The sequence below is a fragment of the Methylomonas sp. 2BW1-5-20 genome, assembly GCF_052474515.1.
Genome location: NZ_CP184127.1, coordinates 4364329 through 4421999, shown reverse-complemented (window position 1 = coordinate 4421999; position 57671 = coordinate 4364329). Strand labels below are relative to the sequence as shown.

At 51.9% G+C, this 57671-nt stretch carries 50 protein-coding genes (2 of these 50 only partly in view); 13 read left to right on the top strand and 37 right to left on the bottom strand.

Features of this window, described 5'->3' with window-relative positions:
* Both ACH50O_RS20390 and ACH50O_RS20385 read right to left on the bottom strand, forming a co-directional pair.
* A protein-coding gene (locus ACH50O_RS20390; RefSeq protein ID WP_446809580.1) for a calcium/sodium antiporter crosses the window boundary here: on the bottom strand, positions 1–836 show its 5' portion. 148 nt of this gene lie to the left of the window's left edge; only the first 836 of its 984 coding nucleotides appear in the window; its start codon is at positions 834–836; its stop codon lies off the left edge, out of view.
* A 60-nt stretch (positions 837–896) separates the two neighbouring features.
* Positions 897–1724: an undecaprenyl-diphosphate phosphatase gene (locus ACH50O_RS20385; RefSeq protein ID WP_446809579.1), complete on the bottom strand. Its 828-nt coding sequence runs from the start codon at positions 1722–1724 to the stop codon at positions 897–899.
* Positions 1725–2042: 318 nt separating this feature from the next.
* Between ACH50O_RS20385 and ACH50O_RS20380 the strand changes: the two genes are divergently transcribed.
* The 3 genes from ACH50O_RS20380 to ACH50O_RS20370 all read left to right on the top strand — a co-directional run bounded on the left by ACH50O_RS20380 (position 2043) and on the right by ACH50O_RS20370 (position 5220).
* Complete coding sequence (locus tag ACH50O_RS20380; RefSeq protein WP_446809578.1) at positions 2043–3608, top strand: bifunctional aminoglycoside phosphotransferase/ATP-binding protein; 1566 nt, start codon at positions 2043–2045, stop codon at positions 3606–3608.
* A 25-nt stretch (positions 3609–3633) separates the two neighbouring features.
* The gene (locus tag ACH50O_RS20375) at positions 3634–4620 is read left to right on the top strand and encodes a zinc-dependent alcohol dehydrogenase family protein (RefSeq protein ID WP_446809577.1); all 987 of its coding nucleotides are present in this window, start codon (positions 3634–3636) and stop codon (positions 4618–4620) included.
* A 165-nt stretch (positions 4621–4785) separates the two neighbouring features.
* Positions 4786–5220 (top strand): hypothetical protein, encoded by a 435-nt coding sequence (locus tag ACH50O_RS20370; protein ID WP_446809576.1) that lies wholly within the window; start codon positions 4786–4788, stop codon positions 5218–5220.
* A gap of 205 nt (positions 5221–5425) precedes the next feature.
* On the opposite strand, the gene ACH50O_RS20365 is transcribed toward ACH50O_RS20370, so the two are convergent.
* Complete coding sequence (locus ACH50O_RS20365; RefSeq protein ID WP_446809575.1) at positions 5426–6559, bottom strand: GNAT family N-acetyltransferase; 1134 nt, start codon at positions 6557–6559, stop codon at positions 5426–5428.
* Positions 6560–6774: 215 nt separating this feature from the next.
* Here ACH50O_RS20365 and ACH50O_RS20360 point away from each other — a divergent pair, with 215 nt between their 5' ends.
* The 4 genes from ACH50O_RS20360 (at position 6775) to ACH50O_RS20345 (ending at position 10202) form a co-directional block, all read left to right on the top strand.
* Entirely contained in the window at positions 6775–7800 is a 1026-nt protein-coding gene (locus ACH50O_RS20360; protein WP_446809574.1) for a GNAT family N-acetyltransferase, read from the top strand.
* Between the two features lie 16 nt (positions 7801–7816).
* Complete coding sequence (locus tag ACH50O_RS20355; protein WP_446809573.1) at positions 7817–8695, top strand: hypothetical protein; 879 nt, start codon at positions 7817–7819, stop codon at positions 8693–8695.
* Positions 8696–9007: 312 nt separating this feature from the next.
* Positions 9008–9706: an EF-hand domain-containing protein gene (locus tag ACH50O_RS20350; RefSeq protein WP_446809572.1), complete on the top strand. Its 699-nt coding sequence runs from the start codon at positions 9008–9010 to the stop codon at positions 9704–9706.
* A gap of 199 nt (positions 9707–9905) precedes the next feature.
* Positions 9906–10202 (top strand): FlxA-like family protein, encoded by a 297-nt coding sequence (locus tag ACH50O_RS20345; RefSeq protein WP_446809571.1) that lies wholly within the window; start codon positions 9906–9908, stop codon positions 10200–10202.
* A 195-nt stretch (positions 10203–10397) separates the two neighbouring features.
* Here the strand turns inward: ACH50O_RS20345 and ACH50O_RS20340 are convergent, their stop codons facing one another.
* Positions 10398–10706, bottom strand: coding sequence for a hypothetical protein (locus ACH50O_RS20340; protein ID WP_446809570.1), 309 nt, complete (start codon positions 10704–10706; stop codon positions 10398–10400).
* A 327-nt stretch (positions 10707–11033) separates the two neighbouring features.
* Between ACH50O_RS20340 and ACH50O_RS20335 the strand changes: the two genes are divergently transcribed.
* Positions 11034–11540, top strand: a complete 507-nt coding sequence (locus ACH50O_RS20335; RefSeq protein ID WP_446809569.1) for an RNA polymerase sigma factor — start codon at positions 11034–11036, stop codon at positions 11538–11540.
* 39 nt (positions 11541–11579) lie between these two features.
* On the opposite strand, the gene ACH50O_RS20330 is transcribed toward ACH50O_RS20335, so the two are convergent.
* The 17 genes from ACH50O_RS20330 to ACH50O_RS20250 all read right to left on the bottom strand — a co-directional run bounded on the left by ACH50O_RS20330 (position 11580) and on the right by ACH50O_RS20250 (position 32830).
* Complete coding sequence (locus ACH50O_RS20330) at positions 11580–12704, bottom strand: HupE/UreJ family protein (RefSeq protein WP_446809568.1); 1125 nt, start codon at positions 12702–12704, stop codon at positions 11580–11582.
* Positions 12704–13330, bottom strand: a complete 627-nt coding sequence (locus ACH50O_RS20325; RefSeq protein ID WP_446809567.1) for a hypothetical protein — start codon at positions 13328–13330, stop codon at positions 12704–12706. The genes ACH50O_RS20330 and ACH50O_RS20325 overlap by 1 nt, the downstream gene beginning before the upstream one ends.
* A gap of 69 nt (positions 13331–13399) precedes the next feature.
* On the bottom strand, positions 13400–13777 hold the full coding sequence (locus tag ACH50O_RS20320) for a copper resistance CopC family protein (protein WP_446809566.1): 378 nt from the start codon (positions 13775–13777) through the stop codon (positions 13400–13402).
* A 23-nt stretch (positions 13778–13800) separates the two neighbouring features.
* Complete coding sequence (locus tag ACH50O_RS20315) at positions 13801–15027, bottom strand: exo-alpha-sialidase (RefSeq protein ID WP_446809565.1); 1227 nt, start codon at positions 15025–15027, stop codon at positions 13801–13803.
* 198 nt (positions 15028–15225) lie between these two features.
* Positions 15226–15792: an HXXEE domain-containing protein gene (locus ACH50O_RS20310; protein ID WP_446809564.1), complete on the bottom strand. Its 567-nt coding sequence runs from the start codon at positions 15790–15792 to the stop codon at positions 15226–15228.
* Positions 15793–15877: 85 nt separating this feature from the next.
* Positions 15878–17284, bottom strand: coding sequence for an ATP-binding protein (locus tag ACH50O_RS20305; protein ID WP_446809563.1), 1407 nt, complete (start codon positions 17282–17284; stop codon positions 15878–15880).
* Complete coding sequence (locus ACH50O_RS20300; protein ID WP_446809562.1) at positions 17284–17943, bottom strand: response regulator; 660 nt, start codon at positions 17941–17943, stop codon at positions 17284–17286. The genes ACH50O_RS20305 and ACH50O_RS20300 overlap by 1 nt, the downstream gene beginning before the upstream one ends.
* 462 nt (positions 17944–18405) lie before the next feature.
* A complete protein-coding gene (locus ACH50O_RS20295) occupies positions 18406–21315 on the bottom strand; it encodes a DUF642 domain-containing protein (RefSeq protein ID WP_446809561.1) in 2910 nt (969 codons plus the stop codon).
* Positions 21316–21516: 201 nt separating this feature from the next.
* Positions 21517–22317, bottom strand: a complete 801-nt coding sequence (locus ACH50O_RS20290) for a hypothetical protein (protein WP_446809560.1) — start codon at positions 22315–22317, stop codon at positions 21517–21519.
* Between the two features lie 2 nt (positions 22318–22319).
* Entirely contained in the window at positions 22320–23132 is an 813-nt protein-coding gene (locus ACH50O_RS20285; RefSeq protein WP_446809559.1) for a YaiO family outer membrane beta-barrel protein, read from the bottom strand.
* 142 nt (positions 23133–23274) lie between these two features.
* The gene (locus tag ACH50O_RS20280) at positions 23275–25128 is read right to left on the bottom strand and encodes a hypothetical protein (protein WP_446809558.1); all 1854 of its coding nucleotides are present in this window, start codon (positions 25126–25128) and stop codon (positions 23275–23277) included.
* A 114-nt stretch (positions 25129–25242) separates the two neighbouring features.
* Positions 25243–27084, bottom strand: a complete 1842-nt coding sequence (locus ACH50O_RS20275; protein WP_446809557.1) for a carbohydrate binding domain-containing protein — start codon at positions 27082–27084, stop codon at positions 25243–25245.
* 9 nt (positions 27085–27093) lie between these two features.
* The gene (locus ACH50O_RS20270) at positions 27094–28200 is read right to left on the bottom strand and encodes a hypothetical protein (protein WP_446809556.1); all 1107 of its coding nucleotides are present in this window, start codon (positions 28198–28200) and stop codon (positions 27094–27096) included.
* Between the two features lie 2 nt (positions 28201–28202).
* On the bottom strand, positions 28203–29663 hold the full coding sequence (locus ACH50O_RS20265) for a glycosyltransferase family 2 protein (RefSeq protein WP_446809555.1): 1461 nt from the start codon (positions 29661–29663) through the stop codon (positions 28203–28205).
* Between the two features lie 137 nt (positions 29664–29800).
* Positions 29801–30901 carry a non-hydrolyzing UDP-N-acetylglucosamine 2-epimerase gene (gene wecB / locus ACH50O_RS20260; protein ID WP_446809554.1) on the bottom strand — a complete coding sequence of 367 codons (1101 nt, stop codon included), beginning with the start codon at positions 30899–30901 and terminating at the stop codon, positions 29801–29803.
* Positions 30902–31227: 326 nt separating this feature from the next.
* Positions 31228–31431: a hypothetical protein gene (locus ACH50O_RS20255; protein WP_446809553.1), complete on the bottom strand. Its 204-nt coding sequence runs from the start codon at positions 31429–31431 to the stop codon at positions 31228–31230.
* A gap of 160 nt (positions 31432–31591) precedes the next feature.
* Entirely contained in the window at positions 31592–32830 is a 1239-nt protein-coding gene (locus ACH50O_RS20250) for an NADP-dependent isocitrate dehydrogenase (protein WP_446809552.1), read from the bottom strand.
* Positions 32831–33168: 338 nt separating this feature from the next.
* On the opposite strand from ACH50O_RS20250, the gene ACH50O_RS20245 reads away from it, so the two are divergent.
* The 3 genes from ACH50O_RS20245 to ACH50O_RS20235 are packed head-to-tail and all read left to right on the top strand — an operon-like array spanning position 33169 to position 35525.
* Positions 33169–33753 carry a MarR family winged helix-turn-helix transcriptional regulator gene (locus ACH50O_RS20245; protein WP_446809551.1) on the top strand — a complete coding sequence of 195 codons (585 nt, stop codon included), beginning with the start codon at positions 33169–33171 and terminating at the stop codon, positions 33751–33753.
* Positions 33754–33758: 5 nt separating this feature from the next.
* Entirely contained in the window at positions 33759–34010 is a 252-nt protein-coding gene (gene ubiK / locus ACH50O_RS20240; protein WP_033158177.1) for a ubiquinone biosynthesis accessory factor UbiK, read from the top strand.
* Positions 34011–34016: 6 nt separating this feature from the next.
* Positions 34017–35525 (top strand): YifB family Mg chelatase-like AAA ATPase, encoded by a 1509-nt coding sequence (locus tag ACH50O_RS20235; protein ID WP_446809550.1) that lies wholly within the window; start codon positions 34017–34019, stop codon positions 35523–35525.
* A 19-nt stretch (positions 35526–35544) separates the two neighbouring features.
* On the opposite strand, the gene ACH50O_RS20230 is transcribed toward ACH50O_RS20235, so the two are convergent.
* The 4 genes from ACH50O_RS20230 to ACH50O_RS20215 form a co-directional block, all read right to left on the bottom strand.
* The gene (locus tag ACH50O_RS20230) at positions 35545–36828 is read right to left on the bottom strand and encodes a TolC family protein (RefSeq protein WP_446809549.1); all 1284 of its coding nucleotides are present in this window, start codon (positions 36826–36828) and stop codon (positions 35545–35547) included.
* On the bottom strand, positions 36825–39932 hold the full coding sequence (locus ACH50O_RS20225; RefSeq protein ID WP_446809548.1) for an efflux RND transporter permease subunit: 3108 nt from the start codon (positions 39930–39932) through the stop codon (positions 36825–36827). The genes ACH50O_RS20230 and ACH50O_RS20225 overlap by 4 nt, the downstream gene beginning before the upstream one ends.
* A 12-nt stretch (positions 39933–39944) precedes the next feature.
* Entirely contained in the window at positions 39945–41084 is a 1140-nt protein-coding gene (locus ACH50O_RS20220) for an efflux RND transporter periplasmic adaptor subunit (RefSeq protein WP_446809547.1), read from the bottom strand.
* A 569-nt stretch (positions 41085–41653) separates the two neighbouring features.
* The gene (locus ACH50O_RS20215) at positions 41654–42256 is read right to left on the bottom strand and encodes a peroxiredoxin (RefSeq protein WP_033158174.1); all 603 of its coding nucleotides are present in this window, start codon (positions 42254–42256) and stop codon (positions 41654–41656) included.
* A 250-nt stretch (positions 42257–42506) separates the two neighbouring features.
* On the opposite strand from ACH50O_RS20215, the gene ACH50O_RS20210 reads away from it, so the two are divergent.
* A complete protein-coding gene (locus ACH50O_RS20210) occupies positions 42507–43019 on the top strand; it encodes a hypothetical protein (protein WP_446809546.1) in 513 nt (170 codons plus the stop codon).
* A 16-nt stretch (positions 43020–43035) separates the two neighbouring features.
* Here ACH50O_RS20210 and nadC read toward each other — a convergent pair whose 3' ends face one another.
* Entirely contained in the window at positions 43036–43863 is an 828-nt protein-coding gene (gene nadC / locus ACH50O_RS20205; RefSeq protein ID WP_446809545.1) for a carboxylating nicotinate-nucleotide diphosphorylase, read from the bottom strand.
* A gap of 173 nt (positions 43864–44036) precedes the next feature.
* Between nadC and ampD the strand changes: the two genes are divergently transcribed.
* On the top strand, positions 44037–44606 hold the full coding sequence (ampD, locus tag ACH50O_RS20200) for a 1,6-anhydro-N-acetylmuramyl-L-alanine amidase AmpD (protein ID WP_446809544.1): 570 nt from the start codon (positions 44037–44039) through the stop codon (positions 44604–44606).
* 34 nt (positions 44607–44640) lie between these two features.
* Here the strand turns inward: ampD and ACH50O_RS20195 are convergent, their stop codons facing one another.
* The 11 genes from ACH50O_RS20195 to ACH50O_RS20145 all read right to left on the bottom strand — a co-directional run.
* Positions 44641–46572: a dynamin family protein gene (locus tag ACH50O_RS20195; protein ID WP_446809543.1), complete on the bottom strand. Its 1932-nt coding sequence runs from the start codon at positions 46570–46572 to the stop codon at positions 44641–44643.
* Positions 46573–46672: 100 nt separating this feature from the next.
* Positions 46673–47311 carry an orotate phosphoribosyltransferase gene (pyrE, locus tag ACH50O_RS20190; protein ID WP_446809542.1) on the bottom strand — a complete coding sequence of 213 codons (639 nt, stop codon included), beginning with the start codon at positions 47309–47311 and terminating at the stop codon, positions 46673–46675.
* Positions 47312–47359: 48 nt separating this feature from the next.
* Positions 47360–48490, bottom strand: a complete 1131-nt coding sequence (gene hemW, locus ACH50O_RS20185; protein WP_446809541.1) for a radical SAM family heme chaperone HemW — start codon at positions 48488–48490, stop codon at positions 47360–47362.
* 11 nt (positions 48491–48501) lie between these two features.
* Positions 48502–48942: a VOC family protein gene (locus ACH50O_RS20180; protein WP_446809540.1), complete on the bottom strand. Its 441-nt coding sequence runs from the start codon at positions 48940–48942 to the stop codon at positions 48502–48504.
* A gap of 98 nt (positions 48943–49040) precedes the next feature.
* Positions 49041–49871 (bottom strand): CheR family methyltransferase, encoded by an 831-nt coding sequence (locus ACH50O_RS20175; protein WP_446809539.1) that lies wholly within the window; start codon positions 49869–49871, stop codon positions 49041–49043.
* 124 nt (positions 49872–49995) lie between these two features.
* Positions 49996–50547: a chemotaxis protein CheW gene (locus ACH50O_RS20170; protein WP_446809538.1), complete on the bottom strand. Its 552-nt coding sequence runs from the start codon at positions 50545–50547 to the stop codon at positions 49996–49998.
* Positions 50548–50556: 9 nt separating this feature from the next.
* Entirely contained in the window at positions 50557–53016 is a 2460-nt protein-coding gene (locus ACH50O_RS20165; RefSeq protein WP_446809537.1) for a methyl-accepting chemotaxis protein, read from the bottom strand.
* 329 nt (positions 53017–53345) lie between these two features.
* Positions 53346–53903 carry a chemotaxis protein CheW gene (locus tag ACH50O_RS20160; RefSeq protein WP_446809536.1) on the bottom strand — a complete coding sequence of 186 codons (558 nt, stop codon included), beginning with the start codon at positions 53901–53903 and terminating at the stop codon, positions 53346–53348.
* 10 nt (positions 53904–53913) lie between these two features.
* Complete coding sequence (locus ACH50O_RS20155; protein WP_446809535.1) at positions 53914–55812, bottom strand: HAMP domain-containing methyl-accepting chemotaxis protein; 1899 nt, start codon at positions 55810–55812, stop codon at positions 53914–53916.
* A 214-nt stretch (positions 55813–56026) separates the two neighbouring features.
* Positions 56027–56584: a chemotaxis protein CheW gene (locus ACH50O_RS20150; RefSeq protein WP_446809534.1), complete on the bottom strand. Its 558-nt coding sequence runs from the start codon at positions 56582–56584 to the stop codon at positions 56027–56029.
* A gap of 9 nt (positions 56585–56593) precedes the next feature.
* On the bottom strand, positions 56594–57671 hold the 3' portion of the coding sequence (locus ACH50O_RS20145; RefSeq protein WP_446809533.1) for a HAMP domain-containing methyl-accepting chemotaxis protein. Its footprint extends 848 nt past the window's final position; the window shows 1078 of its 1926 coding nt (coding positions 849–1926); the start codon falls outside the window, past its right edge; the stop codon is at positions 56594–56596.

Genomic DNA, 57671 nt, shown 5'->3' with positions numbered 1-57671 from the left:
AGCGGCCAATCCCGGTTGACGATTTCCACCGGGATAGCCATCGGATGAATCACGCCGGCCAAACCAACCACGGCCAAGGTGTTGAACAAATTGGAGCCGATGATATTGCCCAGCGCCAGATCGTGTTCGCCTTTACGGGCGGCGGCGATAGACGACGCCAGTTCCGGTAACGAAGTACCGATCGCCACGACGGTCAGGCCGATCACGAGGTCGCTGACTCCCAAATCCTGTGCAATCGATACCGCCCCCCACACCAGCAATCGAGAGCTAATCATCAACAATAACAAGCCACCTACCAGCCAAATGATCGCCTGGGCGAAAGACATCGCATGTTCTTCCAACTCGTCGGCCACTTCTTCGCCTAAGGTATCGGTTTTCTCGGCTTTTTGGTTCAGACCTTGGCGCACCATCCAGGTCATTACCCCGATAAACACCACCAGCTCCAGAACCGCATCGGTTCGTGACAGCTCGCCGTCGTATAACTGGGCCAGCACGAACAGCGTCACGGCAAACAGCACCGGCAGCTCTTTTTTAACGATTTGCGAATGTACGATAATCGGGCTAATTAATGCCACCGTACCCAGAATCAAGGCGATATTGGTGATATTAGAGCCGTAAGCATTACCTAGTGCAATCCCCGGATTGCCTTGCCAGGCCGACAGGGCCGAAACCGTCAACTCCGGTGCCGAGGTGCCGAAACCGATCACCACCATCCCGATCAGCAATGGCGACATCCCAAGAAATCGCGCTATCGCGGCAGCGCCTTCGACAAAAATATCGGCACTCCAAACCAACACAATCAGACCGATGACTATCATCAACAGTGGCAAAGCCATAACCTACCCTTAAATTTTAAAGATCAAAAAACCAAATACTACTGCGTACGACGCCGGATGCTAATCCACTGTCCACTGCACCAGACCGCTATAGGCGCTGGCTATCACCACCACGCCGAACACGATCCGGTACCAAGCAAAAATAATAAAATCATGATGACTGATATAGCGCAGCAAACCTTTGACCGCCAGCAAGGCACTGATGAAGGCTGCGATCAGCCCCACCGCGAACGACAGCGCGTCGTTTTCGACATGCAGCAAGTCGCGATGCTTGTATAGATCGTAAGCGCTTGCCACCACCAGGGTTGGAATCGCCAGAAAAAACGAAAATTCGGTGGAGGCCTTGCGCGATAGCCCGAACAACAAGCCGCCGATGATGGTTGCACCGGAACGGGAAGTACCGGGGATCAACGCAAACGCCTGAGCAATGCCCAGTTTCAACGCATCCAGCGGACTTAGATCGTCGACGCTTTCGACGCGGATCTTGTGCTCGCGTTTTTCCGCCCAAATAATCACGAACGCGCCGATGATGAACGCCAGCGCCACCGGTACCGGCTTGAACAACACTGCCTTGATGTGCTTGCCAAACAGCAAGCCCAAGCTTGCCAGCGGCATAAACGCTATTACCAAATTTAAAACAAATTTTTGCGCCTGTCTGTCGCTGGTAAGGCCGCTCAGTACAGTGCCGATTTTGGCACGGTACTCCCAGCAGATCGCCAAAATCGCACCGACCTGAATCACGACGGTGAACAGTTTGGCTTTATCGTCGTTAAAATTCAGCAAGTCGCCGGCCAAAATCAAATGCCCGGTACTGGAAATGGGGAGAAATTCGGTTAAGCCTTCTACAACGCCGAGAATCAGGGATTTCAGGATAAGGGTAATGTCCATTTTTTAATCAGGCTCCGTACCGTTCAGGTATCAGGATCGAAATCAGCATATCGATGGGGAGGATGTAAACCAATCGGAAAAGGTAAGTCCATGCAAAAGCCATATAAGCGGGGCGGGATTATAGTCGAAATCTCAATTATTTCGTAACTTTACCCTGTAAGGCACGGCTATTCCTCGACATTATCTCTGCCGGCCAACCCCGCAACTTCCCGTAATCCGGACTTTTGCACAGCCGCTGCCGATCCGCCGGAATCGATGATAAGCTGAGCATAGGCTTAAGCAGTCCCGCCGCATAGCGTTATAAATAGGTATCTGAGCATGTCGAACGCATATCCGCCGCTGATAACCGCACTTTGCGATCCGTCCCGCTACCCGCATCCGGTAAAGCGGGTCACGGTATTGGAAACCCATATTTCCTGGATACTGCTGGCCGGCCGCTATGCCTATAAAATCAAGAAACCGGTCAACCTGGGCTTTCTGGATTTCAGCGAGCTGGCGCAAAGACGCTTTTACTGCCAGGAAGAAATTCGCTTGAATCGCCGCCTGGCGCCGCATATTTATCTACAAGCAGTGCCCATCGGCGGCAGCCTGACGCAACCGGTGCTCGGCGTGGAACCGGCTGTGGAATATGCGGTAAAAATGCGGCGTTTCGCCACCGGCAAGCTGCTGGATAGCTTGCTGACGCAGGGGCAAATCGCGCCGGAACAGATAGACGATCTGGCCGAGACCGTGGCTAAGTTCCATGCCGGCCTGCCGCCGGCCGATTCCGGGTCCGACCACGGCACACCGGCAAACATTTATGCCCCTGCCGCGCAAAACTTCCAACAACTGTTGGAACTTCTGGGAGCGGAATATTCGGTCCAACTTAAGCAGTTGCAAGACAGTTGCCGGCGAGCATACCTCGCATGCGAGAACTTGCTCTCGGAACGCCACCAAGGCGGATTTATCCGTGAATGCCACGGCGACCTGCATCTGGGCAATATCGTGTTATTAAGGCGTAGGCCGGTGCCATTCGACGGCATCGAATTCTCTGAGGAATTACGCTGGATCGACACCATAAACGACGCGGCGTTTTTAATCATGGATTTGCTGCATCGCGGCCACGCCGAGCTGGCTTATCGGTTTCTGAACCGTTATCTGGAAACTACCGGCGACTATGCCGGACTGGGCGTATTGCGTTTTTACTTAAGCTACCGCGCCACGGTACGCGCCAAAATCGCCGGCTTCCGTCTGGCGCAAACCGGCGCGGAATCGGCAAAGCAGGAATGCCTAAGCTATTTAAGCCTGGCCGGCGCCAGCCTGAACCGGCGCAAACCCGCGCTGATCATCACCCATGGTTTGCCCGGCAGCGGCAAAAGCGCGGTCTCGCAAATACTATTGCAGACGTATAGCTTGATACGGCTACGCTCGGATGTTGAACGCAAACGGCTGTTTGGCCTAAGCGCCCTGCAACGCAGCGCTTCGGCAGTCGACGCCGGTATTTACACTCCGCAAGCCAGCCAGCAAACCTATCAACATTTACTGCAATTTTGCCGGATATTGCTTGAAAGCGGCTTTCCGGTGATTGTCGATGCCGCGTTTTTAACCTACGCACAACGCCAACCGTTTCGCATGCTGGCCGAACAATTGGCCGTGCCTGTGGTGATTTTATCGATACAAGCCGGGGAGGATTTGCTGCGGCAGCGTATCCGGCTAAGACAACAATATAGCCAGGACGCATCGGAAGCCGATCTTGTCGTACTGGATAAGGCTACGGCCCGCTTGGAAGCCATACAAGCCGATGAAGTCCCCGCAACGCTGGTGTATCGCAATGAAGCCGACCGCGTGAACGTTGACGATAGGCAAACGGTCTGGCGCGAGCTGGCACGAATTTTAAGCAAATAGAGTGAATCAGCCCGAGGAATCCGTTATGAAAGCCATGCTGTTGCACAAAGCCGGAAGCCCCTTACTGTACTCGGATCTGGTGCGGCCGGTTTGTAACGACAATCAGGTGTTATTGAAAGTCCGCGCCTGCGGCGTGTGCCGTACCGATCTGCATATCGTCGACGGCGAACTGGACGCGCCAAAATTGCCGCTTATTCCCGGCCACGAGATCGTCGGCGAAGTCATCGGCCGCGGCAAACACGCCAACCGTTTTGCGCTGGGCCAACGTCTCGGCGTGCCTTGGCTGGGTCATACCTGCGGCAGTTGCCCTTATTGCGATAGCGGCCGGGAAAACTTGTGCGACACTCCAGGCTTTACCGGTTACACACTGAATGGCGGTTATGCCGAGTATGCGGTTGCCGAACAAGACTATTGTTTTCCATTGCCGTCGGCATATGCCGACGCCGAAGCCGCGCCGCTGCTTTGCGCCGGCTTGATCGGCTATCGGGCGTTACTCGCCGCCGGCAATGCGAAGGTCATAGGCATTTACGGATTCGGCGCGGCAGCTCACATCATCGCTCAAGTAGCACATTGGCAAGGCCGCACGGTATTCGCTTTCACCAAACCGGGCGATGACGCCGGCCAGCAGTTTGCGCGGACGTTGGGAGCAAGTTGGGCCGGTGACTCGTCGCAAGCGCCGCCGCGAGCCATGGACGCCGCCATCTTATTCGCGCCGGTCGGCGCGCTGGTGCCGGAAGCCTTGCGCCGTATCGTCAAGGGCGGCACGGTAGTCTGCGCCGGCATTCATATGAGCGATATTCCGGCCTTTCCTTATTCGATATTGTGGGGCGAGCGCACGATACGCTCCATAGCCAATTTGACCCGGAAAGACGGCGAGGCATTTCTGGCGATAGCCGCGCATACTCGAATCGTTACGCATGTGCAACCCTACCCGCTGAGCGACGCCAATCTGGCCTTAAGCCACTTGAAAAGCGGCCAACTCCAGGGAGCGGCTGTTTTGTTAATGGACTGAGCTCGGTCTATGCCACAAAAGGCGTTTCCAAAGCCCTGTCTTGGAGATTATTGAATTCAAGGTAAATTGGCTTTCGGGAGTTGGCATTTCCCCGCCTCCTTGATCTTTGTTAGAATCCCGGTTGATCGCTAGATAATTACCCTAATAAAAACCACCATTTGAGCCATGAATAAAAAGAAAATTATAATATTCGCCGTCTGTCTGGCAGGCCTGCTCGCCATCCAGATTAAGTTCTTCCTGCCTTTCATGTACGACATCGCCGCTTCGGATTTATTTTTAGTGGAAAGCAAAGATGCAGCCAACCCCATGTCCATCAGCACCGATATGACGGCGTTGGCGTTTGCTCACTGCAATACTTACATTAAAAAAGAAGCCGACGAAGATCAAAGCCTGTCTTTCGCCAACCAACCGACTAATGCCTGGACGCTGGGCAACTACGAATATATCGTGAATGCCGATGTTGAAATCAGCGGCAAAGACAGCCCCAACGTATTGCGTCACTACGCTTGCCGCATCCAATACAGCAAAGGCGACGATACTTCCGCCGTCAACGATTTCGACAGCTGGAATATTGAAGGCGTGAGCGGATTGACCGATTAGCTTGAACCGATAACACAGACGCTGCCCTCTGCATACCGGGGGGCTGGCTACCGGCCGGCGCAAGCGGCGGATCACGCCGAAACACCTCATCCTTAGTTAGCCAAAAAAACGATCCCTGACCACTCGCCGAGAACCGGCCCATTCCTTCTCAGGGCTATCCCGCTTTCGCGCATGAAACTTGGCCACGCCGAAAAACCTGAGGCGGTTATCGCCAACCGGCCACCCGCAACACTTGCTTGACCCGCCGCTTCAAGGATCTGCCCAGGATGTGCTTGGCAGCCTGATAACTGCCGGCGCGAGTAGCGGGATTAAAAGCCATAACGCCGGAATAATGATGCACATCCTTCATCCAGCCACTCTTGTAATCCTCATCGCCAAAACCGAAATCGATTTTCCGTACCCGGTCCCGATCAAGCACGTGGGCAATCATAAAATTGGTCAATACCACGCCAACCGCCAGATGTTTGTGAGCTTCCTGATAGGCCAGTCGGGCGCAGTGCGCCACGCCGCCAGTCACGATCCACAGCTGTACAGCGGCGGCCACGCCGTCAAACCGCAGCACGCCCAACCGTAAACAGCCTTTCGCGGCCGCCAATATTATTAATTCGCGGATATCGTCACTCATCATGGTCGATGGCTTTTTCCAGCTGCCCAGAGTCACCGCCACATAATCGGCCATTGCTGTTTCCAATTCCGCCGGTTCGGTGTACAGCAGCAACTCCAACTGACCGCTCTTCTCCAGGGCCCGCTGGCGGCGGCGCACGTTGTAACGCAAATTGGCGCTGCGCTGAGCAAAATAGGTTTCGTAGTCCAACCCCGCCGTCGCTTCGAAACGGTTATAGGAATTAGCATAACGCTGCACCCAAAACCCCGCATCCCGCAACGCGGCATCGACGGCTTCGGCCAAGCCGGAATCCTCGGCCAGCGGCCATAACCGAATAATATCGGTACGCTCGGCCACCGCCTGCGTACCGGACTTAAGCGTACGAAACAGGGCCGCCAACACCTCGGATGAGCGTTCCATGTCAGGAGCGAAAATCAACGCAGTTTCCGCATAATTCTCCGGGTGGCTTGCGGAAGCGGCCACCCGCGCGCCTCGTATCGCACCGTCTGTGTTCGAATAGCGTAGCGGCGCCAACAGCAACGGCAGGCCGGTGCCGGCTTCCTCGACCGCGTAGATATGCAACTTCTCGTGCCGATGAAAAATATGCCGCATCAATAGCGCAAACCAATCCGCCTCGAAAAACAAACCGGCTTGACCGGCCGACTCAAGCAAGGGGGCATAACGATTCGGCAATTCGTCGAAACCGGTGTAACGCTGAATAAAATACATGGTCATGACACATGGTTTGGGCGCGTAAACGCGGATATTTCAAAATAGAATGCCTTGCGGTAACATCTGCCTGCTATGTTGTTTCGGCAATACCCGGCCACCACGCAACGCCATCCCTTGGAAAATTTATAAGGACTTAGCCGATAAGGCAAGAGCGACCGCGTATCGATAACCGCCGCCCGTCAATATGCCCATAGCCGCATCGGCCGCCGCCATCCAAAATGAAAACGCTTTTTACCGAATTACCCGATGCCGACAGCTGGCCTTCAAACCTTGGGGGCATGGCGACGCAAACCCACGCCTGGACCCAGGCCCGCGCGGCATTGCTCCCGGCCTCGGCGCGGCAATTCATCGGCATCGGCGATGCCAAGCAGTTGGCCGCAATCGCACCGCTATTCCGCAACGGCGACTGGCTGCGCGAACCGCCATTGATGTCCGAACCCAGCGATCTGCTATGGAGTACGCCGGAAAGCCTGCAATTACTCGCCAACGCACTGGCCCGCCAAGCGCTGCCGGTGTACCTTGAACGGCTGCCGGCAGACTCGCCGACATTGACCGCACTACGCCGCGCTTACGCGCGCCGGGGATTGATATTGCTGGCCCCGGCCATGCCCACACCCTTCATAGAACTGGCAGGCAAGGGGAGTGATAGCGATGCCCTGTTCAATAGCCGACGCCGCGCCGATTTCCGCCGGGCGGAACGCTTGGCCGCCGGCTTTGGATCGGTAGCTTACGAAATTCATGCGCCGTCCGGGGAAAGCGATTTGGCGCCCCGGCTCAAGGAAGCATATGCCGTGGAAGCCCTCAGTTGGAAGGGTATCGAAGGCAGTACAATAGCCGGCTCCACAAGGCTCGGAGACTTTTTCGGCCAGTTTACCCAAGCTGCCGCCCGGCAAGGCATATTGCGCATAGCCTTGTTGCGCATCGACGGTCGGACGGCAGCCATGCAAATCGCCTGCGAATGGCAGCAACGTTTCTGGCTGTTCAAAATCGGCTACGACCCTGCCTTCGAACGCTGTTCGCCCGGTCAATTACTACTGCGTCATACTTTAGCTTATGCGGCGGCCGGCGGTTTGCGCTCCTACGAGTTCATGGGTTTGATGGACGACTGGATCAAATATTGGACCCGCGATATCCGCGAATACGTGCAAGTGCGCGCGATTCCTTTTAACAGGGGCGGATTGAAAGTGCTCGCCAAACGCGGCGCTCGCACCGCGATCAATCGTCTGCGCCGGTCGGCGCGATAAACAATTGCAAAGTGCCATGCGTCGAATACCCCGCAAATTGTTCCAAACGCTGCTGAATGTTGCCGGCCGTGTCTACGTACCCGGCCATAAGCTCGAGGATGCGATGCGCATAGCCGGGCGCCTGTCGAAAAAAAATATCGCCTGTACTCTGGGCTATTTTTACAACTGGCAGGACCTTAGCAAACGAGAAAACGGCCAACAAATTATTGATATTTCCGGCGCCATTGCTGCGTCGGTAGCGAAACTGACACCCAAGGGGTATCTGTCGATCAAGGCGCCGGCGTTTAACTATGACCCAGCCGTTCTCGCCGGTATCATCGCTATCGCCGGCGAACAAGGCGTACTGGCGCATTTCGACTCTCACGGCCCCGGCACGGCGGACGCAACCTTGGATTGCGTAAAGCAGGCTGTGACCTTGGGCGCAGCAGTCGGCTTGACCATCCCCGGCCGCTGGCGGCGCAGCCCGGCGGATGCGGAATTGGCCTGCCGGCTTGGTCTTCGCGTACGCGTGGTCAAAGGCGAATGGGCCGACCCGCAAGAGCCCGGCATGGACCTGCGCGCCGGCTTTCTGAGCATTGTCGACAGTCTGGCCGGCCAAGCGCGGGAAGTGGCCATCGCCACCCACGATCCATGGCTGGCCAGAGAATCGATAATGCGCTTACAGGCGGCCGGCACCGCTTGCGAACTGGAACTGCTCAACGGTCTGCCCAGCGGACGTCTGCTTGCGATTGCCAAAGAGTTCGCAGTGCCGGTACGAGTCTATATCCCTTTTGGCATTTCCTGGCGCCCGTACGCGCTGAGCAAAGTCGGCGAAAACCCACGGATTTTATGGTGGATGATACGCGACAGCTTGATCGGCCTAGTCAGTACGCTACGCAACAAACTCCGACGCTAAAGTCGATTCAGTCATCTCACCCAAACCCCAACGGCAAAATTTTGCCGCTACCGGCAATGAACTTAGCCGCGTTTGCCAGCACATGTCCATTCGCTATGGCGTGAGCCAAAAAACCAAGAAGCTTGCTTGCATTTCTTAATAATCCTTAACCTATCTTTACATCGTTTTACCTTCAAGCAACTGTATTTATTGGCTTTTAGGCCGATATATTGCTCAACGTTTCCTGTAGCCGCTTATTTGGCTACTCATTTTTTGGCGGCGCGGTCGATAGCCCGCGCTATCTCCATAAAGCATTAGCATGAGGATAAGATTATGAGTATCAACAGTATCGGTAGCGCGAGCTCGCTTGCAACGCAAGGCATGAGAGCCTTGCAAAAGCCCGACCCGGCGAAAATGGCGGAGGACCTGTTTTCCAAGCTGGATACGAAAGGCCAAGGTTATCTGGAGAAAACTGACCTGGAAACGGCTTTCAGCAAAATTGGCGACTCAGGCAGCAACAGTTCCAATGCTGCGGATCAAATGTTCGCCAAGCTCGATGGCAACGGCGATGGCAAAGTCACCAAAGAAGAAATGTCGGCAACACTGCAACAAATCGCATCCCAATTGGATGGGCCATTTCCGCGCATGCGAATGCAAGGGCAAGGCGACACACCTCCGCCGCCACAAGACGGTCAACAAGTGGATGAAGGCTTTACCAAAGACCAACTGACCACCATGGCAAAAGACACGAATTCGGCTGAAAGCAAAATGACCGATTTATTCAGTCAATTGGCGGACAATTTCAGCACGGCCGATGCCAATGGCGATGGTAAGGTAACCCGCGACGAAGCCCTGGCTTTTCAGCAAGCCAATTCGTCGAATGCGGATAGTCAATCCGATGCGACATCAAGCAGCACATCATCCAGCGATGCGAGCGATATGCAATTTATGAGGAAGATGATGGAACTGCTCCACGCTTACGGCGACACTAACCATAACTCGACAGGCACAAGTGTTTCAACCGCGGCGTAATCAAAAGCGAGCGGCCGGAAAGGATGTCGGCCCCGATTCAGGGGCCGTACTATTCAGAAGTAGCTGCATTTATGCAACTTTACACAAATACCAATCACTTTCGCTGTCTTCAGGCCGATAAGCAATGTATCCATCAACGGCTTCGCAAAAACCAAATTGAGCTTTTTCTCAAGATTTCAGATAAACCCAGGAGATTATTATGTCAACCGGCAGCATTCAAGGCGTATCGACCGCCGTCATATCGAGCGGCAATACCGCCTCGAAAAACATAGATCAGCAAATTCAAGAACTTCAACAGGACATAGTTAAAGAACAGCAAAGCAAAGACGACGAAAAAACCAAGCAAGCAAAAATTCAAGCATTGCAGCAAAAAATTGAGCTGTTACAAATGCAGAAGCAACAAAACCAGCAAAAACAAACTGCCGACGACCAAAGTAACGCCGGCAATTCCAAGAGCGCGGATATTTCGAGCAGTGCTATCGATACTTATGCGTAAAACCACGGTCACTTTGCGTGGGCGGACCGGCCTGCGGTGCCTGAGGCAAATGTACCGTAAGCAAGGGGCTTTGGGCAGGTTCGAATCGGAATCGGGCGGGCTTTTAGCGGAAAATACGGCAGAAAAGACGTAAAGGAACTGGCGGCTTAGCTCCATTTGCAGTCCGCGCGGACTGCAAATGGAGTCGATGCCCCGTCAACTAAAGAAGCTCAAGCGGTTCTTTACCTCAACCGCCACCAAAGTATCGTAATGACGCCGCAATACTGAATCGGTGGGACGAGGAAATAGCGTGGCCTCAATTTCGCGTTGCAGTTGCTCCAGGAAACTGGAAGTCGGCTCGACACCCTCCGGGACGGCTATCTGTGCCGCCGGGGTTGCCTGCGCATGATCCTTGCGAGTGGAACGGAAAAACTTAGCGAAAAAGGAAATACCGCCCTCTTGAGACGAGTATGCACACGCGGCGATCAGGCCGCTCACAATGAACAATACAATGGCTTCGAACATATCAACACCTCATGACTAGTAAAGAACGCCGGCCAAAGCGGATTGCTGAAATCAATCCTGCCCAGGTACCGGCGCAACTTGCCAAGCAATTAAGATGCCATTACAAAACGATCGCAAGATATTGATATTTAAAAACTAATTATGGAGGCACAACTAAAAACCCTGCAGTCATCCTGACAATTTGTCGCTTATCCGCCAAGACTAAGGAGGATTGCAGCGCTCAAGCGGCAGGCAGCGAACTTACAAAGGGCAAGACGCACAAAAACTTCCTAAAACCCGCGCCGCAAGCCTTGCATTGGTCGGCGCAAACCCTTTTGAATTTTGCCAATGAGCCCGGACCAACCTGCGCTGATCGTCGCCTTTTTGCAGCATCAAACTGAATTGCGGCAATTCCTGTTACGCCAAGTGAAATGCAGCGAGGCGGCGGCCGACTTGTTGCACGATACTTTTTTGCATATCGCGGAATATCCGGCCCAGGAACAGATCGGCAATTGCCGGGCATTTTTATATCGGGTAGCAGGCAATCTGGCGTTGGATTATTTGCGCGGCCAAACCCGGCAGCAAGCGCGGGACGGCGGGCCTTTGGATGCGGAATGGCCGTGCCCTTGTCCACAACCGGAACGCTGGGTGTACGGCCGGCAACAATGGTTAGCGGTTGCGCACTGGTTACACCGCTTGCCGATGCCCAGCCGGCAGATACTGTGTCTGCGGCGCCTGGAGGGTAAGAGTCGGCGCCAAATCGCAGCCGAACTTTGGGTTTCGGAGCGTCACGTCGAACATGTGCTGTATCGAACCGGGAAACTATTGGCCGGGGCCGGCCTGGACGATGGCTAAGACCACAGAGGCTTCGGCGCCGAGAACCGGGCTACAACCCTACAAAACTGTCCGCTCCAACAACCAATAAGCCCCCATCAACGCTACCATTGCCGAGCAGCCTTTCAGGAATTTCTCGGCAAATGCCGGTTTGTTATTCAGCCACCAGATGATGGGCAATACCACCGACGCGACCGCAATTTGGCCGGTTTCTATACCTAAATTAAACGACAGCAAGGGCAATAAGATACCGGTATCGCCGCTGGAAATATTCATTTCCCGCAGGACGCTGGCAAAGCCGAAGCCATGTATCAGGCCAAAGCCGAAGGTCAGCCATTGCCGGCCTTTCGGGTGATCGCCGCGAATGATGTTTTCCACCGCCACGTAAATGATAGTCAGCGCTATCACCGGCTCGACGAAGCTGCTCGGCAATTCGATGATATTAAGCCCGGCAAACGCCAGGGTAATGGAATGGGCGATGGTAAAGAATGTCACAATCTTGATCGCCGGCCAGAAACTATGGGTCACTGCCAACAACGCAAACAAAAATAGCAAGTGATCGTAACCGGTAAGGATGTGCTCGATACCCAGCTTCAAAAAATCCGCAAAAGCCGAAAACCGAGAATCGTTTTGCGCTACGGACTCGTCAGCCTGCGCCATGACTATTAGCAACTGGTCGTCGGCCCTGTTTAGCATTTTCTCGCTCAACGTTTTGCCGGCGGCATCGCGCACCGTGACATATTGCTGATGGCCATCCTGCAGCCAGGCCAGCAATTTGGATTGCAATAACAATTGCTTAAGCGGCACGGGTTTAAAGCTGAACTCGACATGGGCATTATTCTGCTCGTCGTAATTCACCGTTCCCGGCGCCGCTGCTTGCACATCGACACCGTCGATATTAAGCCGCAATTGCTCAGCCAGCATTTTGGCGATTTCCGGTTTAGCGGCTTCGCGCTCGGCGGCGCTGACTTCGGCATCCAGATCGCTATCCATCGGCGCAAAGGCTTCGATGTCTTGCAGGGCAAAGGTCAGTTTGACAACGACTTGATCCGAGTTGACGGCCACATCTATCGAGCTAAGGCCGGGGGCGTGCGCCACGGCCCAGCCCGATTGCAACAACAAGCCGACCAGCAGCAGATAGTTACCCAAGCCAAACAGCCCATACCTTTTCCGCAATGCTCTCATTAGGGCTGTTCCCCATTGCCATGGGTTTGCGCGGATTTTTTGCGTTTGTGCAGATAAATCAAAAATACCAGTACGACCAACACCAAGGCCACGACGACGCCAATCGCGATTAGCGGCAACTCCGCGTCTTTCGGATCGACGCCCACTTCCAGCGCAATACGGAATTTATCGTCGTCTTCCATCGCTTCGCCGATCAACAGGTACAGCACGTAATCGCCGTTTTTGTCGACATCGGCTTGCGCTTCCACCGCGCCTTTCGGATAGAGTTTGGCTGGAATTTCGGTGACGGTGCGAATTTCCCGCACGTCATCCGGCGCTTTCTGCCCGGTTTTTTCCACTTCCACCAACTTAATGCCAATCGGCGTGGCGCGAATGTCGCGATCTATCAAATCGGCGGTGAAAAACATTTTGCCGGCTCTGGGGATTTTCTGACAAAACGGCACGAAAGCGGCTTTGGGATCCGGGTTTTTATCGTTTTTATCCGGCTGCAAATAGGCGCTGAAATGCACCGCGTAAAAATCGTTGGCGATAATACAATCCAAATCCGGGCGATTGCCCAGCGCGTTGGATTGTTTGGTACCGAAGCCGAGTTTGTCGCAACCGCTTAGCAACAAGACACAGGCCATGAGCCCGGCTATAAAAAAGACGGGAAGTCGCTGAATGTTCATAGAATTGAGCCGATGGAAGAATGCAGACTAGGGTTTGACGGTAAATTCGAATTTACCGGTGACGATATGCGTATCCTCTGAAACCACCCGGTAGCGAATGGTGTAAGTACCCGGCGCCAGCGTCGGCACCGTGGCGTAAATGTTGGCACCGTTGGTCAGGCTTTGTGCAACGTCGTGGTTATCCACGCGTTTGCCGGTGCTATCGATCACCGCCAAGGCTTTGTATTCGCTGCGCACCGCGTCGTTAAACCATAGATCGATTTGCTTGGGCGACTCTTTGACCGTTTCGTCCTTGGCCGGTTGCGATTTCACCAAAATGGCGTGGGCAAATGCCGAAACCGGGCTGCACAACGCAATAGCCAACAAGCCGGGTTTTATTATTTTTGTTATGTCTAACTTGGGCATGACCACCTCTTAAATTATAAAAATCATTGTAAAACTGCCGCCGACCAATGTTTGCCGGCCAGGGTTTGTTCCAGCCACATCGCCAACAAGCCGACTGGCGTGGCGACAATGCGCGGAAATGTCGCCGAACTTGCTGCGGAAGACAAGGGTTTGGCCGTCGACCAATGCCCGCCGTTATCGCTTGATTCGGCGATAAAGACTTTCGATCCTTCCGCACCCAGTGCATCCCAAACCGCAACCAGGCGTCCGGCACCGAAAGCAATATCCGCATGAAACGCACCCGCCTCACCAAGCCGTTGCGGCGGCGACCAGCCTTTGCCGCTGTCGGCGGATTGCATATGATACAGTCCCACCTGATTTTCCGCGCCAGTCCACACCAAACTATGCAAGGCACCGTCGCCGGCAACGCTCAAGCCGCCGCCATTATGCGGGCAGCCGTCGAAAATCCAGTTGAACTCACCAACCGTACTCAAGCGTTGCCAACTGGCACCGCCATCGGCGGATTGCGCCAGTGCCATGTCGCGCGGCTTCATGTCACGGTACAACACATTCAGCTTACCGTCGGCGCCCAGCGCCAAGCGGTTCCAACAGCAGGAGCAACTGGAGTCGTCGATAGTTTGCGCCAGTTCCCAACTCTTACCGACATCACTGCTGCGAGCGTAGCGCACGCCTTGATAACCGTTTTCGTCTCTGTCGTCCAGCCACACGGCATGAAAGCGGCCTTCGCCGTCGGCCAATAGTTCGTGATGCGATTGATCGGCATCGCTGCCGGTCGGTTTGGCACCTTGCTGCCAGGTTTTGCCGGCATCGCTGGAATAAACCGTCAGTAGCGGCCCCATGCCGGGTAATTCGCCGGTAGTTTGCCAGACCACCAGCAATTTGTCGCCGGCGGCGGCAATTTGTATATCGTTGCCGATTTTCGACTCGACCGGCTGCTTGAATTGCTCGCTTAAAGCAATGGGCGCCGACCAATGCAGACCGCCGTCCTCCGAATGCAGATAGCCGATATAAGGCTGCTTGCTGCCGGCTGGCGTCGCGACGAAGGCCGCGTGCACCGTTTCCCGGTCGACGTAGACGTCGAAACTAACCAGGTTCTGCAAGGAAAGCGCTTGCGCATCGATAGGACTAAAGATATCGGCATGCAAGGCTTGGGCAGAAGAAACCGCTTCGAAGGTTTGTTCGTTGCAGCCGAACAATACCAGAGTCGCAGCCAAACAACCGCCCGAAATGCGAGCCTTGAAATTAGGCATGAGATCGATCACTTGAAAATAAAACGGGGCATGATTAGACCATATTGCGGCGCAAAGCAGAACTGGGGATTACGGTTGTGGAATCTCATTGCGGCCATGAGCGATTAAGCGGGAGATACACGGAATTAATATAACGCTTGCGGCCCTTATGGACTGCTCCGCATTGGCGAGCTATTTCGGTTTAACCTAAATTCCGCATCAATGCCCGACGCGCAACCGGCGCCGCACATGCAGCAAAATAGCCGCATGGATGGCAATCGCCATAACCAGACCTATTGCCTGAAACACCGGCGTTCCTCCTTCCGCGTTTTCCACCTGCCGTAGCGCATACGCGCCGGCGGGTATAAATAGCGCCAACGCAGTGCCGAGACCGGGGTTGTAGCCACGGAAAACAAATGCATGGATAAGGTGGACGAAAGCATTGACAAGCACCAGATATACCGCGATGAATGCCCAGCCGACATTAACCTCCGCCGCCAGGTACAACGACATGCAGATTACACCCCAAACCCCAGGGACATTGGTGATAAATACCGCGGTTGGCGAGAGTACATCTCGGCCTTTGCCGATCGTTGCATTGAAGAACAGGCGGAAGCGGTCATGGTCATGCTCTTCGTACTGATGCAGCATATAAACCGGCAACAAAACAAATGTCGCCGTTAACGCTGTTGGCCATGATGCTGTCAGCAAGGGCATAAGCGCCAGCAATAGCAACCCGGCCATGAAGCCACCATAAACCCAGTTGACGATGATTCGGTTAAGCATGATGACGATACGAAGAGTGCTGATGGATAAGCCTGATAAAGCCGGGGACTGGAAAACTCCCGGATGTCTCGACAGTATAGCCGGACTACCGATGCAAATCGGTCAAATCCAGCTTCAATATCGCTTTCAATCCACCCAACTCCGACTTCGCAAAATCGATCTCGGCAGCGTGCAAAGCCACAATCCGCTGTACGATGGACAAACCCAAGCCGCTGCCCTCAACGCTATTGGCCGTTTCCACGCAGCGGTAAAAACGCTGGGTGATGCGCTGGTAATCGTCGTCGGCGACGCCGGGACCGCTGTCTTCCACGGTTAGATAAAGCCGGTTTTTTTCACGGCGGCAGATCGCTTTGATGCGGCCTTCCGCCGGGGAATATTTGATGGCGTTATCGATCAGGTTACGTATCAGCACCTGAAACAGTTGAGGATTGGCCTCGATCAACAATCCCGGCTCGCCTTGCAATTCAATGTCGATGCGCTTGTCGCGGGCGGCGTGGTCCAGATCGGAAATCACCTCAATCAACGCCTGATTCACATCGACCGGCTGTTTGGCGATGCCCGCCTGCTGGTGCTGCACCCGCGACAAGGTCAGCAATTGTTGAACGGTGTGAGTCATCCGCGAGACGGCTTGCTGAGCTTTTTGCAAGGCCTGGTCGCGCATCCGGGTATCGGTGGTTTTTTGCGCAACCTGAATTTGCGTCAACAGGCCGGCCAGCGGAGTGCGCAGTTCGTGGGAAGCGTCGGAGGTGAAATTACGCTCGTTGGCAAAGGCCTGTTCCAACATCGCAAACAGACTGTTGATTTGCGTGACCACCGGCAGCACTTCGTCCGGCAGATTATCGACCGACAACGGTTGCAGATAGCCGGCGGCGCGGCTGGCCAGTTGTTCCTTGACCTGGTTAACCGGCGACAGAGTGCGGCTGACGATCCACCAGATCATCACACCCAAGATCGGCAACGCTATCAGAAACCCGATCACCTGTTGACCGGCAATGCCTTCCACCAATTGCCGGCGTATGTCGTCGCGCTGGCCGACATGAATCACATAATTGCCGTTTTCGGTGCTCAAACTGAACACATGCCAAAGCTGACCGTCGAGCATGGTTTCGCTGTAGCCGTTGCGAGTCAGCGACAACGCAAATTCCGGCGCGCTTTCCGAGCGCAATACCAGACCTTCCTTTACCGAGCGCAACTGAAAGGCGATTTTGCGTTCGTATTTATGACCGAGGATGGGCGTGTCGAACAACTCGGGGGCTTTGTCGTGCTCCCATAATTTGGTCAACGCCCGCTGCCGCACCATGTTCTCGACAAAGGCATGCACCACGCGCGCCGACTGGGCCAGTTCGGCATTAAACAACTCCGCGATTTCATAGCGGGTTTGTTTGTAACTGATATAGGCGGTAACGCCCCACACCAACAACAGCGAGGACAATAAAGACAGTAGTAGCTGCTTTTTCAGCGAGCGCGGCGCCAGGCGAAAGCGCTTGGCCATTAGTTTTCGTCGATGATGTAACCGACGCCGCGAATGGTGCGGATCAGATTGCTATCCAGTTTTTTCCGCAGATGGTGGATATGCACTTCCACCGCATTGCTTTCCACTTCCGAACCCCAGGCGTATAACGACTCCTCCAGCCGAGCGCGAGAAATGACCTGCCCGATGTGCCCCATCAGATAGCTAAGTACTTCAAACTCCTTTTGCGCCAGCTCCACCGGCTTGTCGTTGTAATAAACCTGGTGCGCGGCCGGATCGATGGTAACGCCTTTATGTTCCAGCAAAGGCAAACTGTGGCCGTCGTGGCGGCGGGCGAGTGCGCGCAGACGCGCGCAAATTTCCGCCAGATCGAAGGGTTTGGTGACAAAATCGTCGGCGCCGGTATCCAGGCCGGCCACCCGCTCGGCCACGCCGTCGCGCGCGGTCAGTACCAACACCGGCGTGCTGTCCTTACGTCGGCGTAGGTTTTTCAACACGCTCATGCCATCCATGCGCGGCAAATTCAGATCCAGCACGATCAGGTCGTAATGGTTCAATTTCAAGGCTTCGTCGGCTTGTGCGCCGTCGGCCAGCCAGTCCACCGCATAACCTTCCAGCGTCAAGCCGGCTTTCAAACCATCCCCGAGGATGGCGTCGTCTTCTACCAATAATAAGCGCATGATTTGTATACCTGTGAACTAAGTGTTTGTCTTAGCTGGGATTGTAGCAATGATTTCATCACGTTCCGCGAGTAAGCCTGCAACTTGAGTACTAGACCAAAACTGAACTAGCCTTCCAGCTTCAAACCGGCTTTCAAACCGACTCCGGCATCAGGGATTGTCTTCCGGAAGAACCTCTCAAAGCTTGTGGTCATTGAGCGAGAACATTCAATTGCTCGGCATTGTAGCAAGGATTGCTGTTTGGACTATTAACGCGAGATGAGTTGAATTGGACTCCATTCACCAGATTACTGGAGGGATAGAGCGGAAGAGGCTTTGAAGAAAATTGACTGTCTGAAAAGAAGACATTGATAACGGCAATATCTTGCCATCCGTCACGGCAAAACTGCATACACTTAAAGCAATAGGTTCTCCCCTCGACAAGTTCGAGGAGAGAACCCTTTGTATAGCCTACTTAAATACTTATTTGGTCGTTACCGTAAAGCTTATGGAGGTACCGGATTTCACGGTAACCAGCCAGGAATTACTATCTTCCGAAACGGTGGCTGTTTCAGTTGGGAAACCAAAGAAAAAGTAGTTGTATGTCGGTTTAACAACGGGCTTGTTGTATTCGTCTTTAGGTAAAATCCAGGTTTGACCGACCAAGCTAGTGGGATGCGAAGCCTGGAACAACAGACTGTTATTCGAAGGTGTAATAGACCAGCTGACCTGCTTGCGACTCGTCATGAATTTCGCAATATCGGTCATGGAATACCAATTGAAGTTATAGGAACTGCTATTGGCGTAGCTATTTGCGCGATCAATCATCGATTGCAAAGACGGCAAGTAATCCACTGCACCGGGCGGATGGAAATACACCAAACGGTTAGCATAGTTGGTCACCTCAAAGTCCACGAGCTTGGTCAGCCAACTGGTCACTTCATCCGAGCTAACACCATACTCAGTAAATTCTTCAAAAGTGGCGTATAAACCAAGCGGCGTGACCGGGAACATCCAGATCGATTGATTCAGCAAATTGCCTTCGCGCCAGTGACGCGTCGCCCCCATCCCGGTATCGCCAAGATAATAAGCGCCCAAAACCCCATTCTTCTCCAACCAGTTAACACCCCATTTTGGGTTGTTCCCCATCGGTGCGGAGTACTCGGTGGTTTTGCGATTCACGACAGCGTCCACAGCAGATTTATTCAATTCCAAGTACGGCTGATATGACGCTTGGTTGGAAGGATTTACCAAAGTGCCGGGCAACGTTGACATATCGTAAACATCGTCATGAGCGTTATAACCATAATAATCGTGCAACCACCCGCCGTGAGCACCCACCTGATGGCCTTGCGACGCAAAGTATTTGATGGTTGCTTTGGCTTGGGCATTATTGGGAATATTTAACCCGACAGCTGCATTCGGCTTGACAATTTTATTGCCGCTGCTGTCTTTTTGATACACGACGTCACCGAGCGGATTGGCAATTAGATTAGCGCATGTAGCGGGCTGCCCATTAACCGGCAACGATCTGATTGGCAGGCCTGTGCTATCTGTTTGACACTCCAAATAATCCACGACAGGACCGCCGGTAAAATGGACTGAAAACGGTCCGCTATCCCAGATACCCGCCGCTTGCATTTCCTGAATCGGTGCCAGCGCATCTTGAGAGTCGACATGGACGTTGACCGTCATCCCTGGAATACCATTTGGTACCGGCGATAATCTGGGAAGTTGCAATAAGTTATCACCAAAATAGCGAATCGCACCGTGCATCAACAAGCCATCGGTTTGAGTTTTCAAACGGCTAAGCGGCAGGTTAACAAACATTACGTTGCCGTTTCCACGCGATGCGTACCCGGCTACCAGACCGAATCTATCAGATACCAACAATGGAGTACCGGTATAGCTTTGTCCGGTATTGCTGCAGTTACTTTCAAAATTGGCAATATCGCCCCCGCTGAAAGTGTGGCCCAAATTACAGGTTACATACGTCGGATATGTAAGGAACCCATACAGATAACTCGACACGCCTTGCAGACTATCGTCGGGGGAATAGGGCACGGGATTTTGAGCTCTACGATTTGGCTTCCTGCCGATTAGCGCACTGTGTGGAATTTTCTCCTGCTGAGCCGCAATGATTTGATCCAGTGTAATGCCGCGCTCGTGTCCAAATGGAATACGATGGATATATCCGGCGTCAAACTTTCGCAAACCGCCTGGATCAGTGCGGTCGGTTGGCAGGTACGCAGTCGGTGTGTTCTCGGGTGCGGTCACACTGGCAATGCTAGCATTTGCGGTTGAGCTGGATGTTGTAGCGGTGCCTGTCGGCCATGGCATATATTTACCGGGTGGTACTTGAAACTGCCACAAGGTACGTTCCATACCATAAATGGGACCGAGGCCAACCGGCGAAATGGCGGTTTGGCCATACAGCTCACCATACAAGTTGTAGTCGACACCTACCAAGCTGCTGAACGGATTTGGACCCGCAACAGGGAATAAGCCTTGGGAATTCAACGCACCAAAGTCAAAAGCAATCAATACGCTGCCGCCTTGATCATTAACATAATAGGTAATGTCGTTGAGCAACTGAGCGCTGGCTATCTGATGAACAGAGTCGGGCAGGATTACCGCTTTATAGTTCTTTGCCACGGATGCGAACTCGCTATCCCGAATCACATCAATCTTATAGCCCTCCTCATTTATGGCATCAAGCCAGGCTTGAGTCGCCGGCAAGGTGAGTGCATCCTCCTGGGCAACATCCGGCAAAAGTAGAGCAATCTTGGTGGACCGCTGCGCGGCCAAGCCGGCGTCGACCACACTAACACCGTCGAGATAAGAACCGAATGAGTCGCTACGTTCAGCCAAATTACTGAAGCTCAAACGAGTCGTCGTGCTGGTGGCTGTTACCGAATAAGTGTAATCCTTCCACTCGGTGTTGAATTTCAGAAATCCACTAGCTTTCAAATTTCCGACGATGGTATCGCCCCATTTGATTTGCATCTGGTTGTCCACCACACCAGGACGCGCGGAATAGTGAAAGCGAAGTTGATAAACGGCACCTGGCTTGGTCGGGATGTCTTGATAAATAATAGTTGAACCATTGGCGTCCAGCTCAACAAACTGATTACCTAAATTAGGAGCCGGCGCACCAGAGATGTTATTCAGGCTTTCGATAACATTACCCTTACTGCCCGTACCTAGTTTCCAGCCTGGAATAGAAGGGCTATATTTCCAACTGAAATAAGGAATAGCGGGTTGTTCAAAGCTACCGTTAACGACAAGCTCGGCAGCGTACGAAGGAGAAGCGAAGGCAACAAAGCTTGTTATCAGCAGCGAGCTCACCGCTGATGCACAAACCTTCTTTTTATAAGGTAGTGGTATTTTCATAATTTATCGATAAAGTTAATTGCAAATCAAAAGTTGAAAATCTAACTATTACAAACCAATTTTGTATATCTAAGAATATTGATGCGTTAATAGTCGTTGAATACGAGCCCGCTCTGTTTATAATCAAAATCGCAATCCATCTCCCCTAAGCATCAGCCTAACTAAAATATTTATTAGACTCACAAAGTATCCCCTACTGACTTATTGAGCATTTCTTTCCCAGCTCATCGCCCATCCGTAAAGAGACAAACAACAAATAATCAATAAAAACAAACCGAAAAACACATACAAAACCGGCAATATAATCACCGAAAACTTAAGCAGAAGAATTGTTTGTGTAATCAATTGAAAAGGCAGCGCTACAACAATAAATATCAAGGTTGTAACGGTCAGGAATATTTTTTTCTGAACCGAAAAATCGAATATATAATAAATAAGACCATGCACCCACGGCATAATCAGCAGCAGCCATACCCCGGACATTAACAGATTATCTAAGTACCCGGAGGCGGTATACGAAAACCTGGCCGGCATGACCGCAAAATATATTAAAGAGCTCAACAGAACTAAAGAAATAAACCCAAAAATATAAAATAACGGCAAAAATCTCTTGGGCAGTATATAAATCAAGGAAACAAGACCGGCGACTATCAGAACCAATAGCCACCAATTAGTAGCGTCCGGCGCCGAGGAATGCACAAAAAAGGCCGGTAATTCAATTTCAAAACCTGCCAGTTTCGTTGTCACCAACATAACTTTCCCAGGTATTTCTATTTTTTCAAACCAGAAATTAAACAGCATCAACCAAAACTGACCGACAAACGATACCGACTTAACAATGATGTAATCGAACAATATCGGAAAAAAAGCAATAGTTAACCATTTTAGGCTTGAGAATGAAGAGCGCAATAGCGCACGATGCTCCGGAATAACTTTACCCAAAACACCTTGCTTGCTAAGTAACTCCAAGTCCTTGTAGCTTTCTTGAGTTCTGTCAATCATGCTTAAAAGTCGACAAATATGCCGGCAATCAAACCCGCGCGACTGTAATTGGGGTTTGAATAATAGTTAGCGGTTAACGAAAATCCAAAATCGTTATTAATCCATTTTCTGATATTTACCGTGGCTTCGTGACTTGAAAAATTACTAATGGTTTGCGTAGCCCCGACTGCTTGCCAGCCCTCTGTTCCACCATCATATTTAAGCGTTAAGTAATAATCTTTATTGTATCCATAAGTGATAGCGGCAAATCCTCGCTGTGATTCCACTCGCCCGGGATTACTCTCCACAAACTTACCTCCAACCTCCAATATTACCGGTGCGTCAAAATAATAAAGAATATCCAGCGAAACAATGCGATCGTGATTTTCCAAGCGGCTTTGATTATGCGTAAAGCCCACACCAGTCACTAAGTTTCGTTTACTCAGCCATTTTTTATATAAAGTGGCATCTGTACGGTATCTAGGCAAAAACGATCCGTCGCTACTGGTAGCAGCACTGACAGAACCGTACCAATCCTCGTTAAAAATACGGCGATAGGCCAAGGAGCCTAAAACACCCTGCTCCGCAAAATGGCTTTGGTTTGTGATCTCCCATCCGATACCGTCGTTGGGTGTTAACTGGGCATATCCTCGCAGATACTCGTCAAACCAGTTTTGAAAATTATTGGTTAAATGCGAATATCCAATATCGAACTGCACATACCCATGCTTTTCAAAGGCACTATCATCTTCAGCATTAACTATTTGTGAAAAAAAACCGAATACCACAAGCGCCAGAACTCCACATCGCAAACGAGGGGTTAGTAATAAAATCATAAATTAATATTGTAATTCCAAAAATCCATGGATAAGGCAAATACATGACATCTTATTTTAAAAATCAAGCCACTCACATCTAAAAATGACCCACACACAAGTAAAAAATTAAACCATTTTCTCTAGACAAATAATCTCATCTTTAATAAAGCCGGGTAATTGACCTCATGTACAATTTAACCTGTAGACTTTTTACGTCCTGAGCTTCGATAACAATATATTTATCATCCATGGATATATTGGCTTTGCCAGATTGGATCTCGGCGTTTTCATAAGCCGATTTTGGAAACATCCAGGTCAGGCGTGACAATGATTCCGGATGCTGCGCAAATAATGTGACGGCTTTACTATCGACACGCTTAATATTCCATGCCGTTTGATTTCTATGCTCCATGAAATTGGCAATATCGGTCATGGTATACCAAGCAAATCGCCCTTGCTTATTGAGCAAGGAAGACTTTAATAACCAATTGTCTGCAGCTTTAGGATAATGAAGTAATCCCGGCGGATGAAAATACATCAACCTGATTACTCTATCATCCGCAGCATAATTTGATACTTCATTCAGCCACTGATCGATCTTTTTCTCTTCAATGCCATCTGCATGCATTTCTTCGAAAGCGGCATATTTACCCATGGATAATACCGGAAACGCCCAAGCATTTTGATTTCCCCTGGAGCCATCGCGATAAGGCTTTGTTGGACCTAAGCCAATATCGCCCGTGAAATAATAACTATTTATTTTTTGACTATCCAACCACTGCGTCACCCAGTTGGGATGGTTGCCCATCGGCGCGGAATACTCAGTTATACGGACGTGAGAAACGGCTTCAATTGCCTGTTTGTTTTTTTCCAAAAATGGCAAAAATTCTTCACGATTAGTGTCCGCGACATATTCACCGAAATAGTTATGAATCCAACCGCCATGACTACCAATCTGATCGCCACGCCGCTGAAAAAACCCAAGCCATTCCCCGGCTTCTTTATTGCCTTGTATATTGAAACCCAATTTATCACCATCGACATTAACATCCGGACCGGCTGTAATATGTACCGAATAGGGGCCGTAATCGAATAGCTTGGATTGCTTTTTTAAGGCCGCGAGAACAGGTAAATTCGCGTTTGAATCGATATGCAAGTTCACTATCAGTCCACCGCGACCGCTTGGCGAAGCCGATAACGTCGGCAAATTAACAATATTTTCCGAAAAATAACGCAAAAAACCATGTAATAACGCACTGTCGGTTCTGTTTTTTAAATACCCCAGCGGTAAATTAACAAATAAGACTTTGCCGCTATTGAAATCGTTTATGCCGGCAATAACTGTTTGATCTTCGCCGTACAACAAGGATTTTCCGGCATAGCGCCCCTGAGTCAGGAAGTGCGGGTATTCGAGTTTGTCGTTTTTATAGCTGGATAAACTCATCATTCCCCCGGCGCCGGATGGACTGGCGGAGAATCTGCCGGGTGGATTGTGCAAGGCCAAGAATACCGACTGTTCACCCAGCACCTGCGTTGGCTTGATCGAGTCATCGCGGAGCGTGTCGTACAGCGCATACTCAACACCCGCCAGATCGGAAAACAACGACTTGTCTTTTGCGTAGGTTTGGTTTGGAAATAACAATGTCCCGGCATCGAAAACTAACAGCAATTTGCCGCCGGCACTAACGTAACCGTGTACGCTGTCTATCAGCGTTTCGCTCATCGCAACATGAATCGAGTCGGGCAGAATCAATCCGGCGTATGTTGTTAAGCTGAACGGAAAGGGCCGCATAAACTCGCTAGCGGTCAATACATCAAGCTTGATGCCTTCTTCTTGCGCGGCATCCAACCAGGCAGTCAGCTTGGGATCGTCCAGGTTCGCATCATCGGGAACCAATAAAGCCAGCGCCAAGCTTTCTTCGCGCTGTTCAAGCAAATCGGGAGTCCCATTGACTCCCTTGAATAACGCCAATGCCAATATGGCTAGTAAAATCGTCCATCGTATTAAAAACATAATTTTCCCTAGGACTCAGAGCATCTGTTCCGTCATTTAAATCTCACCCGATTGAGCAGGGCCTAAAGCTGTAAATCGGTCATTATTGGATATAAATCCTGATCTGAATAAGCACTAATCCGGCGTAGTGACAATCAGCTCTCTACTACTCGCCGACTGGTTTTCCGCGGAGTCGACCGCGCGAATCCGATATTGGTAGGTCGTTATCGGTGCAACGCAAGAGTCGGTAAAATGTGTTTCGCCAATATCGGCAATCTCCGCGCCATTTCGGACAACCTTGTAACGCGCCACCGCCACATTATCCCTAGCAGCTTTCCAGGCCAAATCAACCGCGCCTCGCCTCAATCCGATTTGAGCCAGCGCTTCCGGCGCGCTCGGTGGCATGCGGTCCAAACAAGGATCTGTGTTACCGATGTCACCGCCACGACCAATCGTAAATAGGCCGGATCCGACCAGATAGTTTTTCCCATGGTTGTCATCGACGGTACCGTTACCATCCAAAATGGCCACGGAAATACTCTTGGCATTGCCCAAACTCAAGGTTTTCGATTGGTAACGCGGGCAAGCGTCGTCCATTGGCAATTCAACAGCATCCTGGCTTACACTGCCTTCCGAGCGAAAACGAATTTTGGCCCGGCCTGCGTCGCTTTCCAGATACACGGTAACGAAATTGCCCGCCTCTATAGCGATAGCGGCCGCCGCCGAACTTGCCGATATATTCCCCACTCCGTCATAGGCTTTCACGGTGTAAACGTAACGCTTACCCGCCGCAATACTGTTATCGACATAAACAGGTTCGCGCGCCATGCCAATGTAGTTACCGTCCCGATAGATTTCGTATCCGAAAGGTTTATTGCCTTTACCAGCAATGTTCCAGCGTAATTCCACGGCCCGAGGATCTATCCGGCTTACGACTAATCTGTCTGGAGGTAGCAATCTGCCTGACGGGGTGACAGCGCTATCCAATGTTATCGGACACGTTCCCCGCTTGGAGTGATTGGCAGCCGAACTAGCGGTGAGCGACTCGATTACCGCTTCTTCCAGCACATTCCAATGACTGCCTTGGCGTAACTGCGCCGCTAATGTCAGCCAGCAATTTACGCTTTCATGCTCAGCCAATTTGTCCGCCGCGATCGCCACCAAACCCCAGGGGAAATCCACTTTGGCCTGCTTAAACCATTGGCCCCGGTTCTCGTTTAACCATTGTTTGAAAAACCCGGCCTGATCGCGGCCGGGAATTCGGATCCCCGCCAAAATCGGAAAGATTTCCGCCACTTGATCAGGATAAAAACCCGGACGGGTCTGGCTCTGCGTAGACACCCGCAACCTTTGTAAACAAGGCTGCCAGAACACCTGAACAATAGTGTTCGCCAGGACATCCGCCTGTTTTGCCAGTAGACTTGCCTGCTCCAGTTCACCGGTAGTTTGTTTAAGCTGACTCAAAGCTAACAGCGCGGTGTAGACTTCCACATTGTCCATCAGCAGTCCGACCGGTTGCTTGGACGAAATAAAATAGATACGACTATCCTGATCGCGTAGGCTATCCAATAATTGCTGCGCGCGTTTTAAGCTCTCCAGCCAAACTATCGGCAGACCCGCGCCGGGCGCCAGTTTGGCTATCAACTCTATCCACACTGCTGTCGCCGAATCGTCGGCATCCGCAGCGGCGCAAGCCACCCAAAGACCATCACGGCGACAGAAGCGATCAAAACCGCCATCCGCTCTTTGATGCTGCAACCCCCAAGCAATCCAGGAAGCCGCCGCCGCCCGAATATCCAGCCCGGCATCATGGGCAACCAATAAAGCCTTACCGGCAAAATACGGATCCACGTTATCGCCATTCTGAAAAATACTGATCGCACCGTCCGCTTGCTGATAGCCGGCCAGCTTTAAAGGCTCGGCAGCTAGCGACTGACCATAACAAATACCAAGAATAATCAGCAGGCTTAAGCGCATGGCTAAAATTTAGGTAAGGCGACTGATGCGCGAATTGCGCTTATGTTTGCCGTCGGTCAGCGCGGCCAACACTTCTCCGCGATTCCTGGCCCAAAGTGTGCCGTGCACAGTGACCCCCATCGCAATCCGAATGACGGGTGCGGTCACTGAACTTGGCGCCAATGGGTTGCCAATCCGGCATCCGCTATCCAGTTCTATTTGTTTTTCCGCCACCAAGGGGCCGTTTAAAACGCATCGGCTGGCAACGTTCAGCTTTTTGTTGCAAACGATGGCGCCAGTAATCGTGACGCCCGACTCGATATGAATGTCGCCATACACCTTCAGGCTACCGGCAATTTCCGCATCTTCGCGTATTACCGCATCGCCGCGAATCACCATATCGCCTTGCCAAACACCGTTCGCCGGAAAATCCAGATTGCCGTCCAACAACACACGTCCAGCGTTGTCGAGATAGGTTTTTAGTTGGTTAACCTCGATCTTAGGCGCGTCCACCGGCACAGGCTGTTCGTAAGCGGGCTCGCCATGTTTGGGCATGACGTAAATACGGTTGGCATTGACGCGCACAAACTCACAATGCGGCAGTAAGTTAAGGTCCGCTTCCGCCGAAACCCGCCCAAGTAAAACGCAACCGCTGGCGACAAAAATATTGCACGCGTGCGCCCAGCGCAATAACTGGCTGTTTTTTCCCAACTGCAGATCGCCGATTGCTAATGCGGAGCGCAAGCGCACTTTCTCGCCACAATTGATATTGCCTTTACTGAAAACCTCTTGGGTAAAGTTGAAGTCCGGCGGTAGCCGCAAATCACCCAAACCGACCACTAAACGATCCGTGCCCGCCCGTTTTAACTCCTCCGCGCTAGCTGTAAACACGGCATCTTGCTGATACAGGCAATAGTTTTGCTGGCTAAATTGCTCGGTCTTTCCCGATTGATAGTCGTTTATCGCATCCGTGATGAATGCCAGAAAACTTTCCGCAAAATAATCGATATTGCCGGCATTGGCCTGATCCACGGCCACCGGTTCTATATCTTCCTTTAATCGCAATTCGATTATGGCCGGCAGTAAAGGCAATAAAAAAATACATGCCGTGCAGGTGAAGAGTAAGGTCGTCCACATGGCTATGTGCTCACCACCACTTTGCGGTAACGCGGCGTTTTATCCCATTTCAGCTCGCGCGGACTCAATCTTATCGAGTCGAGCATCATCTCCAAAGTTGCCATGGTTATCGAAGACATGCTGATCAGAAAGCCAACAATGGTGACCGGCAACAGGCGGATACGCTTGCGATTGCCGTCCAGATAAACGGCTGCGGCGATCTCAAAAAAAGCCGCAAAATTACCGAGCACGCTGAAGGCGGACATGGCAAACAAACAAAGCGCGAGATCGGGTAAAGGGCTGAGATTGCAATAAAACAAAACCATACCGATAACCCAACCAAACGCTAGCAGTGGCGACATTGCGTAGACGCCCAGCAGGGCCAGCGCATCAAGCTTTTCCAAGGGTTTTAAGCCACGCATGACTAAAATCTTGCCGAAATGCCGATATAAGGCTTGGTTATGCCCCTTGGCCCAGCGCTTTATCTGCCTGACCCTGGCCGGCCATTCCTCGGGCACTTCCTCGTAGCATTCGGCGCGGTTTTGATAGACGGTTTTCCAGTTGTTCAGTAAGAAACGAATAGTGAGATCGGTATCTTCCGCCAACACGTCGTCATGCCAGCCGCCCGAACTTTCCAGGGCCTTGATACGAATACCGCCCACAGTCCCGCCATATTGCGGCACCAGCCCCATGTTCATACGCGCTTGCTGATCGACTTGATAACCGGCGGAACGTTCTAAATCCAGCAAACGCGTCAGCAGATTGCCGCCGGCATTTTGCGGCACAACCCGGCCCATGACCGCGCCTACTTCAGGATCGAAGAAGGGTGCCACCAAGTGTTTGATCAGGCCTTTGGCGGGTACGTAGTCCGCGTCGAAAACGATGATAATGCCGGTATCCACTAGTTCGGTGGCATCCTTCAGGGCCGCGGCTTTACCGGCCTTACCGCTGGTACGGTGGAAGGGCCGAATTCTATCGGGATAACGCTCGACGAATTCATCGATGATTTCCCGTGTACGGTCGCTGGATCGGTCGTTAACCGGCATCAGCAGCATTCTTTCACGTGGATAATCCACCTCCAGCAAGGCTTCCAGACAACCCGCGATCACGGCTTCTTCATTATGGGCGGCAATAAAAACCGTAATCTTCGGCCAATCCGCAGAATCGATATCGATATAGGGATGTCGCTGACGCCCGAATAAACGATTTAATGTGAAATGATAATGTCGAACAGTGTAAAAAAATAGCAACAACAAAATAAGCAAAAAACCGGCAATGAAGACATTTGCAACCCAATCCGCACTGAATTGAATGGTCAATATCCGCGCAACGTTTGGCCAGACAAATTCCGCAAACGTCGCAATCTGCTCATAAACCCGCAACCCCAAAATATCCGGCCGCAGCGTCAGCGGGAAAATACCGATCTGCCAAAGCTCATGCCGGCTTCCATAGCTGATTGCGGCAAAAATTAAAATCAAGCCCATAGCTAGCCTCGCTAGAATCGAGCTCGATAATCCGGAAAACTTGGCGGAAATGGCAGTCATAGGTGTGGCGCGGATTTTTTGATGAATTTTTATCTATTAGCAACGTAAGTAACTGGTTTTATCCGGCTAATTGCCTGTCATGCCTCGATCAGATCTTCTTCAAGCACCTCGCCAGCCGCAGCCTCAGTGAATTCGAAATACTCCCTGAGAATTTTGCTGATCCGCGCCGCGCCATGACCGTCGCCATAAGGTGAAATGCCTTGGGCCATAGCTCTATAGGCAGAGTCATCGTCGAGTAAACGTTGCGTTTCAGCGACGATTCTTTCGTAATTGGCGCCGACCAGCTTTACTACGCCCTGTTCGACAGCTTCAGGGCGTTCGGTCTCGTCGCGCAGCACCAAAACAGGCTTGCCCAAAGCGGGCGCTTCTTCCTGAACACCGCCGGAGTCGCTGATTATCAAATAGGCACGTTTCAACGCCGTGACAAAAGGCGCGTAGTCGAGCGGCTCGCACAGAAATATGTTCGGCCGATTACCCAAAATGTCATGTGCGACGTCCTTCACATTGGGATTGGGGTGAACCGGATAAAGGAACTGCACGTCAGAATTATTTTCGGACAAGGCCCGCAAGGCTAAACAGATATTGCGGAACGGTTCGCCAAAATTCTCTCGTCGATGCGAAGTAATCAGCACCAGGCGCTTGCTTGGATCCAGTTCGACCCCCAACTCCACGTCATTCTCCGCAGTCATCAGCAACGCATCGATCACGGTATTGCCGGTGACATAAATATCCTGATCCGCAATACCCTCGCGAAGAAGGTTTTGCCTGGAACTCTCCGTCGGTGCAAAGTGCCAGCGCACCAAGCGACCGGCGATAACTCGATTGGCCTCCTCGGGAAACGGGTTTTGCATATCCCAGGTTCTCAATCCCGCCTCGACATGCCCAACTTCGATGCGGTGATAAAAACAGGCCAACGCGACCGACATGACCGTTGTGGTATCACCCTGCACTAACACGACATCGGGTTTTTCGCTCAGTAACACCTCGTCCATCTCCAGCAACAAACGCGCGGTTAACGTCGTGAGCGCTTGATTCGGACGCATAATATTCAAATCTATATCGGGTGATATATTGAAGAAACTCAACACTTGGTCGAGCATATGCCGATGCTGCGCGGTTGCCAGTATCCTTACGTTCGCCCAAGGCTCGTTTTTTAGGGCCAAAATCACAGGTGCCATTTTGATAGCTTCGGGGCGAGTGCCTACTACACAAAGGATTTTTTTCATAAATCGATTGAATTTTTACGATTAAAAATAAGTTTTAGTAACGAAAGAGCTGGTTAAATCGGTACCATCGTGACCGAGGATATTGGATACCAAAAATATAAAACCCAGAAAATCCAAGCTTCGCGTTGGGGATCAATCGATATAACGCGCCTTTCATAAGAGGAGCGGTACTCGTCGCTTTATATTCCCATCGGGTAAAATGACTGAACAATTCAAAAGAACAAAACCACCTGTCAAGTGAATTTCCGACATAAAACGCGCAAAGACTGTGATGCCCATCACACATATTTTGCTTTTTTTGCAATGGTAAACTGATTTTTAGATAAGTTCCAGCGAAAGATTAGGATTTGATTAAAATTAATTGAACGCACCACGCCAACCTGCAACAGATCTAAGTTTGCGCAACCACTGCATAGCGCGCCATCAGGGTAATTTTTTAGAGCGGTAGGAGGATATTTCGACAAACACCAACTGCGACTCATGGAATCGCCGGCTTTTTATGAGACTACACTCCAAACTGATGGGCAAAAACGGGACTCCAGAAATTCAAGGCTCGGCGCCCTTAAAAAATTGACAACAAGCTGATCCCCTTCATGGCGAGCTTTTCGAACCATGACGGGAATCGGCTTGCTCAGTGCTTCCTCAAGACCGGACAGAGTACAAAGCCGTCTCCAGATTAACTCGCAACGATTCCAGAAAATCCTCTGTCGTCAAATAATGCGAGTCATTTAAATCGTCGCCATAAATGCACAATGCCAAATCCTTGGTCATTTGTCCGGCTTCGACGGTATCGACGCAGACTTTTTCCAAGGTCTCGCAGAAATTGATCAGCTCGGCGTTGCCGTCCAGTTTGCCGCGAAACGCCAGGCCACGGGTCCAGGCGAAGATCGAGGCAATCGGATTGGTCGAAGTTTTCTTGCCTTGCTGATGCATGCGGTAATGCCGGGTAACCGTGCCGTGCGCGGCCTCGGCTTCCATGATTTTGCCGTCCGGCGTGACCAAGGTTGAGGTCATCAAACCCAACGAACCAAAACCTTGCGCCACGGTGTCGGATTGCACGTCGCCGTCGTAGTTTTTACACGCCCAGACAAAGGCACCGCTCCATTTCAAAGCCGATGCCACCATGTCGTCTATCAGTTTGTGTTCGTAGACGATACCTTTGGCTTGGTATAAATCTTTGTATTCGGCTTGGTAAATCTCTTCGAATATGTCCTTGAAGCGGCCGTCGTATTTTTTCAGGATGGTGTTCTTAGTCGACAGATACAGCGGCCAGCCGCGATCCAGCGCCACGTTGAAACAGCTGCGGGCGAAGCCGGCGATGGATTCGTCGGTGTTGTACATCGCCAATGCGACACCATCGCTTTCAAATTGATAAACCTCGAAAGCTTGTTCGGCGCTACCGTCGTCCGGGGTAAAGCTGATTTTTAATTTACCTTTGCCTTTAGTCACGAAGTCGGTGGCGCGATATTGGTCGCCAAACGCATGCCGACCGATGCAGATCGGCTGAGTCCAATTCGGCACCAGGCGCGGCACGTTATTGCAGATGATGGGTTCGCGGAACACGGTGCCGTCCAGGATGTTACGAATGGTGCCGTTCGGCGACTTGTACATTTTTTTCAGGCCAAACTCTTCCACCCTAGCTTCGTCCGGGGTGATGGTGGCGCATTTGATACCGACGCCATGTTTTTTTATCGCGTTGGCGGCGTCGATGGTGATTTGGTCGTCGGTGGCGTCGCGCTGTTCGATACCCAAGTCGTAGTAGTCGATTTGCAGATCCAGGTAAGGCAGAATCAGTTTGTCTTTGATGAAATGCCAGATGATACGGGTCATTTCATCGCCGTCGATCTCCACCACCGGATTTTTGACGGATATTTTCTTCATAACGTCTCCTCACCTAATCGCTAAAAATAGCCTTCAGTATAGCTTGCCCGCCCCCGGAACACGGAATGTTTAACGCCTTACTCAGCGCAGCCGAACACGCCTTGCGCTTTAATCGAATCACGGCGAAAACTAGGCTATACTGCCGAAACGGCGTCAACGCACTACGCCGTAAAGCTTTGTTCTGTAAAGGTATTAGTGTATTTAGCCCAACAACACTATTTTATTTAACAAGATAGTTTCTGAGCGCGCAAAGTGCGGTACTAGACCAGCCAATTTCTAAGTCACGACGGAGATTGTAAGCCAAGCCAGGCGCCGCGGCATGTGTTAGAATCGGGCCAATGCAGGAATTAGACACCTTTAAGCTGATCGAACGGATCAGCGCCTTACTGCGCTCGGAAGAACGCAAAAAATACGCGGCGATCGGCTTGCAACCGGTGCACGGCCAGGTCTTGGAATATCTGGCCAAGTGCAACAAATACAGTAATACCCATGCAGCGGTGGCCGAGTATCTGGGCTTAACCAAAGGCACGGTGTCGCAGACTATCCAGATTCTGGAGCGTAAGCATTATCTGAATAAGACCACGGACGTTTTAGACGGCAGGGTGGTGCATTTGGGCTTGACCGAGGCCGGTAAGCGCCTAATCGACGAGTTAAAACCGCTGGATATTTTTAAGCAGGCCGAATCCAAGGTCAGCCGCCAGGAGTTCGATACCATCGGCCAGGCGCTGCAAACCACGCTGGGTGTGTTGCAGAAAGTCAACCAATCTAAGAGCTTTGGTTTATGCCGTTCTTGCCATTATTTTTCGGTGGAACAGCATCACTATCAATGCGGCCTGACAGAGCAACCGTTGGATCGCGAGGATACTGATAAAATATGCCGTGAGCATTTACCCGTTCCCAATTCATTCATAGACCAAGAGTAATTATCATGTTCGATCCCAAAGCCATAGACAATCTTGCCGAGCGTATCGCCGGTGCCATCCCTCCCGGTTTGACCAACCTGAAAGACGACGTGGAAAAAAACGTCCACGCCTTGCTGCAAAGCGGCCTTTCAAAATTAGACCTGGTCAGCCGCGAAGAATTTGAAGTGCAAAAAGCCGTATTGGCGAAAACCCGCGCCCGTTTGGAAGAACTGGAAAAACGCGTCGCGGAACTGGAACAACGGATACCGCAAGCCTAAAACGCCATGTCGCTGGCCGTCGTTTACAGCCGGGGCCGCTCCGGCATAGACGCCCCGCAAGTGACGGTGGAAGTGCATGTCAGTAGCGGGCTTCCGGCCCTAAACATCGTCGGTTTGCCCGAGACAGCGGTTAAAGAAAGCAAGGATAGGGTGCGCGGGGCGATCATCAATTCGCACTTCGAATTTCCGTTTCAGCGTATCACGATCAATCTGGCCCCCGCCGATTTACCCAAGGAAGGCGGCCGCTTCGATCTGGCTATTGCGCTGGGCATCCTGGCCGCTTCCGGGCAAATCCCCAAGGATGCGCTAGCAGAATATGAATGTATCGGCGAACTGTCGCTGGGCGGGGAATTGCGGCCGATTCCCGGCGCGTTGCCGGTGGCGATTCATTGCCGTAACGCTTTCAGGCAACTGATTCTACCGGCTGGTTGCGCGGCGGAGGCTTCTTTAATCAAGGATGCGCAATTGTTGCCGGCCAGGACGCTACTGGAAGTCTGCGCCCACCTGGCGGGCCGGCAGGCCATCGCGCCGCCCGACATCCAGCTCGGTTTCGAACAAGCGGTTTACAGCGTGGACTTTGCCGATGTGCATGGCCAGTTTCACGTCAAACGGGCAATGGAAATCGCCGCCGCCGGAAAACATAATTTACTGATGCTCGGACCTCCGGGCACCGGCAAGTCAATGCTGGCGGCACGCTTGCCGACCATTTTGCCGGAACTCAGCGAACAGCAAGCCCAGGAAACCGCCGCGCTGGCCTCGATCAGCGACCATGGCCTGGATGTCAGCCGTTGGCGGCAACCTCCGTACAGAGCGCCGCACCATACCGCCTCAGCTGCGGCGTTGGTTGGTGGCGGCAGCAACCCCAAACCGGGCGAAATTTCCCTGTCGCACAACGGCGCGTTATTTTTGGACGAACTGCCGGAGTTCGATAGAAAAGTCCTGGAAGTACTGCGCGAACCCTTGGAAACCGGCCATATCACGATTTCCCGCGCCAACCGCCAAGCCGATTTTCCGGCCAGCTTTCAATTGATCGCGGCAATGAACCCTTGTCCATGCGGTTATCTAGGCGACGCTTCCGGCCGTTGTCGCTGCACCTCCGAGCAAGTGGCCCGCTATCGGGCCAGAGTTTCCGGGCCTTTGCTGGATAGGATAGACATGCACATGGAGGTACCGCGCGTCGCGCTGGATGTTTTGCGCAAGGGATCGGCGGCCGGCGAAGAACTTAGCGAAACGATTCGCCAACGCGTAGTGGCGGCCCGAAAAATTGCTTACCAGCGCCAAGGTAAAGCCAATGCGGCGCTGACCGCCGCCGAGGTTAAGACTATTTGTACCTTGTCCGAAGCCGGCCACCAATTGCTGGAACAAGCGCTGGAAAAATTCGGCCTGTCGCACCGGGCTTATCACCGGATTTTAAAACTGGCGCGAACTATCGCCGATCTTGCTAATTCACCGAATATTGAAATCCCTCATCTAAGCGAAGCTATCGGTTATCGCAAGTTGGACAGAACCCGGTAAATGTCTAAACCCGGCAGCATCATGCCGGATTTTCGAAATAAACCGCCAACAAACCCGAGGCATTCATCACATCCAGTTCCGCTTCGATTTCATTTTGAATCAACTCTAAATGATTCAACCTGATTTCAGTACGGGTGCGCGATGAATCGAGTAACTCTATCAAACTGGTTTGCCCCAAACGGTAGGCATCTTCGGCCATTTGTTTCAAGGTCGGTAACGGCGCCACCACTTCTTTTTCGGCTTTTGCCAGCGTGGCCCGACGCCGGGCCAGCACATCGACGGCGCGTTCCAATTCCTGACGCGTAGCGGCCATCAGCAATTCGCGTTTTAACTGGCTGGCATGCACTTCGGCAGCGGCACGGGCCATGCCGCCCTGACCGCGATCGAAAATCGGCAGATCGACCGATACCCCGGCAAAAGAGGTATTGCCGTAGGGTTTATCGGTGAATGCGGTACCGAACATCAACGACGGTACCGGCCAGCGTTCCCGCTCGGCACGCTCCCGTCCGGAATCCGCCGCGATCATTTCCCGGCGCGCCGTTTCCAGGCCGGGATTATTGCGCTCGGCTTGTTGCCATAACTTATCGATGTCCGCCGAAACGCCAATCGGCTCCAGAGAACCGCTGGCTTGCGGCTTCCAGTGCGGGAAGCCCAGCAAGCTGGCTAACTCGCCAATAGTGCTACTCAGGTCGGTTTGCGCATTTTCCAAACGAGTATTCAAACTTTGCACTTCCTGAGTGATGCGCAGCACATCGTATGGGCTGGCGGTGCCGGCGTTTTGCTTACCGGAGATGATGGTTTGCAAACGCTGCAGTTCCAGCCGCGCTTCGTCCAGCACTGACACCCGCTGCTGGTTGGCCAGCAATTGCGCAAACAGGCGCCAGGATTCGCGAATCAGTTGGTTGAAATCCACCTCGACCCGAGCCGCCGCGACATCGACCTGCTTTTCGGCAGTATCCTTGCGCGCACCGCGCTGTCCGGCCAACAGCATCGGCACTTCTACGGTAATGTTTTGCTGTGACGGACCGTCGAACTGGGTATTGCGGCGCCCGCCGGCTTGATCGAAACGGCCGTAACTGATTTTGGGATTGGGCAACACGTCGGCCGCGACCACCTCCGCTTCGGCCGCTTCGATTTGGCTGCGGGCCAACGCGTATCTGGGACTTTTCTCGCGCACGATTTGCAGCAAATCCCGGATCGTCACTGTGTCCGGCAAGGCCGGACCTTGCTCATCCGGCTCGGCAAAACAAACAGGACTAATTAACAGCGAAATCAGCAAAATCAGGCTGGCTATGGGTTTCATGCTTGGCTATCCAATAATTCGTCAGCCTCTTCGGGCGTGAGGATTTGTTTACTGGTCACGAAGGAATAAATCACCGGCAGGATGAACATCGCCACCAAAAAGGTGGTCAACATGCCGCCGACGATCACCACCGCAAATGGGCGCTGGGTTTCACTGCCTATGCTGGTGGACAGGGCCATTGGCAATAGTCCCAGCAATGCCAACAGCGAGGCCATTAATACCGGACGCAGGCGCTGGGTGGCCCCCTCCGTGATCGCCGCCAACAATTCCATACCGCCGCGGCGCATTTCCTCGGTCGCGCTCAACACCAGCAAGCCCATCAAACACACTTGGCCCAACAGGGCGATAAACCCAATCGCCGCACTGACCGACAGCGGAATATTGGTAAGCATCAACGCAAACACCCCGCCGGTCATCGCAAACGGCGTGGCAATCAAAATAGCCGCCGCGCTGCGTGCCGATTGCAGCGCGCTGTATAACAAGCCCAACACGATCAATACCGCGATCGGCACCACCACGCCCAACCTGGCCATAGCGCGCTGCTGATTTTCGAACTCGCCGCCCCAGTTCAGAAAATGGTCTTCGGGTACATTGATATTGGCTGCGACCAATTCCATCGCTTCATGCACCACCGAGCCTAAATCGCGGCCTTCCACGTTAAATTTCAAGGCCATGTAACGGCTATTGGCTTCGCGTTCGATGGAGGTACGGCCTTGGGCGATATCGATAGTGGTCAGATCTCGCAACGGAATGTAAGCTCCTGAGGGATTGACCACGTTCATATTGCCGATTTTCTCGATATCCCCGCGTTCGTTCTCCGGCAAAATCAGGCGTATCGGTACCGGCCGCTCGCCTTGCCACAATTCGGAGACTATCCGGCCGGCCATGCCGATTTCGATGGTGTCTTGCACTCTATCCACGTCAAAACTATTGCGGGCCAGGGCGGCACGATCCAGTTTGATCTGTAATTGCGGCACCCGCGATTCGCGGTAAAGATCCAGATCGATCACACCATCCACCTTGGCCAGCAGGAGTTTGATTTCTTCCAGCGTGGTACGCATTTTTTCCAGATCGGGGCCGTAGATTTTCAATACCACTTTGCCGCGCACACCGCTCACCGCCTCCTCGACGTTATCCTTGATCGGTTGCGAGAAATTAAAACGCACGCCCGGTATTTCTTCCAGCGAGGTCCGCATCGCATCGACCAACTTTTCCTTATGCCAGCCCGGCCGCCATTGCTCATGGTGCTTGAGATGGACGAAGGTTTCGCTCATGTTGACGCCTTCGTTATCGGTACCGTCCTCGGAACGGCCTTGCTGACTTAAAATGCCCAGCACTTCCGGAAATTTCATCAAGCGCTGACGCATGTCCAATAGAACTTCCTGGCCTTTATCCAGCGAAATACTCGGCGGCATTTCCACAAACACATGGATATCGCCTTCGTCCAGTTCCGGCAAGAATTCGGTACCCAACCCTACACCGGCCAATCCGCCGCCAAATAGCAAAACGCCGGCAAAGATTGAAGTCATCAGCCGTTTACCCAGCACCTGCGCCAATAAGCGGGAATACCAATCCCGTAAACGTTTCAAAAACTTGGGCTCGGCCACCAAGGCATGTTTGGGCTGAATGAAGGTGGCGCACAAGGCCGGCACCAACAGCAACGCAAAGATCAAGCCGCCGGACAAGGCAAAGCTATAGGTCATCGCCAACGGCCGAAATATCCGGCCTTCCACGCGCTCCAGCGTAAACACCGGAATTAACGCGGCGATGATAATCAGCATCGCAAAAAACGCCGGCTTGGCCACATCCACGGCGGCATCGGCGATTAAATGCAGCATTTCCCGACGCGATCGCGGTTTGCGATGCTGCGCCTGGTGCATGACGTTTTCCATCAACACCACCGCGCCATCAAGGATGATGCCGAAATCGATAGCACCCATCGAAATCAAATTGGCCGGCATGCCCAGCTGATACAAGCCTAAGAACGCCACCAGCAGCGACAACGGAATCACCGTAGCCACAATTAAGGAGCCGCGAATACTGCGCAGGAACAACCAGACCACGCCCACTACCAGAGCAAAGCCGTGCAGTAAGTTGTCGAACACGGTATGCAATGTGCTGCTGACCAACTCGGAACGATCCAGAAACGGCATGATCTTCATGCCTGCCGGCAAAATCCCGCCATTTAATTCCGCGACTTTCTCGTGCAAAGCATCCAATACCCGCGACGGGTTTTGGCCTCGCCGCAGCAATACGATACCTTCCACCACGTCTTTGTGTTCGTCCAAACCCACCGTGCCGCGCCGTGGTGTATAGGATTGCACCAGGCGGCCGACATCGCCTACGGTGACCGGCGTGCCTTCGTGATTTTTCAGCACTATTTTTTTTATGTCGTCGGCAGAGACCAGGTTGCCGACACCGCGCACTACCATTTCCTGATCGCCGTAGTTTAAAAAACCGGCGCCGACATTTTTATTGGACTTTTCCACGGCCAGACCGATGTCTTCCAGCGTCAAGCCCACCGACTCGACGCGGGTCGGATCGATTTGAATATGAAACTCTTTGTAGTAACCGCCGAAAGTCAGGACGTCGGCAACCCCCGGCACCTGGCGCAGTTTGCGCGACACGTTCCATTCCATTTCCGAGCGCAGCTCGTAAAGTGAATGCCGGTCGCTGGTCAGGGTAAATTTATAAATTTCGCCCAACGGTGTGTAGTCGGGCGCCAGTAGCGGCGTGACGCTGCTCGGCAAATCAGCACCCGAAATACGTTGGGATATTTCGGTACGGGAGTGAAAGCTGTCGATCTGGTCTTCAAAGGTAATCGTCACCAGCGACAAACCAAACAAGCTTTGGCTACGCATCTGCAACATATTTGGGGTGCCGTTCAAGACTCTTTCCAGCGGCACGGTCACCTGCCGCTCGACTTCTTCCGGCGCGTAGCCCGGCATCAAGGTTATGACGGTCACCTGGGTGTTGGTGACATCCGGATAGGCCTCGATCGGCGTTTCCATAAAGGCATGTACACCGAAGATGGCAATAATGATAACTACCGTTATGACCGCGAGACGGCGGTGAACGCAATATTCAATCAAGGGGCGTAACATTAATATCCCCAATTAAAGCAGCATGGATGCGGAGGAATCGAGCAGCAATGCGCCGGATACCACCACTTTTTCGCCGTCTTTAAGACCATCCAGTATAGGCACTTGCCCGTCGCGGGCCTGACCGATTAGCACCTGCCGCGACTCGAAACGGCCGTCGCCGGTTTCCACGTAGACCACGGTGTGTTTTTTGTCTCGAATCACCACCGCTGTGGTGGGCAGGACGATATGGTGCGGACCGGCAGCTTCGATCAGGCCCTTGGCAAACATACCCGGCTTCAGCACCAGATTGGGATTGTCGAATTCGATATACACCGCGCCCCGGCGTAAATCGGACTGCATTGCCGCGCTAACAGCCACCACTCGCCCGGTCACCGGCTCGGGCAATGCGCTGATCTGCAACGTGGCTTTGGCGCCTTTTTCGATCAACGGCAAATCGTTATCGAATACGTCAGCGACGATCCATAATGATTGCGGCTCGCCAATCTCGATGATGGTTTCGCCGGCAGCCAACGCCGAGCCGATAGAGGATTTAATCTGTAATACCACGCCATCTTCGGAAGCGCGCAAAACCACGGCTTGATCGGTGCCATCCCCAATCATGCGCAAGGCTTGCTGGCTGCGCTCGTAATCGGCGCGCGCTTCGCGCAATTGAACATTGGCTTCCGCTCGTTCAACTTCCAGGCCCACTCCGCTTTTGTGCATCATATCCTGGCGACGCATACGATCTTCTGCACGTTGCAACCCAGCTTTGGCTTCCGCTACCTCGGCCCGCATCTTCGCGGCTTCGGCACTTTCCAGAATAGCGATCGGGGCGCCGGATTTGACGCGTTCGCCTACCTGTACGTTGATTTTTTTCAGGCGACCGGCCACAACAGCACTTACCGCGGACAGGGCTTTAGTTCTGAATTCGACATGCGACGGCGCTTGCACCGTCGCCGAGAAGTTTTGCGGTGTGACCGTCACTACCCGGATGTAAGGAAGTGATTCAGGTGGAATTGAAATCAGTCCGACATGCCGGTCGGTATCGTTTGTCTTAATCTCTTCAGCCAATGCGCTGGAAGCTTTTTGATTTGCCGATTGCTTGTCGGATGAAGCCGAACAACCGGCTATTGCGGTTGATACCAATATCGAAACAACTAAATTGATGTGCATGAATTATTGTTTTTGTGTGGATGCCATTTTTACGGTGAAAGCGGACCATTTGCGCGAGGTTCAAAAGAACGGCCTCTCTAACAAACCATGGAGAGGATTCACCACCGCAAACATAATATCGCATCAATATTATCGCATCTTGCGCTTTGCATTTTTATAAAAAACCGTTCGCCCGACTATTAGCTAACAGCAGCACGAATCTTCGCATCAATTTTCTTTAATCAAATATTCATGCAGTCCGAGCAAAACCTATGATTTTTTTCCCGATTAGCGTTGAAACCGTTGCGAAACTACGCAATGAAACCCATTTCAAGCGAGAAACGTGCCACGAAATTAAACCGTGCTCGCCTAAACCAGACAACTAAGCGCAGGAGAGAAGGACTACCGACTACGTTTTTTGGTTCAAAACACCCTTGTTAAACGGGTTATTCAAACCACCAAATTAGCGGCAAGATAAAGGCGGCAATTGCTCGCAATTCATCTGACAGGATACTCGGAACGAAAACGCTCCGGCAAAAAAAAGGCGCATTGCCTGAGCAATGCGCCTTATATTCAAATATGGCTAATGCTTACAGTTTGTCAGCATTTTTGCTCAGATACTCTGCTACACCTGCTGGATTGGCATTCATACCCGCATCGCCTTTGTTCCAGCCCGCAGGGCAGACTTCACCGTGCTCTTCGTGGAATTGCAGAGCGTCGACCATGCGCAGCATTTCGTCGAAGTTACGGCCCAGAGGCAGATCGTTAACGACTTGATGTCTTACAACGCCCGCTTTGTCGATCAAGAAGCTACCGCGGAAAGCCACACCACCCGCTGATTCTACATCGTAGTCTTGGGCGATAGTATGTTTCAGGTCGGCTGCCAGTGTGTAACGGACGGGACCGATACCACCTTGATTTACCGGTGTGTTGCGCCAAGCGTTGTGAGTGAAGTGTGAGTCGATAGATACGCCAATCACTTCCACGCCCCGGCTTTTGAATTCGTCGATACGGTGATCCAATGCGATCAATTCGCTTGGACAAACGAAGGTGAAATCCAATGGATAGAAGAAAAGTACCGCATATTTGCCGCTAGTCGCTGCGGAAAAACTGAAAGAGTCGACAATTTGACCATCACCCAACACCGCAGGAACTGTAAAATCAGGGGCTTGCTTACCTACTAAAACGCTCATCGATTTTCTCCAAAATTATTTATAAAACAAAAGGTTAAGAGGGTGTTTGTGCCTCTGCGAAAAGGCTGATCCTTATTCTACACTAATTTAGTTGGTATTCGCCCAATAATCCTGAGAAATTCCGCTTGCAAGACAGCCGATTTCGCGCTAACTTGTAATCCATAGCTTACACAAATAACAGGCGGTCTGCGTATTTCGCGCTGTTTAAATTCACCAAGCAGACATTATGTGGATTTTTTGGTAAAGACCTATGGCAAAAGTAAAACACATCACAGAACCAGATTCCTTCGGATTCCAAGTTCGCATAGTTCGGCGCGGCAAAGAAAGCAGCCGCTATTTTTCCCATAAATTATGGGGCAGCAAAACCAAATCTCTTAAAGCTGCCATTACTTGGCGCGATCAGATGCTGGTAGTGCTGAAAGGCAGTAAAACTCGCTTCTTGAAACCGCCGAAAAACAAAACCACTACTGGCGTAACCGGCGTATCCAGAACCATCAAGTTCGACCACCGCAAAGATAAAAGCTATCTGTGTTACACCGTATTCTGGGTGAAAGACGGCAAATCCCGTAATAAGACTTTCCAGGTCGGCAATGTCGACACAGTAACCGCCGACGACGAGCTACATGCGTTTCGTACCGCCCGGCTATTCCGCAGTTGCTACGAACACGCTATCGATCATGATGCACCGTTCGACGACAGTAAATTCGCAAACTGGAAAAAATTGCGACTGTATGAAAACGAGATGTTGAACGCCGTCAACTGACTGTAAGCGCGAGAGATCAGTCGGTGAGCATTTCGATGCGCATCGACAGATCAACCGCAGCAAGGTTTTTGGTCAGAGCGCCTATGGAAATATAATCGACTCCGGTTTCGGCAACGGAACGGATATTTTCCAAGGTAATATTGCCTGAAGCTTCCAACTCGACAGTTCCCCGGTTACGCTCTACCGCAATACTCATATCCGCCAGCGAAAAATTATCCAGCATAATTCGATTCGGCAATGCGGCTAGCGCCTGCGCAAACTCCTCAAGATTTTCGACTTCGACTTCGACCGGCTCATCGCCATAGCTCCTAGCCAATCTAACGGCCTCGGAGATAGAACCGGCGGCGATAATGTGGTTTTCCTTGATCAAAACCGCGTCGAACAAGCCGATACGATGATTAAAACAGCCGCCGCATTTCACTGCGTATTTTTGCGCCACACGCAAGCCGGGCAAGGTTTTACGGGTATCCAACACCTTGCAGCCTGTGCCTGCCACCGCATCGGCGTAGCGCCTTGTGATGGTGGCGGTGGCCGATAAGGTCTGCAACAGATTCAGCGCGGTGCGCTCCCCGGTTAATAAGGCACGCGCCGGTCCATTAAGCCGGCACAGCAGAGTATCCGCGGGCACGGCGTCACCCTCATTGCGCAACCATTCTATAACCACCTCGGGGCTTAGTTGTTGAAACACCGCTTCAAACCAGGCTCGGCCACATAACACCATGGGCTCTCGAGTGAGTACTGTAGCTTGGGCGCGTGTACTGGCCGGAATAATCTTGGCGGTAATATCGCCACTTCCAATATCTTCAGCGAGATAAAGAGCGACTTCTGGGAAACTTGACTGCATGAGTATCGTTTTGGATAGACTATTAAAGCTTTTTATTATAAACCGCAAACCGGCAATAACCGCGCCAACTTCAGAACTTGCCTGTTTTTGACATCCGAAATTGCCGAGAAAAACTTTAAGCTAACCCCAGGCAAAACAAATAGAATAACGGGACGCCACCGGAATCGGATACTATGATAATTCGCGATCACTATCTTCGCAGCGCTTGCCAGGTCGCTTCACCCAACTGCGACGAGAGATCCGACCCGCACGATATCTCGCTATTAGTGATCCACTGCATCAGCCTACCTCCCGAGCGATTCGAAGGCCCCTATATCGATCAACTGTTTTGCAACTGCCTAAACCCTGCCGAACATCCCTATTTTCAAGATATTTACCAACTCAAGGTATCCGCGCATCTTTTGCTTCGCCGCGACGGCAGCATCAGACAGTACGTACCTTTCAACCGCAGAGCCTGGCATGCCGGCATTTCGCAATATCAAGGCAGGGAACGCTGTAACGACTTTTCGATTGGAATTGAGCTGGAAGGCGCCACAACGCTTGAATACACGGACATTCAATATCAGCAACTAGCCGGTGTGACTAAAACCTTGCTGGCTACTTATCCGAAATTGTCGCGCCAACGTATCGTCGGCCACAGCGACATAGCGCCGGGCCGAAAAACCGATCCAGGCCCCTCATTCGACTGGCAACGCTTTTATAGCTTATTGGATTCGGAGAAAGTCAGCGTCTCGGCTTTATAAGCCAAGACGCTACTTATTAGAGGAAGAATTCGAACTAGTCGGCTTTAATTTCTAAATGCACGGCTTTAAGAATCTCCAATAATTCTTGATACTGGACTTGCAAAGGCCCCAATTCGGCTTCCAATTGAGCAATGCTTTCATTTACATTACCTTTGGATTCATTGATTTTCCTGAGCATGATCAAACGGCTTTCGATTTGCTTTTTATGATCCTTGATCTGATGCATCAATGGCGACAGTACGCTATTACTCCATGTCACCGCATCTCGCTGAGCTTGCTGCAGAATATTCCTAGCCTTTGCAATCAACGTACCATATAGCTTGTTGACCACTATGCTTTGCTCGGTCATCGTGGTTTTGGCGCTATTGCGAAACGCTTCGCCTTCTTCAAAAATCTGCTCCAGCTCGAACTGGTGCTGTTTAATCGAAAACAACTGCGGCTCGATTTCCTTAAAACCGTATTCGTCCTGAAATTTTTTGTGAATGGCTTTAATCAGGCGCCGAGTTTCTTCGGTCATATCCACGGAGTCCTGCAGCAGATCGCGTAACTCGTCGAACAATCTACGCATATTCTGCTTCATGCCGTAAGTGGTCAGACTTTTGCTCATATCGTCTTTGGTACGGCGGATAATGTCGTCGATTTTTTCCTTCGCAAACGAATCGATCAACATTTTTGCCTGTACCGCAAATACTTTGCGGCTGGCCTGGAAGTTCTCGATATTAGCCATATAAGCGTTTTGACGGTCGCGGGTTTCCGCCATCAATTTGCCGGTCAATTCCTGATTCTCGAAATCGACCTGCTTGAATTCGTCGAGCTGCTTTTGGGCGTTAGTAATTTTCGAGTCCATCAACTTGACGGACTCGCTGACCAGAAAGCCGATTTCCTTATCAACAACCCCTTTTAGAATGTCTCGACGCTGATCGAGAATATCATCCGACAGATAACTTTCCAGCAGATTTAACCGACTTTTTTGCAGCAAGGCATCGTCGCCTTTTACCTTAGCCAATAAAGCCTGTTTCGCGGAAACCGGAAAGATTACTTCCTTCTCCAGATTCAGAATCATTGCCGAGGTTTCGATTTGCTTTTGGATCGAGGCTTCGTAACCGGTTTCGCCGGCCAAATCGTCCCACATCGAGTCGATTTTATTCATCACCACGGCCAAGCCCTGGCGGCGATTGCCTCTAGAGCTACAAACATGGCTTTTCCACATTTCCAGGTCGCTTTTGGTCACGCCGGTATCGGCGGCCAAGACAAAAATAATCGCTTGAGCGCTGGGCAACATACTCAAGGTTAATTCCGGCTCGGTACCCAGAGCATTTAGGCCCGGCGTATCCAGAATGCACAAACCTTCTTTCAACAAAGGATGCGGAAAGCTGATCATCGCATGCCGCCAACACGGCACTTCCACGGTTTCCGGGTTGATAATGCCTTGCTCGGCAGCTTCCCGTTCGTTCCAAAGCCCCAGCTTGTCGGCCATTTCCCGCGAAACCTTCTTGGTGGCGATCAACTCTCTAAACGCTTCCTGCATTTGCGTGGGCGACTCGCAATTCAGCTCGATTTGCGTCCAACGATCCGGATTGCGTTTGTAATCCATCAAGGAAATGTCTTCCAGGCGGCTCTCGATGTTCAGCAGTCGAATGTAGCTGCCGCCTTTTTCGTCCCAAAACAGCTCGGTCGGCGACATAGTGGTACGACCGGGCGAAGAGGGCAGCAAACGCACGCCGGTTTCCGCAAAAAACAGCGAATTGATCAGTTCGGTTTTACCCCTGGAGAACTCCGCCACAAATGCCAAGGTAACGCGATCATTTTGCAAGCCTTGCAATATATTCAGCAAGGTATCGGTACTTTGCGGGTCGCTGAAGCGATAACGATTGCGCCAGTCCCGATACAATTCGATACCCTGAATCAGTTGTTCGCGCCAATGCGTGTATTCGTGCAACTGTTCTTTAAATTCCAGATTTCTCATGGCTCGCCTTTGTTCCGACTGTACTCAATATAAGGGGCAAATTGTAACGGCTAAGTGTAGACCAATAATCCATAAGCAAAAGCCTAAGGCAGGCACCCACTCAAATTCCGTACTGCTGTCGATAGGCTTGAATAATAGCCAACTTCTCCACAGAACCGGCATCTTGGGCAATAAACTCGATGATGTCAGCCAAACTAATGATGGCAATCACCGGAATGCCGAATTGTACCGATACATCCTGCACGGCCGATAATTCGTTCCGGCCTTTTTCCTGGCGATCCAGCGCGATAACGACGCCAGCCACCGTCGCGCCGGCCGCATTGATGATCTCTACCGACTCACGCACCGAGGTACCCGCGGTAATCACGTCGTCCAGAATCCAGACCTTGCCTTGCAAAGGGGCCCCGACCAATACGCCGCCTTCGCCGTGGTCCTTCGCCTCCTTACGGTTAAAGGCAAACGGAATATCTCGCTGTAAGCGCGAATACGCAATCGAGGTGGTACTGACCAAGGGGATGCCTTTATAGGCCGGACCGTATAAAACGTCTACCTCAACACCCGCACTAATCAGCGCCTGTGCATAAAACTGGCCCAGCTTGTCCAACTGAGCACCACTGTTAAACAGACCGGTGTTAAAAAAATAGGGGCTGACGCGCCCTGACTTTAAGTGAAATTCGCCAAACTTCAATACGCCGCAATCCAAGGCATACTGAATAAACTGTTTTTGATAATCGAGCATGGTGAAGTGTTACAAATATGAAATGAGAGCAATTATACCCGTGCGCATTTAATCGATGAATTTTTCTAGGACCACATCCAGGAAATCCCAGCCTTTATCGGTGCAGGTGTAAACCAAGCCTTGCCGTTGCAGCAGCCCCTGTGCCAGACAAATCGACAAACTCGGCTCTAAGCTGTCTGCGGCTAGCCCGGTAGCGGATTGATACTCTTCCAGACTAAAACCCGCCTTTAAACGCAGTTGGTTCATCAGAAACTCTAACGGCAAATGTGCGACCGCAATAGTCTCGCATTGCGACTTACCCGGCTGAGACAAATACTGCTCGGGGCTTCTCGGCTTAACGGTGCGCAGAATATCGTTTGGCAAGCTGCGAGTGATTTTACCGTGAGCGCCGGCACCTATGCCCAAATAGTCGCCAAACTGCCAGTAATTGCGATTGTGCCGCGACTGCTTGCCAAGCTTGGCGTAAGCAGATACTTCATACTGCTGATATCCGTTGTCCGCCAACAGGCGCTGGCAACGCTTTTGCGCGGCGAATATCACATCGTCTTCCGGCAGTTTCGGCGGAAACTTGTAAAAATAAGTGTTGGGTTCCAACGTCAATTGGTAAAACGAGATATGAGTCGGTGCCAAGCCGATAGCTGTTTCCACATCATTTAACGCTTCGCTCTCGCTCTGATCCGGCAAACCGAACATCAAATCCAGATTAAAATTATCGAACCCTGCCTTAACGGCAATCTCGACCGCAAGCTTAGCCTCGGCGGCGGAATGTACGCGCCCCAATTTCCGCAAATGCCGGTCATGGAAACTTTGGATTCCTATCGATAGGCGATTAATGCCCAAAGCCCTAAAATCACGAAATTTGGCGCTTTCGAAGGTACCCGGATTGGCTTCCAAGGTAATTTCGCACTGCGCGTCCACAGGCACTAACCGCCCGATTTCGGTCAACAAGCGCAGCAAAGATTCCGGCGAAAACAGGCTGGGCGTACCGCCGCCCATAAAAATACTGGTGATGATCCTCGGCGCAGCTAGCAATGCCAAATCGGCTTGCAAATCCGCCAGTAACGCATCGATATAAGCCGCTTCCGGAATCGGATTTTTAACCGCGTGGGAATTGAAGTCGCAATACGGACACTTCTGAATACACCATGGAAAATGGACGTAAAGACTAAGCGGCGACAACTCGGCCGACCTTACCAAGCGCCAACATTAGCCATGGACAGCCACGGCTCTTGCGGCGGCAAAGCACTACCTTTTTGTAACAATTCAATGGAAATCCGGTCGGGTGAGCGCAAAAATGCCATATAACCATCGCGCGGCGGCCGATTAATCGTCACATCTTGCGCCATCAAATCACGGCAAACCGCGTAAATATCGTCCACTTCAAAAGCTAAATGCCCAAAATTACGGCCACCGTCATAATCCTCGGTATCCCAGTTGTAGGTCAATTCCACCAACGGCGCGTCAACCGCCTCGGCTATTTGCCGGTCGCCGGGGGCAGCCAAATACACTAGGGTAAATCGTCCGGCTTCGCTTTCCATGCGCCGCACTTCGATCAAGCCTAATTTATTGCAATAAAAATCCAGAGATTCGGCAAGATTCCTCACCCGAACCATAGTGTGTAAATAACGCATACTTACGGCCCTAAAAAAATAAAAGGCCAATTATGACCGAGTCTGCGACGACGAACGAAATTTTGCGTTCAAGCCAGGCGGTTCTTAACCGTTTTCATTCAGCCCAAGGCTTTGCGATAAATCGACGGCATGATGGTTTGCAACTCGGTTTTCATGCCGCTTAAGGATTCGGAATGACTGATAAAAAAATACCCGCCGGGATTCAGATACTTGACAATCCGCTCCAATAAACGCTGCTTGGTTTCGATATCAAAATAAATCATCACATTGCGTAAAAAAATTACATCGAACGTACCCAGCTCCGGCAATACGCCGATCAAATTGGCATACTCGAACTTGACGCGGCTACGCAGCTCCGGCGCGACCAGCAAAAAACCGTCGTATTCGCCAGTACCTTTCAGGCAATATTTTTTCAGCAAGGCTTGCGGAATTTTTTCGGCAGCGCCGGCGGGATATAGACCGCGTCTGGCCTTTTCCAAAATCCGCGTGGAAATATCGGTCCCGGTAATATCCCAATTCCGGGTTCGCAGATGCTCGGCCAACAACATAGCCAATGTATAGGCTTCTTCGCCGCTGGAACTTGCAGCGCTCCAGACCCGAAACTGTTTGATCGCCGATTGCTCAGGCAAAATCCGTTCGACCAAATAATCGAAATGTTTAGACTCGCGAAAAAAATAGGTTTCGTTAGTAGTCAGCAAGTCGATCGCCATTGTGGTTTCGTTTTCGAATCCAGGCTTACCGAATTGCCGAAAATACTCACCGTAACTATCGATGCCATGATGACGCAAACGCTTCTCCAGCCGCCCCATCACCATCGCCTGCTTACTGTCGTTTAAGACAATGCCGGCGTTTTTATACAGATAATCCTTGATCCAGATAAATTCTTGTTTGTTCAATATCGGCGCGCCGACACGATGATTTGACGACACTCTATACTCCTGACTCTATAAAACGCACACGAAAACATCCGCCCGACCGAAAGGGTGCCGATTTTAAATTTAAGCCACCCATATCTCTAATGCCCAAAACCAACAGCTCCAAATTTCAGCAAGGTCAACCGCTCCCATTCTCAAACACGGGGTCGCGCCCATGACCGGCAGTACTTAAGGCCGCCATCTCGTCCACCGACAACACCTTGCTAACGTTCAATAAGATAACGAAGCGGCCGTTACGCTTGGCCATGCCGCTGATAAAATCCGGACGAATCCCCGTGCCGAAACTCGGGGCCGGCTCGATGTCTTCCTGACTGATTTCAACCACTTCGTTTACCGCGTCGACGATGATGCCGAGGTCTTGCGAACTATCTTCGTCGTCGCCGGCGGCTTCGACGATGACGATGCCGGTTCGCTTGGCTACCGGCGTGGCGCCTTTTCCGAAGCGCGCCTGCAGATCGACCACCGGCACTACGCTGCCGCGCAGATTGATCACGCCGCGCACGAACGCCGGCATCATCGGCACTTCGGTCAAATTGCCGTAATCGATGATCTCTTTGCTGCTTAATATCCCCAACGCATAGAGTTCGCCGCCAAGGGTGAAGGTCAGGTATTGCCCGGCCGACGCGGTCGGTTTACCTTGTGCGCCGTGAGTGGTTGCGAGAGCTGTCATGGCCCGTCCCTAGTAACGTTCGAAATGATTTAAATCGAACTCATGACCGACACTCTGATGTTGATGGTTGCTGACATGCTCATGCGGTTTCGGCTTATCGGCTTTTTTGACAGGCTTCGTTGCAGCTAGACTAAACGCTTTTTTGCCAGTGTTTTCCAGTCGAAAAAAACTCATCAAGGTTTGCAGTTGTTCTGCCTGACCGGTCATTTCTTCGGCGGTGGCGGCCAACTCCTCGCTGGCCGAGGCGTTTTGCTGAGTGATCTGATTCATTTGGTTCATCGCTATGTTCACCTGCGCCACCCCGGCCGATTGTTCCTGCGAAGCAGCGGCGATCTCTTGCACCAGATCCGAGGTTTTGGCAATGCTGGGCACGATTTCATCCAGCAGCTTGCCGGCGCTTTCGGCGGTTTCCACGCTGTTTTCCGCCAGTTCGCCGATCTCCTGCGCCGCAATTTGGCTGCGTTCCGCCAGTTTGCGAACTTCCGCGGCCACAACCGCAAAGCCTTTGCCGTGATCGCCGGCCCGTGCCGCTTCAATCGCTGCATTCAGCGCCAGCATATTGGTTTGATAGGCGATGTCGTCGATGATGCCGATTTTTTTGGCAATCTCGCGCATCGCGTCAACCGTCTGTTTCACCGCCACACCGCCTTGACTGGCTTCCATGGCGGCCTTGCTGGCCATGCCATCGGTGATTTTGGCATTCTCGGCGTTCTGGTTGATGCTAGCCGCCATTTCTTCGATGCTGGCGCTGGATTCTTCGACGCTGGCTGCCTGTTCGCTGGCGGCTTGCGACAGCGACTGCGAGGTGGAACTTATCTGTTCGGAGGCATAGCCCAGTTGGTTGGCAGCCGATATCACCTCGGCAATGGTCTGCGAAAGCTTGGCAATCGTGTTATTGACGGTGTCTTTAAATTCGCCCAACTGGCCTTTGTAGTTGCCATCCACAGTCCGGGTCAGGTCGCCCTGTTCCACCAGGCTCAATACTTCGACCGATTCGTTGAGCGGCAGAATTACGCCGTCCAAGGTCGCATTGACGCCTTCGACGATTTTACGGAAATCGCCTTGATGTTTGGTCGCGTCGGCTCGAGTGGCCAAACGGCCTTCGATGGCCGCGCCAGACAGCATATTGGCATCGGCAACCAAGGCATTCACCGCGTCGATACAGATATTCAAATTGTTTTTGATGGTGTTGAAATCGCCGTTGTAGCTGTCGGTGATCTTAACGGGAATCGCGCCTTTGGAGATACTCTCCACATAATCGGCGGCCACATTCAACGGGCCGATTACCGCATCCAGCGTTTGATTGACCCCTTCGACGATTTTGCGGAAATCGCCCTGATGTTTGGCCGCATCGGCTCGAGTGGCCAATCGGCCTTCGATGGCTGCGCTGGACAGCATATTGGCATCGGCAACCAAGGCATTCACCGCATCGATACAGGTATTCAGATTGTTTTTGATGGTGTTGAAGTCGCCGTTGTAGCTGTCGGTGATTTTTGCCGGAATATGGCCTTTGGCAATATTGTCCACGTACTCGGCCGCCACGTTGAGCGGACCGATTACCGCATCCAGCGTTTGATTGACCCCTTCCACTACTTTACGGAAATCACCCTGGTGTCTAGTCGCATCGGCCCTGGTAGCCAAACGGCCTTCCACGGCCGCTAACGACAGAACATCGGCGTCCTTAACCAGCGTCTGGATGGCATGTACCATGCCTTTCATGGCAGCCATGATGCTGCTGGTATCGCCAGCGTTCAGGTCAATCTGGGTACTGAGATCTCCCACCGCGATTTTGTTGGCCAAACCAGCCACGGCACCGGGCTCGCCACCCAATTGCCGCATCAGGCTACGAATAATAATCGTGGCAATCGCAATGCTCAAAATAAAGGCAAATACCGTGACTGTCAGCATCAAATTAAAGCTGGAGTCGTACAGATCGTCGGATTCCTTAGCTTGATTATTTAGCCTTTGCTCTTGAAAATCATTGATGTCGTCCAGCGACTTTAACAGCGCGGCATTCGCCGGCCTAAAGTCGTTCAATAAGAAATTGATCGCCTCCTGTTTACTCTTGCCGTTTTCCAGTAAACCGTAATATGTGTCGTATTTTTTCCCAACCTCTTGCCGCCTATCACTTAGGGTTTTCAACAATGCACGCCCGGCATCGGACTTGACAATCGCATCTAGCTTATCCAGAGAAATTTTATTCTCATCCTTGTTCTGCTGAATATCCTGCTTGATTTCTTTTACCTTGGCGTCATCGTCTATCACCGGCAAAATGTTCATATTGCGGGCAATCGTCAAGGTGTTTGTAATCATCTCGTTAGTAATTTTGACCTTGGCGTAGCCGTCATCCACCATGTTTTGCGTGGTGTCCGACAGCGACTTCATATTATTCAAGCCAATGCCGGCAACCAGAGCGAGCAAACTTAGTACCAGACCAAAAGCCAAACCCAACTTTGTAGCAATTTTCATGTTAGAAAACATACGAATATCCTTGTTTGGTGACGGTATACCTTCTACCGATCTATATGTAATTGAAGATGGACAAACCTGCCAAACCCAATACGACCTATCCGATTAACAGCAATAAACCTTGTGTGGCAGTCATTGTTGATCCCTCATTGAAGTAATTAAGAGTTTAATCCGCAGTTACACGCCGAATTTGTTGATTTGGATACTTTCGCCGTTCTCTCTTTGTTGTACATCCCAACTTTTGTCCGGCCTTTTGTCTGTAATACTTAAAGATTGCCAACTGTCTACATAAACGTAGTTCATTGCCGCAAAACTCGACCCTCGACGAGTTATCCGCTCTCCGGTAGGGCGCCACGCTCATGACCGACAGTACTCAAGGCCGCCATTTCGTCCACCGACAACACCTTGCTAACGTTCAATAAGATGACGAAACGGCCATTACGCTTGGCCATGCCGCTGATAAAATCCGGACGAATCCCCGTGCCGAAACTCGGGGCCGGCTCGATGTCTTCCTGACTGATTTCAACCACTTCGTTTACCGCGTCGACGATGATGCCGAGGTCTTGCGAACTATCTTCGTCGTCGCCGGCGGCTTCGACGATGACGATGCCGGTCCGCTTGACGACCGGCGTAGCGCCTTTACCGAAGCGCGCCTGCAGATCGACCACCGGCACTACGCTACCGCGCAGATTGATCACGCCGCGCACGAACGCCGGCATCATCGGTACTTCGGTGAGATTACCGTAATCGATGATCTCTTTGCTGCTTAATATCCCCAACGCATAGAGTTCGCCGCCAAGGGTAAAGGTCAGGTATTGCCCAGCCAGCGCAGTGGATTTATTTTGCGTTGCGGGCAATTTATCCTGGGTAGTTACGAGTGTATTCATAACCCCCCTCCTAGTAACGCTCGAACTGGTTTAAATCGAAGTCATGACCGATGTCAATAGTATTACCCTGAGCGATAGGCTTTAGCTTGGCGATCTTTTTCGCCGATTTCGCTACAGCAGGCGTTGATAGTTTTCTACCTCTGCCTTCCAACCTGAAAAAACTCATCAAGGTTTGCAGTTGTTCTGCCTGACCGGTCATTTCTTCGGCGGTGGCAGCCAATTGCTCGCTGGCGGAGGCGTTTTGCTGAGTGATCTGATTCATTTGGTTCATCGCTATGTTCACCTGCGCCACCCCGGCCGATTGTTCCTGCGAAGCAGCGGCGATCTCTTGCACCAGATCCGAGGTTTTGGCAATGCTGGGCACGATTTCATCCAGTAGCTTGCCCGCGCTTTCGGCGGTTTCCACGCTGTTTTCCGCCAGTTCACCGATCTCCTGTGCCGCGATTTGACTGCGTTCCGCCAGTTTGCGAACTTCCGCGGCCACAACCGCAAAGCCTTTGCCGTGATCCCCGGCCCGTGCCGCTTCAATCGCCGCATTCAGCGCCAGCATATTGGTTTGATAGGCGATGTCGTCGATGATGCCGATTTTTTTGGCGATCTCGCGCATGGCGTCAACCGTCTGTTTCACCGCCACACCCCCTTGACTGGCTTCCATGGAGGCCTTGCTGGCCATGCCATCGGTGATTTTGGCATTTTCGGCGTTCTGGTTGATGCTGGCCGCCATTTCTTCGATGCTGGCGCTGGATTCTTCGACGCTGGCTGCCTGTTCGCTGGCGGCTTGCGACAGCGTCTGCGAGGTGGCGCTTATCTGTTCGGAGGCGTTGCCGAGTTGATCGGCCGCGGAAATGACTTCGGAAATGGTTTGCGAAAGCTTGGCAATCGTGTTATTGACGGTATCTTTAAATTCGCCCAATTGGCCTTTGTAGTTGCCATCCACGGTCCGGGTCAGGTCGCCCTGTTCCACCAAGCTCAATACTTCGACCGATTCGTTGAGCGGCAGAATTACGCCGTCCAAGGTCGCATTGACGCCTTCGACGATTTTGCGGAAATCGCCCTGATGTTTGGCCGCGTCGGCTCTGACCTCCAACCGACCTTCGACCGCCGCCCTGGACAAGGTACCGACGTCGTCGATCAACGCCTTGATCGCCGACACCATTTTGTTCATTGCCACCATGACACTGGCAGTATCACCGGATTTAAGAATAATTTGGGTAGTCAAATCCCCCACGGAAATTTTGTAGGCCAAATTCGCCACGAAATCCGGTTCGCCGCCCAGTTGTCGCATCAGGTTTCTGGCAATGAAAAAACCCAAAGTGCCGATTGCCAAAATCGACAGCAGGGTAATGAGAACCGAAATGGTGGTGGCATTGGATTGAATAGCGGCCGCCTCGTTCGAGGCCTTAATGCTCAGACGCTGGTTATACTCGATATGATTTTTGAAGGCATCCGTCACTTTATTGACCACCGCCTGGTTGCTCGTCATGAAATCGCGAGCCTCGGTATTTTTGTTTTGCCGGGACAAATCGCGAACCTTGAGCCGTAATTTATCGTACTCCTCCAGACTGGCCCGGTCTTCCCGCAAAAGATTCTTATCTTCGTCATCGGCCAAAAGCTTTTCGTAGTCTTTCAACAATTTATCGATATTGGCACGCTTGTTATCGATATTCCGTTCAATCGTATCCATCACCGTATCGTCGGCTTGGGTCATATGCTGCCAGACGAGCGTGCGAATTCCAGCCAACTCATCGGAGGCATCATTTATCACAATAATGCTGGGCAAGATATTGACAGTGTTGTAATTGGTGGCGGTATACACTCTATCGATCTGTATGTAATTGAAGACAGACAAACCTGCCAAGCCCAATATGGCCGCTCCGATTAGCAGCAACAAACGCTGTGTAACTGTCATTATTGATCCCTCATTGAAGTAATTAAGAATTTAATCTGCGGTTGTGCGTCGAATTTGTCGGTTGGAGTCTTACGCCGTTCTATCTTGGGTGTACATCCATACAATTCGGCCGCTACAAATCAGTTTTTGACCGATCTTTCACTAGCAATACCAAAGATTAGCCAGCCGCCTACATAAACATAGTTCATTGCCGCAAAAATTCGACCCCGGCGAGTTATCCATTCTCAATCAGGGCGCCACGCTCATGACCGACAGTACTTAAGGCCACCATCTCGTCCACCGACAACACCTTGCTAACGTTCAATAAGATAACGAAGCGGCCGTTACGCTTGGCCATGCCGCTGATAAAATCCGGACGAATCCCCGTACCGAAACTAGGAGCCGGCTCGATGTCTTCCTGACTGATTTCGACCACTTCGTTTACCGCATCGACGATGATGCCGAGGTCTTGCGAGCTGTCTTCGTCGTCGCCGGCAGCCTCGACGATGACGATGCCGGTTCGCTTGGCTACCGGCGTGGCGCCTTTACCGAAGCGCGCCTGCAGATCGACCACCGGCACTACGCTGCCGCGCAGATTGATCACACCGCGCACGAACGCCGGCATCATCGGCACTTCGGTCAAATTGCCGTAATCGATGATCTCTTTGCTGCTTAATATCCCCAGCGCATAGAGCTCGCCGCCCAACGTGAAGGTCAGATATTGTCCGGCCAGCGCAGTGGATTTGTTTGGCGCTGTAAGCGCTTTATCCTGAGTGGTTGCGAGTGCTGTCATGGCTCTCTCCTAGTAACGCTCGAACTGATTTAAATCGAACTCGTGACCGTTACCTTGATGGCTGCCAGGATGGGCGCCAGCCTGCGCCGAAGTCTTTTGCTTATCGGCTTTCCTTACCGACTTCCCCGCGCCCTGTTTAAACGCGTTTTTGCCGCTGTTTTCCAGTCGGAAGAAGCTCATCAAGGTTTGCAGTTGTTCGGCCTGGCCGGTCATTTCTTCGGCGGTAGCCGCCAACTCCTCGCTGGCGGCGGCATTTTGCTGCGTGATCTGGTTCATTTGATTCATCGCGGTATTGATCTGGCTGACGCCGCTCGATTGTTCCTGCGAGGCAGCGGCGATCTCTTGCACCAGATCCGAGGTTTTGGCGATGCTGGGCACGATTTCATCCAGCAGCTTGCCCGCGCTTTCGGCGGTTTCCACGCTGTTTTCCGCCAGTTCGCCGATCTCCTGTGCCGCAATTTGGCTGCGTTCCGCCAGTTTGCGCACTTCCGCGGCCACGACCGCAAAGCCTTTGCCGTGATCCCCGGCCCGTGCCGCTTCAATCGCCGCATTCAGCGCCAGCATATTGGTTTGATAGGCGATGTCATCGATGATGCCGATTTTTTTGGCGATCTCGCGCATGGCGTCAACCGTCTGTTTCACCGCCACACCGCCTTGACCGGCTTCCGTTGCCGCCTTGCTCGCCATACCGTCGGTCACCTTGGCATTTTCGGTATTTTGATTGATGCTGGCCGCCATCTGCTCGATGCTGGCACTGGTTTCTTCGACGCTGGCCGCCTGTTCGCTGGCCGCTTGCGACAGCGTCTGCGAGGTGGAACTTATCTGTTCAGAGGCATTGCCCAGTTGATCGGCTGCGCTGATCACTTCGGCAATGGTTTCGGAGAGTTTGGCAACCGTGTTATTGAGGCTTTGTTTGACTCGGTCGAAGTCACCCTGACAGTCGCGGGTGACGGTTTGGGTCAGATCGCCTTCTTCCAGCGCTTGAGCAACCAGAATGGTGTCCTTGAAGGCAATATCGACGGTATCGGACAATTGGTTGAGCAACTCGGACAAGTCCTTGGTGTAACCGGCCTTGCCGTTCAGATTA

What these genes read in the sequence shown, in the direction of transcription:
- ACH50O_RS20385 (WP_446809579.1), bottom strand. Translation starts at nt 1,724, where the DNA reads ATGGACATTACCCTTATCCTGAAATCCCTGATTCTCGGCGTTGTAGAA.
- ACH50O_RS20380 (WP_446809578.1), top strand. Translation starts at nt 2,043, where the DNA reads ATGTCGAACGCATATCCGCCGCTGATAACCGCACTTTGCGATCCGTCC.
- ACH50O_RS20375 (WP_446809577.1), top strand. Translation starts at nt 3,634, where the DNA reads ATGAAAGCCATGCTGTTGCACAAAGCCGGAAGCCCCTTACTGTACTCG.
- ACH50O_RS20370 (WP_446809576.1), top strand. Translation starts at nt 4,786, where the DNA reads ATGAATAAAAAGAAAATTATAATATTCGCCGTCTGTCTGGCAGGCCTG.
- ACH50O_RS20365 (WP_446809575.1), bottom strand. Translation starts at nt 6,559, where the DNA reads ATGACCATGTATTTTATTCAGCGTTACACCGGTTTCGACGAATTGCCG.
- ACH50O_RS20360 (WP_446809574.1), top strand. Translation starts at nt 6,775, where the DNA reads ATGAAAACGCTTTTTACCGAATTACCCGATGCCGACAGCTGGCCTTCA.
- ACH50O_RS20355 (WP_446809573.1), top strand. Translation starts at nt 7,817, where the DNA reads ATGCGTCGAATACCCCGCAAATTGTTCCAAACGCTGCTGAATGTTGCC.
- ACH50O_RS20350 (WP_446809572.1), top strand. Translation starts at nt 9,008, where the DNA reads ATGAGTATCAACAGTATCGGTAGCGCGAGCTCGCTTGCAACGCAAGGC.
- ACH50O_RS20345 (WP_446809571.1), top strand. Translation starts at nt 9,906, where the DNA reads ATGTCAACCGGCAGCATTCAAGGCGTATCGACCGCCGTCATATCGAGC.
- ACH50O_RS20340 (WP_446809570.1), bottom strand. Translation starts at nt 10,706, where the DNA reads ATGTTCGAAGCCATTGTATTGTTCATTGTGAGCGGCCTGATCGCCGCG.
- ACH50O_RS20335 (WP_446809569.1), top strand. Translation starts at nt 11,034, where the DNA reads ATGAGCCCGGACCAACCTGCGCTGATCGTCGCCTTTTTGCAGCATCAA.
- ACH50O_RS20330 (WP_446809568.1), bottom strand. Translation starts at nt 12,704, where the DNA reads ATGAGAGCATTGCGGAAAAGGTATGGGCTGTTTGGCTTGGGTAACTAT.
- ACH50O_RS20325 (WP_446809567.1), bottom strand. Translation starts at nt 13,330, where the DNA reads ATGGCCTGTGTCTTGTTGCTAAGCGGTTGCGACAAACTCGGCTTCGGT.
- ACH50O_RS20320 (WP_446809566.1), bottom strand. Translation starts at nt 13,777, where the DNA reads ATGCCCAAGTTAGACATAACAAAAATAATAAAACCCGGCTTGTTGGCT.
- ACH50O_RS20315 (WP_446809565.1), bottom strand. Translation starts at nt 15,027, where the DNA reads ATGCCTAATTTCAAGGCTCGCATTTCGGGCGGTTGTTTGGCTGCGACT.
- ACH50O_RS20310 (WP_446809564.1), bottom strand. Translation starts at nt 15,792, where the DNA reads ATGCTTAACCGAATCATCGTCAACTGGGTTTATGGTGGCTTCATGGCC.
- ACH50O_RS20305 (WP_446809563.1), bottom strand. Translation starts at nt 17,284, where the DNA reads ATGGCCAAGCGCTTTCGCCTGGCGCCGCGCTCGCTGAAAAAGCAGCTA.
- ACH50O_RS20300 (WP_446809562.1), bottom strand. Translation starts at nt 17,943, where the DNA reads ATGCGCTTATTATTGGTAGAAGACGACGCCATCCTCGGGGATGGTTTG.
- ACH50O_RS20295 (WP_446809561.1), bottom strand. Translation starts at nt 21,315, where the DNA reads ATGAAAATACCACTACCTTATAAAAAGAAGGTTTGTGCATCAGCGGTG.
- ACH50O_RS20290 (WP_446809560.1), bottom strand. Translation starts at nt 22,317, where the DNA reads ATGATTGACAGAACTCAAGAAAGCTACAAGGACTTGGAGTTACTTAGC.
- ACH50O_RS20285 (WP_446809559.1), bottom strand. Translation starts at nt 23,132, where the DNA reads ATGATTTTATTACTAACCCCTCGTTTGCGATGTGGAGTTCTGGCGCTT.
- ACH50O_RS20280 (WP_446809558.1), bottom strand. Translation starts at nt 25,128, where the DNA reads ATGTTTTTAATACGATGGACGATTTTACTAGCCATATTGGCATTGGCG.
- ACH50O_RS20275 (WP_446809557.1), bottom strand. Translation starts at nt 27,084, where the DNA reads ATGCGCTTAAGCCTGCTGATTATTCTTGGTATTTGTTATGGTCAGTCG.
- ACH50O_RS20270 (WP_446809556.1), bottom strand. Translation starts at nt 28,200, where the DNA reads ATGTGGACGACCTTACTCTTCACCTGCACGGCATGTATTTTTTTATTG.
- ACH50O_RS20265 (WP_446809555.1), bottom strand. Translation starts at nt 29,663, where the DNA reads ATGGGCTTGATTTTAATTTTTGCCGCAATCAGCTATGGAAGCCGGCAT.
- wecB (WP_446809554.1), bottom strand. Translation starts at nt 30,901, where the DNA reads ATGGCACCTGTGATTTTGGCCCTAAAAAACGAGCCTTGGGCGAACGTA.
- ACH50O_RS20255 (WP_446809553.1), bottom strand. Translation starts at nt 31,431, where the DNA reads ATGAGTCGCAGTTGGTGTTTGTCGAAATATCCTCCTACCGCTCTAAAA.
- ACH50O_RS20250 (WP_446809552.1), bottom strand. Translation starts at nt 32,830, where the DNA reads ATGAAGAAAATATCCGTCAAAAATCCGGTGGTGGAGATCGACGGCGAT.
- ACH50O_RS20245 (WP_446809551.1), top strand. Translation starts at nt 33,169, where the DNA reads ATGCAGGAATTAGACACCTTTAAGCTGATCGAACGGATCAGCGCCTTA.
- ubiK (WP_033158177.1), top strand. Translation starts at nt 33,759, where the DNA reads ATGTTCGATCCCAAAGCCATAGACAATCTTGCCGAGCGTATCGCCGGT.
- ACH50O_RS20235 (WP_446809550.1), top strand. Translation starts at nt 34,017, where the DNA reads ATGTCGCTGGCCGTCGTTTACAGCCGGGGCCGCTCCGGCATAGACGCC.
- ACH50O_RS20230 (WP_446809549.1), bottom strand. Translation starts at nt 36,828, where the DNA reads ATGAAACCCATAGCCAGCCTGATTTTGCTGATTTCGCTGTTAATTAGT.
- ACH50O_RS20225 (WP_446809548.1), bottom strand. Translation starts at nt 39,932, where the DNA reads ATGTTACGCCCCTTGATTGAATATTGCGTTCACCGCCGTCTCGCGGTC.
- ACH50O_RS20220 (WP_446809547.1), bottom strand. Translation starts at nt 41,084, where the DNA reads ATGCACATCAATTTAGTTGTTTCGATATTGGTATCAACCGCAATAGCC.
- ACH50O_RS20215 (WP_033158174.1), bottom strand. Translation starts at nt 42,256, where the DNA reads ATGAGCGTTTTAGTAGGTAAGCAAGCCCCTGATTTTACAGTTCCTGCG.
- ACH50O_RS20210 (WP_446809546.1), top strand. Translation starts at nt 42,507, where the DNA reads ATGGCAAAAGTAAAACACATCACAGAACCAGATTCCTTCGGATTCCAA.
- nadC (WP_446809545.1), bottom strand. Translation starts at nt 43,863, where the DNA reads ATGCAGTCAAGTTTCCCAGAAGTCGCTCTTTATCTCGCTGAAGATATT.
- ampD (WP_446809544.1), top strand. Translation starts at nt 44,037, where the DNA reads ATGATAATTCGCGATCACTATCTTCGCAGCGCTTGCCAGGTCGCTTCA.
- ACH50O_RS20195 (WP_446809543.1), bottom strand. Translation starts at nt 46,572, where the DNA reads ATGAGAAATCTGGAATTTAAAGAACAGTTGCACGAATACACGCATTGG.
- pyrE (WP_446809542.1), bottom strand. Translation starts at nt 47,311, where the DNA reads ATGCTCGATTATCAAAAACAGTTTATTCAGTATGCCTTGGATTGCGGC.
- ACH50O_RS20180 (WP_446809540.1), bottom strand. Translation starts at nt 48,942, where the DNA reads ATGCGTTATTTACACACTATGGTTCGGGTGAGGAATCTTGCCGAATCT.
- ACH50O_RS20170 (WP_446809538.1), bottom strand. Translation starts at nt 50,547, where the DNA reads ATGACAGCTCTCGCAACCACTCACGGCGCACAAGGTAAACCGACCGCG.
- ACH50O_RS20165 (WP_446809537.1), bottom strand. Translation starts at nt 53,016, where the DNA reads ATGAAAATTGCTACAAAGTTGGGTTTGGCTTTTGGTCTGGTACTAAGT.
- ACH50O_RS20160 (WP_446809536.1), bottom strand. Translation starts at nt 53,903, where the DNA reads ATGAATACACTCGTAACTACCCAGGATAAATTGCCCGCAACGCAAAAT.
- ACH50O_RS20155 (WP_446809535.1), bottom strand. Translation starts at nt 55,812, where the DNA reads ATGACAGTTACACAGCGTTTGTTGCTGCTAATCGGAGCGGCCATATTG.
- ACH50O_RS20150 (WP_446809534.1), bottom strand. Translation starts at nt 56,584, where the DNA reads ATGACAGCACTCGCAACCACTCAGGATAAAGCGCTTACAGCGCCAAAC.